Annotated in this window: 47 protein-coding genes and 1 pseudogene (2 of these 48 running past the window's edge); 16 read left to right on the top strand and 32 right to left on the bottom strand. The window is 64.6% G+C overall.

The window, feature by feature from the left end; translation table 11 throughout:
• The 17 genes from ACYG97_RS00505 to tssA form a co-directional block, all read right to left on the bottom strand.
• Positions 1 to 433: the beginning of a DUF2169 family type VI secretion system accessory protein gene (locus ACYG97_RS00505; RefSeq protein WP_023682622.1), read on the bottom strand. The gene continues 659 nt to the left of window position 1, outside the view; the window shows 433 of its 1,092 coding nt (coding positions 1-433); the start codon lies at positions 431 to 433; its stop codon lies beyond the left edge, outside the window.
• A 3-nt stretch (positions 434 to 436) separates the two neighbouring features.
• Positions 437 to 916 carry a hypothetical protein gene (locus ACYG97_RS00510; RefSeq protein WP_023682621.1) on the bottom strand — a complete coding sequence of 160 codons (480 nt, stop codon included), beginning with the start codon at positions 914 to 916 and terminating at the stop codon, positions 437 to 439.
• Positions 917 to 934: 18 nt separating this feature from the next.
• Positions 935 to 1,384, bottom strand: a complete 450-nt coding sequence (locus ACYG97_RS00515; protein ID WP_023682620.1) for a hypothetical protein — start codon at positions 1,382 to 1,384, stop codon at positions 935 to 937.
• 3 nt (positions 1,385 to 1,387) lie between these two features.
• Positions 1,388 to 2,254 carry a DUF4150 domain-containing protein gene (locus ACYG97_RS00520; RefSeq protein WP_023682619.1) on the bottom strand — a complete coding sequence of 289 codons (867 nt, stop codon included), beginning with the start codon at positions 2,252 to 2,254 and terminating at the stop codon, positions 1,388 to 1,390.
• A 5-nt stretch (positions 2,255 to 2,259) separates the two neighbouring features.
• Entirely contained in the window at positions 2,260 to 2,796 is a 537-nt protein-coding gene (gene tagF / locus ACYG97_RS00525) for a type VI secretion system-associated protein TagF (protein ID WP_023732195.1), read from the bottom strand.
• On the bottom strand, positions 2,778 to 6,314 hold the full coding sequence (gene tssM / locus ACYG97_RS00530) for a type VI secretion system membrane subunit TssM (protein WP_023732194.1): 3,537 nt from the start codon (positions 6,312 to 6,314) through the stop codon (positions 2,778 to 2,780). Before tssM ends, tagF begins: the two co-directional genes overlap by 19 nt.
• 1 nt (position 6,315) lies before the next feature.
• Positions 6,316 to 7,641 (bottom strand): type IVB secretion system protein IcmH/DotU, encoded by a 1,326-nt coding sequence (icmH, locus tag ACYG97_RS00535; RefSeq protein WP_023709960.1) that lies wholly within the window; start codon positions 7,639 to 7,641, stop codon positions 6,316 to 6,318.
• Between the two features lie 4 nt (positions 7,642 to 7,645).
• Positions 7,646 to 8,980 carry a type VI secretion system baseplate subunit TssK gene (gene tssK, locus ACYG97_RS00540; protein ID WP_023692181.1) on the bottom strand — a complete coding sequence of 445 codons (1,335 nt, stop codon included), beginning with the start codon at positions 8,978 to 8,980 and terminating at the stop codon, positions 7,646 to 7,648.
• Between the two features lie 158 nt (positions 8,981 to 9,138).
• On the bottom strand, positions 9,139 to 9,591 hold the full coding sequence (gene tssJ / locus ACYG97_RS00545) for a type VI secretion system lipoprotein TssJ (RefSeq protein ID WP_023673710.1): 453 nt from the start codon (positions 9,589 to 9,591) through the stop codon (positions 9,139 to 9,141).
• Positions 9,592 to 9,594: 3 nt separating this feature from the next.
• The gene (gene tagH, locus ACYG97_RS00550; RefSeq protein WP_023673711.1) at positions 9,595 to 11,079 is read right to left on the bottom strand and encodes a type VI secretion system-associated FHA domain protein TagH; all 1,485 of its coding nucleotides are present in this window, start codon (positions 11,077 to 11,079) and stop codon (positions 9,595 to 9,597) included.
• Entirely contained in the window at positions 11,076 to 12,119 is a 1,044-nt protein-coding gene (gene tssG, locus ACYG97_RS00555) for a type VI secretion system baseplate subunit TssG (protein ID WP_023673712.1), read from the bottom strand. The genes tagH and tssG overlap by 4 nt, the downstream gene beginning before the upstream one ends.
• Complete coding sequence (gene tssF / locus ACYG97_RS00560) at positions 12,083 to 13,957, bottom strand: type VI secretion system baseplate subunit TssF (RefSeq protein WP_023732193.1); 1,875 nt, start codon at positions 13,955 to 13,957, stop codon at positions 12,083 to 12,085. The genes tssG and tssF overlap by 37 nt, the downstream gene beginning before the upstream one ends.
• A gap of 3 nt (positions 13,958 to 13,960) precedes the next feature.
• The gene (gene tssE, locus ACYG97_RS00565) at positions 13,961 to 14,716 is read right to left on the bottom strand and encodes a type VI secretion system baseplate subunit TssE (RefSeq protein WP_023687033.1); all 756 of its coding nucleotides are present in this window, start codon (positions 14,714 to 14,716) and stop codon (positions 13,961 to 13,963) included.
• A complete protein-coding gene (locus tag ACYG97_RS00570) occupies positions 14,703 to 15,152 on the bottom strand; it encodes an Hcp family type VI secretion system effector (RefSeq protein ID WP_023673716.1) in 450 nt (149 codons plus the stop codon). Before ACYG97_RS00570 ends, tssE begins: the two co-directional genes overlap by 14 nt.
• 52 nt (positions 15,153 to 15,204) lie before the next feature.
• The gene (gene tssC, locus ACYG97_RS00575; RefSeq protein WP_023682611.1) at positions 15,205 to 16,710 is read right to left on the bottom strand and encodes a type VI secretion system contractile sheath large subunit; all 1,506 of its coding nucleotides are present in this window, start codon (positions 16,708 to 16,710) and stop codon (positions 15,205 to 15,207) included.
• 3 nt (positions 16,711 to 16,713) lie between these two features.
• Complete coding sequence (gene tssB, locus ACYG97_RS00580) at positions 16,714 to 17,250, bottom strand: type VI secretion system contractile sheath small subunit (RefSeq protein WP_023673718.1); 537 nt, start codon at positions 17,248 to 17,250, stop codon at positions 16,714 to 16,716.
• Positions 17,251 to 17,256: 6 nt separating this feature from the next.
• Positions 17,257 to 18,435 (bottom strand): type VI secretion system protein TssA, encoded by a 1,179-nt coding sequence (gene tssA / locus ACYG97_RS00585; protein WP_023701537.1) that lies wholly within the window; start codon positions 18,433 to 18,435, stop codon positions 17,257 to 17,259.
• Between the two features lie 325 nt (positions 18,436 to 18,760).
• Between tssA and tssH the strand changes: the two genes are divergently transcribed.
• Positions 18,761 to 21,535: a type VI secretion system ATPase TssH gene (gene tssH / locus ACYG97_RS00590; protein WP_023732192.1), complete on the top strand. Its 2,775-nt coding sequence runs from the start codon at positions 18,761 to 18,763 to the stop codon at positions 21,533 to 21,535.
• Here tssH and ACYG97_RS00595 read toward each other — a convergent pair whose 3' ends face one another.
• The 6 genes from ACYG97_RS00595 to ACYG97_RS00620 form a co-directional block, all read right to left on the bottom strand.
• Entirely contained in the window at positions 21,536 to 22,771 is a 1,236-nt protein-coding gene (locus ACYG97_RS00595; protein WP_023687036.1) for a VWA domain-containing protein, read from the bottom strand. It lies immediately after the preceding gene.
• A gap of 2 nt (positions 22,772 to 22,773) precedes the next feature.
• Entirely contained in the window at positions 22,774 to 25,026 is a 2,253-nt protein-coding gene (locus tag ACYG97_RS00600) for a DUF5682 family protein (protein ID WP_023732191.1), read from the bottom strand.
• Positions 25,027 to 25,030: 4 nt separating this feature from the next.
• Positions 25,031 to 26,110: an ATP-binding protein gene (locus ACYG97_RS00605; RefSeq protein ID WP_023673899.1), complete on the bottom strand. Its 1,080-nt coding sequence runs from the start codon at positions 26,108 to 26,110 to the stop codon at positions 25,031 to 25,033.
• Between the two features lie 19 nt (positions 26,111 to 26,129).
• Positions 26,130 to 27,563, bottom strand: a complete 1,434-nt coding sequence (locus tag ACYG97_RS00610; protein WP_023732190.1) for a DUF5691 domain-containing protein — start codon at positions 27,561 to 27,563, stop codon at positions 26,130 to 26,132.
• Positions 27,560 to 28,963: an SWIM zinc finger family protein gene (locus tag ACYG97_RS00615; RefSeq protein WP_023684463.1), complete on the bottom strand. Its 1,404-nt coding sequence runs from the start codon at positions 28,961 to 28,963 to the stop codon at positions 27,560 to 27,562. The genes ACYG97_RS00610 and ACYG97_RS00615 overlap by 4 nt, the downstream gene beginning before the upstream one ends.
• Before the next feature lie 98 nt (positions 28,964 to 29,061).
• A complete protein-coding gene (locus ACYG97_RS00620) occupies positions 29,062 to 29,601 on the bottom strand; it encodes an Lrp/AsnC family transcriptional regulator (RefSeq protein ID WP_023732189.1) in 540 nt (179 codons plus the stop codon).
• 48 nt (positions 29,602 to 29,649) lie between these two features.
• Here ACYG97_RS00620 and ACYG97_RS00625 point away from each other — a divergent pair, with 48 nt between their 5' ends.
• Complete coding sequence (locus ACYG97_RS00625) at positions 29,650 to 30,828, top strand: MFS transporter (RefSeq protein WP_023696650.1); 1,179 nt, start codon at positions 29,650 to 29,652, stop codon at positions 30,826 to 30,828.
• A 60-nt stretch (positions 30,829 to 30,888) separates the two neighbouring features.
• Positions 30,889 to 31,308 (top strand): GNAT family N-acetyltransferase, encoded by a 420-nt coding sequence (locus ACYG97_RS00630; RefSeq protein ID WP_023684459.1) that lies wholly within the window; start codon positions 30,889 to 30,891, stop codon positions 31,306 to 31,308.
• Here the strand turns inward: ACYG97_RS00630 and ACYG97_RS00635 are convergent.
• On the bottom strand, positions 31,305 to 32,420 hold the full coding sequence (locus ACYG97_RS00635) for an anhydro-N-acetylmuramic acid kinase (protein ID WP_023709179.1): 1,116 nt from the start codon (positions 32,418 to 32,420) through the stop codon (positions 31,305 to 31,307). The two genes, ACYG97_RS00630 and ACYG97_RS00635, sit on opposite strands and share 4 nt — an antisense overlap.
• Before the next feature lie 213 nt (positions 32,421 to 32,633).
• On the opposite strand from ACYG97_RS00635, the gene ACYG97_RS00640 reads away from it, so the two are divergent.
• The 5 genes from ACYG97_RS00640 (at position 32,634) to ACYG97_RS00660 (ending at position 37,397) form a co-directional block, all read left to right on the top strand.
• Positions 32,634 to 33,317 (top strand): SDR family NAD(P)-dependent oxidoreductase, encoded by a 684-nt coding sequence (locus ACYG97_RS00640; RefSeq protein WP_023668581.1) that lies wholly within the window; start codon positions 32,634 to 32,636, stop codon positions 33,315 to 33,317.
• Between the two features lie 172 nt (positions 33,318 to 33,489).
• On the top strand, positions 33,490 to 34,344 hold the full coding sequence (locus tag ACYG97_RS00645; protein ID WP_023668580.1) for a MetQ/NlpA family lipoprotein: 855 nt from the start codon (positions 33,490 to 33,492) through the stop codon (positions 34,342 to 34,344).
• Between the two features lie 83 nt (positions 34,345 to 34,427).
• The gene (locus ACYG97_RS00650; protein WP_023704825.1) at positions 34,428 to 35,516 is read left to right on the top strand and encodes a methionine ABC transporter ATP-binding protein; all 1,089 of its coding nucleotides are present in this window, start codon (positions 34,428 to 34,430) and stop codon (positions 35,514 to 35,516) included.
• Positions 35,497 to 36,153 (top strand): methionine ABC transporter permease, encoded by a 657-nt coding sequence (locus ACYG97_RS00655; RefSeq protein WP_023732188.1) that lies wholly within the window; start codon positions 35,497 to 35,499, stop codon positions 36,151 to 36,153. Before ACYG97_RS00650 ends, ACYG97_RS00655 begins: the two co-directional genes overlap by 20 nt.
• 137 nt (positions 36,154 to 36,290) lie before the next feature.
• The gene (locus tag ACYG97_RS00660; protein WP_023732187.1) at positions 36,291 to 37,397 is read left to right on the top strand and encodes an isopenicillin N synthase family dioxygenase; all 1,107 of its coding nucleotides are present in this window, start codon (positions 36,291 to 36,293) and stop codon (positions 37,395 to 37,397) included.
• Positions 37,398 to 37,559: 162 nt separating this feature from the next.
• Here ACYG97_RS00660 and fba read toward each other — a convergent pair whose 3' ends face one another.
• The 3 genes from fba to mtnK all read right to left on the bottom strand — a co-directional run bounded on the left by fba (position 37,560) and on the right by mtnK (position 41,220).
• Positions 37,560 to 38,624, bottom strand: a complete 1,065-nt coding sequence (gene fba, locus ACYG97_RS00665; RefSeq protein WP_023687044.1) for a class II fructose-bisphosphate aldolase — start codon at positions 38,622 to 38,624, stop codon at positions 37,560 to 37,562.
• Positions 38,625 to 38,860: 236 nt separating this feature from the next.
• Positions 38,861 to 39,955: an S-methyl-5-thioribose-1-phosphate isomerase gene (gene mtnA, locus ACYG97_RS00670; protein WP_023732186.1), complete on the bottom strand. Its 1,095-nt coding sequence runs from the start codon at positions 39,953 to 39,955 to the stop codon at positions 38,861 to 38,863.
• Complete coding sequence (gene mtnK, locus ACYG97_RS00675) at positions 39,952 to 41,220, bottom strand: S-methyl-5-thioribose kinase (RefSeq protein ID WP_023732185.1); 1,269 nt, start codon at positions 41,218 to 41,220, stop codon at positions 39,952 to 39,954. The genes mtnA and mtnK overlap by 4 nt, the downstream gene beginning before the upstream one ends.
• A gap of 137 nt (positions 41,221 to 41,357) precedes the next feature.
• Between mtnK and ACYG97_RS00680 the strand changes: the two genes are divergently transcribed.
• From ACYG97_RS00680 to ACYG97_RS00690, 3 genes are all read left to right on the top strand, one after another.
• The gene (locus ACYG97_RS00680) at positions 41,358 to 42,869 is read left to right on the top strand and encodes a sugar ABC transporter ATP-binding protein (protein ID WP_023732184.1); all 1,512 of its coding nucleotides are present in this window, start codon (positions 41,358 to 41,360) and stop codon (positions 42,867 to 42,869) included.
• A 74-nt stretch (positions 42,870 to 42,943) separates the two neighbouring features.
• Positions 42,944 to 43,939 (top strand): ABC transporter permease, encoded by a 996-nt coding sequence (locus ACYG97_RS00685; RefSeq protein ID WP_023668572.1) that lies wholly within the window; start codon positions 42,944 to 42,946, stop codon positions 43,937 to 43,939.
• Positions 43,940 to 43,985: 46 nt separating this feature from the next.
• Entirely contained in the window at positions 43,986 to 45,038 is a 1,053-nt protein-coding gene (locus ACYG97_RS00690) for a substrate-binding domain-containing protein (RefSeq protein WP_023692173.1), read from the top strand.
• Between the two features lie 70 nt (positions 45,039 to 45,108).
• Here ACYG97_RS00690 and ACYG97_RS00695 read toward each other — a convergent pair whose 3' ends face one another.
• From ACYG97_RS00695 to ACYG97_RS00715, 5 genes and pseudogenes are all read right to left on the bottom strand, one after another.
• Entirely contained in the window at positions 45,109 to 45,396 is a 288-nt protein-coding gene (locus ACYG97_RS00695) for a type II toxin-antitoxin system RelE/ParE family toxin (RefSeq protein ID WP_023696644.1), read from the bottom strand.
• Positions 45,389 to 45,649, bottom strand: a complete 261-nt coding sequence (locus ACYG97_RS00700; protein ID WP_023732183.1) for a ribbon-helix-helix domain-containing protein — start codon at positions 45,647 to 45,649, stop codon at positions 45,389 to 45,391. Before ACYG97_RS00700 ends, ACYG97_RS00695 begins: the two co-directional genes overlap by 8 nt.
• A gap of 88 nt (positions 45,650 to 45,737) precedes the next feature.
• Positions 45,738 to 46,084 (bottom strand): annotated as a pseudogene (locus ACYG97_RS00705) (D-alanine--D-alanine ligase A); the annotation flags it as partial.
• Between the two features lie 209 nt (positions 46,085 to 46,293).
• Positions 46,294 to 48,348 carry a bifunctional aldolase/short-chain dehydrogenase gene (locus ACYG97_RS00710; protein WP_023732181.1) on the bottom strand — a complete coding sequence of 685 codons (2,055 nt, stop codon included), beginning with the start codon at positions 48,346 to 48,348 and terminating at the stop codon, positions 46,294 to 46,296.
• Positions 48,349 to 48,438: 90 nt separating this feature from the next.
• Positions 48,439 to 49,410 (bottom strand): sugar-binding transcriptional regulator, encoded by a 972-nt coding sequence (locus ACYG97_RS00715; RefSeq protein ID WP_023732180.1) that lies wholly within the window; start codon positions 49,408 to 49,410, stop codon positions 48,439 to 48,441.
• A gap of 190 nt (positions 49,411 to 49,600) precedes the next feature.
• Between ACYG97_RS00715 and ACYG97_RS00720 the strand changes: the two genes are divergently transcribed.
• The 5 genes from ACYG97_RS00720 to ACYG97_RS00740 all read left to right on the top strand — a co-directional run.
• On the top strand, positions 49,601 to 51,241 hold the full coding sequence (locus tag ACYG97_RS00720) for an acyl-CoA synthetase (RefSeq protein ID WP_023732179.1): 1,641 nt from the start codon (positions 49,601 to 49,603) through the stop codon (positions 51,239 to 51,241).
• A gap of 161 nt (positions 51,242 to 51,402) precedes the next feature.
• Positions 51,403 to 52,008 carry a TetR family transcriptional regulator gene (locus tag ACYG97_RS00725; protein ID WP_023732178.1) on the top strand — a complete coding sequence of 202 codons (606 nt, stop codon included), beginning with the start codon at positions 51,403 to 51,405 and terminating at the stop codon, positions 52,006 to 52,008.
• 58 nt (positions 52,009 to 52,066) lie between these two features.
• The gene (locus ACYG97_RS00730; protein WP_023732177.1) at positions 52,067 to 53,206 is read left to right on the top strand and encodes an efflux RND transporter periplasmic adaptor subunit; all 1,140 of its coding nucleotides are present in this window, start codon (positions 52,067 to 52,069) and stop codon (positions 53,204 to 53,206) included.
• 248 nt (positions 53,207 to 53,454) lie between these two features.
• A complete protein-coding gene (locus ACYG97_RS00735) occupies positions 53,455 to 56,592 on the top strand; it encodes an efflux RND transporter permease subunit (protein WP_023732176.1) in 3,138 nt (1,045 codons plus the stop codon).
• Positions 56,593 to 56,867: 275 nt separating this feature from the next.
• Positions 56,868 to 57,671 carry the 5' portion of an LLM class flavin-dependent oxidoreductase gene (locus tag ACYG97_RS00740; protein ID WP_023732175.1) on the top strand. The gene runs 552 nt beyond the window's last position, so the window shows 804 of its 1,356 coding nt (coding positions 1-804); its start codon is at positions 56,868 to 56,870; its stop codon lies beyond the right edge, outside the window.

Here is a 57,671-nt window from a genome sequence, read left to right on the forward strand (position 1 = left end):
TGCGTTCATAGACGATCGGCATGGTCCGGAAAGGCGCCGGTGCGCTGTAGCCGCCGGAGTCGTAGATCCGGTCCCCGACGACCTGCAATACCTTGCGGATCGAGTTACCGACACGCAGGCCAACCTGCATCTCGCGTACCGGCCTTCCATCCGGCGCGTGCGCGACGCCATTCACGATCACCTCGGCGCCAGGCTTGACGGGCGCGATGTCCGCTTCGTAGCGGGTCGATGAAAGGGCCGGATCGCCAAAAGGCTCATCGCCAAAGATCACCGGCACCTGTTCGGCCGCTGGCTGGAATTCCTTTCCTTCATCCGTCGCCGTGAAACTTGCCGATAGCATGACAATCAGAGTTTCTTGGCCGTCAGCATTCAATTGGACGTGCGTCGCGGCGGCGAAGGGTGTCCTGTTTTCCAGCCAGACATCGAAGGCCATCGTTCAGCACCACCGGCCGTTTTCATCAAGCCCGATCGGCCAATAGGGCATGGCCGTCAGCAGTTCTACATATTCCTTGTTGCCTTCATCGACGACCCATTGCAGCAGGAACACCTCAGGCGCGAGGCGGTCGGCCGCGGGCAGCGTTTCCCCCACCGCAACGCATCGCAGCCAGTATTCCCGCACGAGCCACACCACCGCCGGATGATTCGCCGGGCCGGCCGCTGCATCATCCAGCTGGGCCGTGATCGCTTGATTGACGGTCAGGCCGCCATCGACCAGTTCGTCGAGGCCAGCTTCCCAGATCTCGGAAGCCACCTCGAACGTCTCCTGCAAGTCAGCGAGGTAGGCCTTGAACAGGGACCTATAGGCAGCAGAGGCCTCGCGGCGCGAAAGGCGGATTCCATGATCGGGACCGACAACGTCCTGGGGTGCGTTGAGAAGCCGGTTCAGGCCGAGTTCGACACTATGATCAATCCGCATTGCCATCTTCTTCTAGCTTCAGCACATTTCGAGAGATGGATCCTCGCCGATCGGGACATAGACGAAGTACTTGAAGTACTTGAATAGTTCCGTGTCGTATTCGGACATCATTTCGACCAGCAGCAGATTGGGCGGCACGGGACCGCTGGCGTCCGCTTCGTCGCCATCCTCACCCCAGTTCGATTCATCGTCCTCGTCGTCATCATCGGTCTGTCGGGCGTACCGTTCAAGGTTCAGGCCGTGAACCTTGAAGTAGTGCTTGCGGTAGATCGCCAGAATCCGTGGATGGGCCACCAGCCCGGCGGGCCAATGCAGATTGGCTATGTTCTCACCGGAGGCGTTCAGGCGCTGCTGCAGTGCGCCCCACCATTCCTCGATCGCCGGCATGACGGCGTGGAGCTCTGCGGTCCACGCATCGATTATCGCCGTATAGTCAGCGTCGAGATCGGCAAAACCCGTTGCACTCATCGCCTAGATCCCCCGAGCGTTCATGAACTTCCTAATCGCCTTGTTGTCCACCTTCGACTGCCGGCCCGGCTGGCTGTTGCTGTGGCTGGAGCAATGCGGCCTGACGTAAAGCGCTTTCATCGCATCCTTGAAGCCTTGTGGGACGATCTCTATATTGCATCCACCCGCGTACCACGCTGCCTTCTGCGTCGGCTGGTGATCGGCGATCAGCGGGGCTTCCTTCCCCGAAATTTGCCGGTTGACCTTGGCCTCCAGTCGCTTGATCGCGGTCTTGTTCTTGCCGGTCGTGCGTTTCTTCAACCTGTCAAGGTTACGTTTGCATTCCCAGCATGGCCGGTTCTGAACCTTGGCTTTCTGCGGGCCTGTTGGCTGGGTGTAATGATCGTCGTAGCAATAATCGGTCGTGCATTTCTTCTTCTCTTTCACCAGAAGAGCATTGCGGAAGTTGACCAAGGCGGCGGTATCGATGGTGTTCGGGAGTGGACTTGCCGTGTTCTGCTCCATGGTGTCGCCATGGCGGCAGACACCCTTACCCTCCACCTTGACGACGAACGACCAGAGCTTGAACACTCCCTTGCCCTTGATCTTGTGCGTTATGACCCCCGCGCCGAGGCCTTGGGTGGCCGGCTCGTTGCCGGTGCTGGTCGCAACCTCCGACGAGCTTTCGAGCGCGGTCGGATTGCCTTCGATCTTGACGCTCTTACTGCCTTTGGTGAGATCGCTGGAAGACAGCATGTTGACGTATGGAACCGGAACCGGGCCTGCCGGCGGGGAAGGCGGGCTCAAGCACACATCTCCCGGCGCCACGCCCTTGCCGCCGCTTCCTTTGTGGAAGAAGCCCATGCCTTCAGCAAAGACTGTGCTGCCCATCAGAGCTATTCCGTCTCAAGGCGCGGGGCGCGCATTTTCGGCAGGGCGTTGGCCGCCAGGTCGTGAATATCCGAGAACGCGAACTCATGCACCGACCAGTCGTCGAGCCAGAAGCCAATCCGGTTCGGATCGCCATGGCTGTTGCTGGGCGCGGCAAGGTTGGCCAAGCCTTCGGCTATCCAGGACTGCGTCCTCTGCAATTCGACCGCTTCATCAACGATTGACGCAACGCCGTCGAACCATGCATCGTCAGGTGCCGGTGTAGCCCCAATCCCGATGATCGCGAACGGATAGCGGCGTCCCACGCGGTCCTCGCTCATGCGCCATGCGCCGGCACAGGGCCGGTCGCCGAAAATGCCGCTCTTGACGATGAAGCGCCAAACACGCGAATCCAATTCCCCCTCGTCTGGCCTCTCGCGCAACTCCATCGACATCCAGCGGTCCCAGCGGTCGATGAAGGTCCGCGGCAGGTTTACGGCAACGAAATCTCCGGTGGCCGGAATCTTGCCGAAGAAGCCGATGTTCAGATCTGCGGCGGACATGAGAATTTCTTGAACATCTGGAGGTTGTAGGGATTTTCGACACTCGCCGCCTTGAGCTTGAAATCGGCGTACATGCCTTTCGTCCCCAGCCGCAGGCTGTAGACATCGGACAGCGACGTCCCGGTGAAGCGGCCGCCGCGCAGCATCCTCAGCCACGCCCAGCTGCCGGTCTCGTTGAGCATGATTTCGGGCGAGCCGTCGATCGGCTGGAAGGCGAGCGAGATGACGCCGGTGCCGTCCTTGCCGGGCCACGTCATCGGCTGAGGTCGCGTCGCATTGTTGAAATAGACCAGGTTCTGGCCGTCGAGGTTGAGCGTCACGCGGGTGACGTTGGGCGACAGGTCGGTCGGCTCCAGCGTGAACGCCATCACCGGGCCCTGACCGCCGGGAAAGAGATCGTCGCGGATGCGCCGCGCCTGCTCGAAGGCGGCGAGCGCCGATGGGTCGAGGCCGAAATCGGCACGCCATTTCCAAGGCTGCGCCGAGGTGTCCACATAGCTGATCAGATGGTCGTTGATGAAGCCGTCGATCATCCCTGCCGGTCCGAACAGGCGGGCGAAGTCGCGCACATTGACGTCGACGGCGCTGTCTGGGCTGAACGGATAGCGGTCGTTGAGCGCGGCCTGGCAGAAGGGCAGGATATCGGCGCGCCAGATGGCGTTGAGCTCGGAGGCCACGGCCTTCTGCGTCAACCCGCTGGTGTCGCCGGCAATGCCGCTCAGCCAGGTGTTGACCGGGTCGGGCAGGATCTGTGCCTGGCGGGCGACGGCGCCGGTCAGTTCGGCCAGCCCGCCCTGTTTCTTGATCGCGTCCTGCGGGTCGGGATTGGCGGTCACCGTTTGCAGCACATTGGACAGCGCCGTCAGCGCAACGACCGCGGCATCGAGCGCCGGCGGCTGGCCGTCGACCTCGGCAATCGTGCTCTTGAGCGGCTTGAAGTGTTCGGCCACCAGCGTGCCGGTCAGGTCGACTTCGCTGGCCGATCCTGCGCGCGGCAGCAGCTTGGCGCCAGTCTTGACGATCTTGCCCAGTTTGCCGAGTTTGCCCAGCAGTTTCGAGCCGCCCTTCGCCGCCGCCTTGTCGTCGGTCGGCGCCTCGTCCGAGCGGGTGAGGTCGACCTCCTGGACCACCGCCGTCAGCAGCCGCTTCAGCGCGGAATCGGCGCTGGAAAGGTCTTTCAGATTCTCGCTGGCAATGTTGAGGTCGCTGAGCGGCGCCAGCCGCATGTCGCGCAAAAAACTGTCCCACTGCGCGATGTAATCGTCATAGTAGAGTTTCAGGATATCTTCCGACAGCGCCGACACCGAGGTCTCGGAATTTTCCGAGCAGCCGCCGGCAAACACGGCGCGGTCGAGTGCCGCCTGGGCGGCGACATCCTCGACCCGGTCGAGGATCGCATCGTGGAAGCCGTCATAGGTGAAGGCGCCTGATATGCCGACGCGCAGCGTCTTGTCGGAGCGTCGCGAAAACACCTTGGCGCCGTTCGGCCCGGCGAAATTGGCGGGGATCCATTCCTTCAATCCGGCCACCGCCGGATCGGCCAGCAATTGCTTGTAGGCCCGCGCCGGCAGCGAGATCGTGCAGACCGTTTTCAGCGCTTCGGCGACCAGCGCCTGGTCGGGCGCGATGTAGCTGTCGTCGACCGCCATGCGGCGGATCGCTGCCAGCTGGTGTTCTTCCGCATCGGCTGTCGGGAAGGGCGCGGCCGGCGCGAATTCGGGCAGGTCGTTCACCCACCAATTCTCGACGAAGTCGGAGTCCATCTGAGACAGGCCGGTCATCATGCGGTAGGTCTTGAGCGCCCCCAGCATGAAGTCCGGATCGCGGATCTGCCGCCACATGGTCGCTTCGAGCAGCGCCACCATCCGCGGCTCCAGCACGTTGCGCAGAGCGTGGTCATAGGTGTCGGTCTGCGCCCGCATCATCTCGGCCGAAGCCGATGGTCCGAGCAGGTCCTGTGCCTTGTTCGGAGGCGCAGTCCTGGCATTGACGACTTCGTCCATGGCGGTCAGGGCAACGTCCATAGCCGGCTGCAGCACCGAGGCGGGCGTCGCGGCGGTCGACGTCAGCGGCGCCTGCAGTGCTTCGAACTGGCCGGCTTGCGCGGCGATGGCGTTGCGGTTGTCGTAGTAGGACCAGGTGAACAGGCCGCCGGCGAGTATGGCCGCAGCCGCGCAGGCAGCGGCGGCACCGCGCCAGATCCAGCTGCGGCGGCGCTGCGCCGGCGGATCGAAGGTGCCGAGCCCGGCCTCCTTGAAGATCACCTCGGTCAAAAGGTTCTTGAGGAAGAAGCTGCGCTTCTCGAAGCGCTGCGCCGGCATCGTGCGTCGTGCCGGCAGGCCGAAGGAGGAGGCGAGCGCCGCGGTCAGCCGGTCGATCGGCGCGCCTTCCTGGGTCGCCGAGGTCAGATAGAGGCCGCGCAGCCAGGCCGCCTCCTCGTAGCGGCTCTCGCCGAACATCGCCTCGACCAGCACCTGGATCGGCTCGGACAGGCTTTGCAGCTGTGCGGGAAAGCGGAAGATCTCGGCCCGTTCGGCCAGCTTGTCCTCGTCTTCCAGCCGCGGCACCAACCGCTTTTCCAGCCCCCTCGACAGCGTCGTGATTTCGCCCGCGATCGTCTTGGCGTCGACGCGTGCATCGAGCGGGAAGGTCGTCCCCCATACCTGTTCGCGCGCCGCCGTCGACAGGCCGCTGAAGAAGGCCTCGAAGCCTCTGATCAGGTCGGCCTTGGTCAGCATGAGATAGACCGGCAAGCGGATTTCCAGCCGCTCCTCGAGCTCGGCCAGGCGCCTGCGGATCTTGCGGCCATGCGCCTTGACGGCTTCGTCGCCCTCGGACAGCGCGTCGATCCCAAGCGCAACGATGACGCCGTTGAGCGCACGACGGCCACGATGCTTCTTCAACAGATCGAGGAAGCCCAGCCATTCCACGGCGTCGACATCGGGCTGGCTTTCCTGCTGGACATAGCGGCCAGCGGTGTCGATCATCACTGCGTTTTCGGAGAAGAACCAGTCGCAGTTACGGGTACCGCCGATGCCCTGCAGATCGTCGGTCAGGTCGATCGGAAAGTTGAGGCCGGATTGGCGCAAGGCCGTCGTCTTGCCGGTCGCCGGGGGGCCGACGATCACATACCACGGCATCTCGCGCAGGAACTTGCGGCCGCCGAGCTTGCGGCGCTTCAACTCGACCATGACGTCCTGGAACTTGGCGCCGACCGCGGCGACGTTTTCCTCGCCCGGGCTGAGCCGCTTTTCCTCGACCGGGGCGGAAATCTCGGCGACGAACATGCGATTGGCGCGGATCGCGCGGCGCTGCGCGACAATCAGCCAGATCAGCCAGAAGATCACCAGAAGAGCGATGATGACGATGCGCACCGTCTCCGACGCCATCGGCACATAGTCGCCGACCCGTACGATCGGGCCGAATACCCAGATGATCAGCGACAGCAGCGCCAGGCCGATCAGCGTCCACAGGAAACGCGAAGTCAGGACCGCCCAGAGGAAGCGCAGGATGAACATGTCACAGCCTCTTTTCGACCAGCACTTCGACGCGGCGGTTCAAGGCCCGCCCTTCGCGTGTGCCGTCGTCGGCCACCGGATCGGTGGCGGCCCGGCCTTCGGAGCGCACGCGCTCCTTCGGCACGCCGTTCTGAATCAGGATATCGGCAATTTCCGCGGCGCGGGCTTCCGACAGCCGCTGGTTGGTGGACAGTGGGTTGGTCTTTTGCAAGGGAACGCCGTCGGTGTGGCCGACCACGGTGATATCGCCGATCAGCTCCTGGTTCTCGAGGATCACCCTGGCGACCGAGGCGATGAGCGGATCGAAGCCGTCTGTCAGCTGCGCGCGCGACGACTGGAAGAGTTCGGGATTGGAGGCCTGGATGACCAGCCGCGCCAGCGACACGCTCTCCGTGCCGCTCAGCGCTCTCTTGAGCTCGTCCGGCGCCGCCGCCTGGAATTCCGGCAGCAGCGCGAAATCCACGGCCACCGGCGGCGGCGCGTCGACCTTCGGCGAAGCGCGGGTGACATCCGTACGCGTCGGCGGCGGCAGTGCGCGCACCAGCGCCGAAAGCTCGACCGCCTGGCTGCTCAGGCTCATCGACAGGCCGATATGGATGGCTGTCGCGATCACCGCCGCTGCCGCAACCATCACCCAGATCGGCACGATGAAGCGCTGCGGTTCGTCGGAGGCGATCACGCCTTTCCAGTTGGGCGACAGCGGTGCGCCTTCGCCGTCGCTGTCGCGCAGGAAACGCGCGGCCGCCACACGCACGGCATTGAGCGAACGGTCGCCCGAGCGGCCCGGCACGCGATATTTGCCGCGGAAGCCGAGCGCCATGCAGTGATATTGCAGCTCCAGCATTTCGCGGTCGCGGTTGGGGTGGCGCTCCAGCTCTTCAAGACGGGCGAAGAATTGCGCGCCGGCGTCGACGTCGCCGCGCAGCATCACCACCAGCGGCTGGCGCGGCCAGGCGCTGGCCCCGCCCCACGGCGTATTCAGCGCCAGATCATCGAGCAACGCAGCCACCAGCCACGCGGCCTGGTCGGCGCGCTCGAGCGAGGAGCCCTGCGCCATGGTGGTGTCGCGGCAGCGCACAAGTTCGTCGAGCAGCCTGGTGCGCAGGGCTTCCGGGTTCTCCGGCGGCTGCGCGTTTTCGAGTTCGGGTGCAAATTCCAGCAGCGGCGAGAACGCGTTGACGAGCACGTTCGGATGCGCGCGCGCGGAGCGCTTCGCGGTGACGCCCGACGCCGGCAGCGGCATGGCGCGCGGCGTCGGCGCTCCGCTCAGGCGGATGCGCGTCCGCTCCCGATCCTCGGACAGTCCGAACGGATCGTCCCTGCTCATCATCTCACCTGTTGACCGAGTAGCAGTCGACCTGCGGTTCGCTGGGCAGCACGCCCGAAACGCCGATCACAAAACCCGGCGCTTCGAGCAGCGAGGCCCAGTGCTCGCTTTTCTGGTCCAGTTCGAGACACAGCCGGTCGCCGTCATAGGGAATTTCGCGCGGCTGCGAATGAAGGGGCTTCAGCGGAATGCCGGGCAGGCGTGATTTCCACAGCCCTTCGAATTCGCTGGCCGAGCCGACCGTCGCCTGGTTGACGAAAATCTTGCGCAAGGCATCCTCCGACAGTTCGGAGCCGATCCGCACCACGATGCGGCTCGCCACCAGAAGTTTCGGGTTGTCGATGCGGATCTTCCACACATTGGTGGCATGGCGCATGACCGGCAGGGCGCGCGATTTCGGCTCGATGTAGCGCAGGCTGAGGATCAGCGAACGCAGCGCATCGGCCAGCGCCGAATAGGCGGGTCCGGGCGCCATGTGGTCGTAGACAGGCAGTTCGCCGAGCCGCCTTGCGCTCGAACCGTAGGTCGCCATCGAGCCGGCAAGGCCGGCAAGTTCCATGTAGACCTCAGCCGGATGGAAAACGTCCTGCGCCAGCATGTGCGCCAGCCGCGGCCGCGCGGCGTTGACCAAATTGAGGATCAGAAGATCCTCGACACTGCGGCCGGGGCCGCCCAGCACCATCTTGCCATGCGCCTCGGCGATCTGGTCGAGGCCGGTGACCACTTCCTGCAGCAGGCGGCTGTACCAGGACGCCGCGCCGATGACCAAGGTCGGCGGCAGGAAGGTGTCGTCCAAGGCCACGCCGCCATCGGCGCGCACGCCCTTGAGTTCGGCCACCGGCAGCGCGGTGTAACCGCCGACGGCCGTGCCCGGCGTCAGCAACAGCGCCTGCGGCCGCGCAATCTCGATTTCCTCGGGGTCGGAGCCGCCATGCACGGCGTCGCGCACCGAGACGATCCGGCCGCGATAGCGCGCGCCGGACGGCTCGGCGTGAGCGGGGTCGAAGCCGACGCCGCCTGGCGGTTCGAGCGGCAGCGCTATCAGCACCGGTCCAGCGCCCATCTCCGGCGTCACCGCCAGCGGCCGCGGCGCATCCATCGTCTCGGGGATCGCGAACGGCGTCCCGTCTGGAAAGATGCCGCGTGCCGAGAGCACCGAGATCTGGCCGGCATCGAGCTGTGCCTGATCGAGCGTCAGCGTTCGAAAACCGAACGTATGCAGATGCCCGGCCTGCAAGGCGCCGCGCACCGTCGCTTCGAAGAAGCGGTCCTGTTGCTGGAAATGCTGGGTGCGGAGGAACAGTCCCTCCGACCACAGCACCCTGTTTGCATCGCTCATGCCGGCACTCTCTGCTTCCTGCTCATCATGTTGCGCGGCTTGCGGACTTTTGCCGCCCATGCATGTCGCTCAAAAGTGGTCACGGTTTTGAGAGAACGACATGCATAAAAATAAAGATCTAAAGCGCGTCGCCTGAATCCGTTCAAACGCGACGCGCTTTAGGCGGAAATCCCGCCGCTGCCGAGCTTCACATTGACCGTGAACTTCGATCCCGGCGAAACCGATTTGGTCGTGCGCCAGTTGCGTCCGCCGGGTTCCCTGATCAGCGCGACGAAGCCGAGTGCTGCCACTTCTGGCTCGACCGTGATGGTCTTCGATGCGGTCTTGCCGGGTCCGACGGAAACCGTGTCGGAGCCGATGAGATCGCCGCCAAGTGCCGCGCCGGCACCGCCCTGCAGGGCGAAATAGTCGGCCGAGTTGAAGGCGCCGGTGCTCTTCAGGCGCAAGATCATCACCGTCACCGGCCTGTCGCCGCCGCCCGGTCCCGGGTTCATGCCGGCGCCGCCGGCAAGATTCACTGTGATGACGGATGGTTTCGGCGGGCCGCTCTGGCAAGCCGTCAGCAGTCCCGTCGCCCCGATGGCAAGGATAAATTCGCGTCTGTCGATCATGTCTCAGTCCTCCTCATATGCATCACGAAAATCAGCGCCGATCTCGCCCAGAAAACGCGTCTCGGCGCTGTGAGCGATTTCACGGTGGCGTTTCTGGTACAACTCCCAGAGCTTGGCTCCGCGCCCGCCGGTCAGCAGATTGCCGATCGCCGAACTCGACTTCAGTTCCTGCTCGATCGCCGCCGGATCGAAGCGGTCGATCATGCGCTTGAGCGCGCCTTGCACGCCGCGCCAGGCGCGAACGTGATGCTGCGCCAGATCGCGCACCGCGTCCTTGATCGCCGCCTCGGCGCCGAGGAAACCGGGGCTGCGCTCGGCCAGGATGGTTACCAGCGCATCGTCGACCGAGGGCAGGAATTTGAGCGGGTTGACTTCGGATGCGCCAACCACCGTTTGAGCGACGCGAGCGTTGCCCTTCTCTTCGGCGCGCTTGCGCAAAAGCTGCATCAGCCCTTCCATCATCAGCCGGTACTCGCGGCCGAATTTTTCCATGTCGGCCACCGGATCGCCGCCGGGAAAATCGGCCTCGTCCATGCCCATGCCGCGCAGGAAAGCGGCGCGCAATTCCGCGTCCGACGGTCCGGCTGACGGCCGCGCCGCGGATTGGCGGACAGGAGCGCGTGGTGGCGGTGGAGACGGGGGAGGCGGTGGCTGCGGTGGCGATGGCTCGACCGCGCGGACTGGCAGATCCCAGGGCGCTGCAGAGGGGGCAGGCGAGGGCGCATCGGTTGCACCGCCATCCGTCACGCCGGCGTCGAGGCTGGTGGACCCGGCAGGGCCGAAACCAAACCCGTCATCGTAGGCCGGCAGCTTCTCAGGATTGGATCTGCTCGGCTCTCTCGACCGCGGCGCGGAGTCGAGGCCGAAGGGATCGTCGAACGATGGCTTGGCGCCGTTTCTGTCAGTGGGCTCGGCCACCGGCGTTGCCACAGGGTCGAGGCTGAACGGATCGTCGAACGCCTGCGAGCTGCGTTCATCGGACCGCGCACGCGCGAATGCGCCGGGCACCGGCTTTTCGAATGGATCGGGCAGGTTGGCAGGGCGTGGCCGTCCCGGCTCTTCTTCCGTGGTGGACGAAAAGAAATCGTCGCCGCCGAGGCTGACCGGCGCCCGCGACGCCGCCGGCTTACTGGCAGGCGCTGAAGGCCTGGAGGCCGGCGCCTCGGTCTTCGCCGTCTGCAAATCGACCCACACCACATAGTCGCCCAGTCGCAGTCGCATGCCGCTTTGCAGGCGCGCGGTATTTCCCGCGCCGAGCGGGCTGGCGGCATCGTCGATGAACAACCCGCTGCTGGAGGTATCGGTGACGAAATAGCCGCCCTGCTTGCTGGTGATCTTGCAGTGGGCGCGCGAGACGAACATGTCGGGATCGTTGATCTGCCAGTCGGCGTCGGCGCTGCGGCCGATTACCAGCTCGCCCTCGTCCAGCCGCGCCTGCCGCGTGACTTGCGCGCGTGGTCCCTGTTCGAGAATCAGAAGCAGGCTCATGCCGCCACCTCTTCCCGCCAGCCGACGATGGTCCGCAACCGCATGTCGTCGGCGTCCCCCTTTTCGACCGGTCGCGCCAGCCAGGTGGTGCGGGCAAGCTGGACGGTGCCGAGCTTCGCCGGCGGCACTGCCTTTGCCGCAAGCACGATCCTGAGATCGACATCGATGGTCTCGCCGATCAGGTCGCGCACCGCCTGCTTCAACAGCTTCAGCCGCTCACCGCCCGGCAGGAAGGCCTTGTAATCGATATAGCTGAGCGCGCCGATGCGCAGCTCGATGCGGCTCTGCCGGCTGAAGCTGCGCGGGCCGATGGTGGCGCTGCGGCCGAGCGTGGCATAGCTGCCGGCAAGCCGCGTCTGCAGCGCCTTGGGGATGGTCATCCAGGCCGCGACGAACTCCTTCAGCACCACCGGCACTTTGAAGGCTTCGGCCAGGAACAGCGTCAGTCGCTCGGGGCCGTCGACTTGGGCAGCGAGCGAGGCGGCCTGGCGAAGTTTTACTGTATCTAGTTCGGCATCCTGCGTGCCCGGCAGCCCGATGCCGGCCATCGCTTCCAGCATGGAACGGACGCGGCCGCCGACACCGCGTTCGACCTGCACGGCCGGATGCGCATCCGCCCAGGCCCGATAGTAGAGCGCGATCATCCTGTGCTGCAGGATATTGACAAAATCGACGAAGGTCGTGTCGCTCGTCTGCCGCGCCTCGGCGCCGGCATACCAGCGTTGCGACAGGCGATCGAGCACCCAGCGCGTCAGATGCAGTGGCATCGGCCCTTCGGGTCCGAGCAGGCCGAGATTGTTGACCGTGACGCGTGCCGGCGACTTGTCCGTCGGCTCGCGGAAATCCACCACGTCCTGCACTGCGAAGGACAGCCGCACATTCTGGCCGAGCCTTGCCGGCTCGCGGTCCGGCCGGCCGGAATGGCCGAACAGGCCGCCTTGCCGTTCGAGCCGGCGCAGCAGTTCGAAAAAGTCGAAACTCTCGGACAGGGTTGCGGCTCGCTCTAGATCAGGTAGCGATTGCCGGGCGTCATCGGCCATGGCACATCCTCCTGTTTCTGGAGCAACCGCGTGCGCGTGCGCACGAACCCGTTAATGCCGGCATGGCGGGCAAACAGCCGCGACAGCAGGCCCGACAGCAGCAGAGTGCTCTGTCCCGCCAGCACCGACTGGTCGACATGCAGCGTCACTTCCGTGCCGCGGCCGAAGCACATCGGCCCTTCGATCGCCAGCCTTTCGATCACCGCGCGCGAGTCGATGCGCACGATCGAGCGCACATTGCGGGCGAGCCCGGGGTCGCCGCGCTCGGCATAGAGATCGAGCAGCGCGTGCAGCGGATCGACGCCGCGGCCTTCCTTGGCCAGGCTGAGGAAGTTGAGCGCCAGCTGTGACACCAGCCGCCAGGCCAGGTCGTCGGCGCGCGACTCGCCGTCGGCGCCGGTCGGCAGCGCTGCCGGGATCGCCGGCTGCGGCGAACGCAATGCGCCGAGCAGCCGGACCGTCTCCACAGGGTCGCCGGCTTCCAGCGTCAGGGTCGGCGTGTCGTCGAGGATGGCCAGGTCGCGATTGGTGCAAAGCGCCATGATATCGACGCGCTTGAGCGGCCGGTTGGCCTGACTGTTGACTGGGCGCGAAACCGCCAGGAAGACGTCGTCGCCGGCATAGGAGGTCCGCGTCACGCCCTGGCGCCGCTCGTCCTCGGTCGGCCGGCGCGGCCGCCGCTCCGTCGAATAGACCCAGCCGCTGCCGCGATTTTGCCCAAGGCTGAAGAGTTCCGGTATCTCCGCGTCGGGTCCCTCGGCATCGGCGTCTTCGACGCGGATGACGCGGTAGATTTCAAAGTCGCGCGCCCGCGTGCGGTCGGCATGCAGCACCTGGCGCGTCTTGCGCTGGTCGAGCTCGACGATGTTGCACTCGCGCTCGAAGAGATTGATGATCGGGGTGGCGAAGAGATCGAAATCCGCCGGCGTCAGATCGGCGAGTTCGGGCACCGGACGCCGGAACAGGAAGATGATTTCGAGCCCGGCCTGGCATTTGCGCACGACCGGCAGCAAGCCGGTGACGCGCCCATAATGGAAGCGCTCGGGCATCATGAAATATTCGCGCAGCAGGCGGTAGCCTTCGAAGGTCGGCCGCGTGCGCGGCATCAGCGCCTCGGCATCGGCAATGCCGACCATCTCCGGCGGCGGTAGCGGCGACAATGGATTGGTCTTGCCTTCCGGTCGAGCGCCGACACCAGAGCAGACTCCGAAGATGGCGTCGAAGATCAGCGGCGCCTTGGTGCGGTTGGCGAAATAGAAGTCGAGCCGGTCGAGCGCCAGTTCGTCGAGCTTGCCTTTGCCGGTCCGCGCCAGCGTGATGCGAAGTGCCGCTTCGCCGGCCTTGCCGGCGATCGGGCCGATGCCGGCGGCGGCAAGCGCGCTGCGGTCCTGGAAATAGCCGACCGAACTGATCGCGATCGGAAACAGCGTCATGTCCTGCGCGGTGGTGAAGGTGCAGCGTGTCGACAGGCCGGCCTGCAGGCTGGAGACCAGCCGCGTGCCGCGCTTGACGACGTGGCCGGCAAGCATTGTCTGCACCTGCTGGCCGGGCTTCAGCACCACCATGGCGGTTGCCGGCGCCGGCGTGACGAGATCGGGATAAAGCACGTCGAGGATGCTGCGCGAAAACCGCGAGCGCTCGGCATCCACCTTCAGGCGCGTGCGCGCGGCGAGGAAGGCGACGCCGTCGAGCAGCCGCTCGACATAGGGGTCGGGACACGGCACCGTATCCAGCGACAAATTGCGGGCAACCGCCGGATGCATGTCGGCGAACTCCGCCGCCAGCCCGCGTATGTGGGACAGTTCCTCCTCGTAATATTCTACGAAGACCCGGTCCATCTCTCAGGCTTCCCTGAACTCGGTGCGCGCCAGTCCGTTGTCGAGATTGATCGTCGTGCGCAGGCGCATGCGCTCGGGCGTCGGCGTCATGATCAGCACGGCGTCGATCTCGATCTTCAGGCCGGTCTTGTCGCCGAGGTTGACCGTGACTTTCGTCGCGCTCTCCTTCAGCCGCGGCTCGAATGCGGCGAGCACGGCGCGGATCTCGCGTGCCAGAACATCGCGATCGAAGTCGCGCGACGACCGGCCGGAGAAGGACGGCACGCCATAATTGACAACGCTGCGGCGCACCTCCGGAAAGTCGGCCAGCGATGTCGGACTGTCGGTCATCTGCTCGGCCTCGAGATCGGATAGCAGCGGCGCGGATTCGAAACGCTCGGTGTTGAACAGCGCCTCGATGTCGCGCCGCACGGCCTCGCGCAGCACATCGGGCGACACCACGATGCCTCGGCTTTCAAGCTCGCCACGGTGCCGGTTCTGAAACGCCAGCCGGTGCAGCCGGCGCTTCTGATCGGGGTTCAATGCGTCATCGGCGTCGATGCGCCTCGGTCCGTCTGCCAGCAGCTCGTCCAGGCGCTCTGCGCCAAGCTCCTCCTGCAGAGCCTGCCTGAGCCCGTCTATCTCCGAGCTCAGGCCCGGCAGGTCGTTGACGAGGCGGTCCCACAGCGAAGGCTGTACCGCCTCGCGCTTGGCCCGTGAACCGCCCGCCTGTACCTTGTCGGCGGCAGGGCGCTTTGCTCGCCCGTCACTTGCCGACATAGACATCCATTTCGGCTTCGTCATTGTCGTCATAGACGAACTTGATCTTCTTGTAGGCGAAGGAGACTTCCTCCTGGATCAGGTCGGCTTCATCATCGGCCTGCGACATGTCGTATTCCATGATCGAGGCGTCGGTCAGGGTAACGACCAGATAGTCCTTGCTCTCGCCGTCGATGGTCCGCCGCGCGGAGAATTTGACCTCGTCCAGCGCCTTGTTTTCGAACAGGGCCTTGGCCAGATAGGGTGAGGCCTTGTCATAGTGCTTGGTGAACTTGATCATGCCCATCGACACGCGGCCTCGGCGCGAGAGGGAATTGGGGTCGTAGGGCGCGACCATCTTGTAATCGACGCCATGGATTTCGATCTCGTCGTCATGGCCGTCGCGTGTGCTGGGCCCCTTGATATCCGGAACTTTCAGAAAACCGTCGATCTTCATTGTGGGCATTTTCGTTCTCCACCGCTTTCAAACAAAGGTTTGGTTGCTGCAATCAGGTCTTCACGGACGGCAATTCCGACACCAGCCTGAGCGAGGCGTTGATGCCCTCCAGCTGGTAGTGCGGGCGCAGATAGAAGCGGGCGTTGTAGTAGCCCGGCCGGCCCTCCACGCTGTCGACCTGCACCTCGGCGGCGGCAAGCGGACGCTTGGCGCGCGCCTTGTCGTCGGCGAAGGCCGGGTTGGCCAGCACGTACCGGTTGATCCATTCGGTCAACCAGATCTGCATGTCGGTGCGTTCCTTGAACGAGCCGACCTTGTCGCGCGCAATCGCCTTGAGGTAGTGGGCGAAGCGCGAGACCGGGAACAGATAGGGCAGGTTGGCGGAGAGCCGCTCGTTGGACTGGGCGTCGGGGTCGACCAGGCGGCCCGCCCGCGTCTCATCGTCCTGCAGCGAATGGGCGCCGATAAAGGCCGCGAGATCGGTGTTCTTGCGGTGCAGGATCGGCATCAGCCCGAGCTTGGCCAGTTCCGCCTCGCGCCGGTCGTCGATGGCGACTTCCGTCGGGCATTTCATCGCGATCGAGCCGTCATCGGTCGGGAAGGAGTGCACCGGCAGGTTAAGCACCGTGCCGCCATTTTCGACGCCGCGGATCTGGGTGCCCCAGCCATAGAGCTTGTGGCTGCGGTTGATGTTGACGCCCATCGGGAAGGCAGCGTTCATCCAGACATATTTGTTGTGATCGCCCTGCACTTCCTCTTCGAAGGAGAAGCCCTTGACCGGGACTGTCTCCGAGCCGTAGGGCAGCCGCGCCAGCACGCGCGGCATGGTCAGCCCGATATAGCGCGCATCCTCGCTCTCGCGCAGCGATTGCCACGAGGCGTAGGCCGGGTTGGAGACGATCTGCTGCAGGTCCTGCGGGTTGGGCAGTTCCTGCCAGCTGTCCATGCGGAACAGCCGTGGCGAGGCGGCGGCGATGAACGGCGTGTGCGCCGAGGCGCAGATGCCGGAGATGTTGCGCAACAGGCCGACGTCGCGCGGGTGGTTGGAGAACTCGTAGGCGCCGATGACGCAGCCGATCGGTTCGCCGCCGAGCATCGAATACTCGTCGGTGTAGACCTTCTTGAAGATCGGGCTCTGGTCCCACATCTGGCCTTCATAGTCTTCGAGCGTATCGGCCAGCTGCTCCTTGGAAATGTTCATCACCCGGATCTTCAGCTTCTGATCCGTCTCGGTGTTATTGATGAGATACCAGAGGCCGCGCCAGGTGCCTTCCATCTGCCGCACTTCCGGCGCGTGCAGGATTTCGTTGACCTGGGTCGTCAGCATCTTGTCGATGCCGGCGATCAACGACTTGATCGACTTGATCGAGTTGGACGAAATCGTCGTCGTCTCGGAGCGCGACTGCGCCGCCAGCGCCAGGTTGCGAACCAGCTGCTGCAGCTTCTCGCTGTCGTCCTTCTTGACCTTGAAGTCCTTCTCCAAGAGCTGGCTGAATTCGCCGAGATCGACGGCCTCGGCCTCGGCGACGGATGCTGCGGTCTTTTGCTGTTCGGCCATGATCTATTCCTCACCCTTGTCGTCGGACAGCGCCTGGGCGGCGATCTGGCCAAGCAGCGGCTGGTTGTTCAGCAATTGGGCGATGCGCTTTTCGGCATCGACGCGGCCGTCCATGAAGCCGAGCAGCTCCTCGAGCTGGCGCCGCATCTTCAGGATTTCGGCCAGTTGCGGGACCTGTTCGGCGATCTTGTCGGGGGCGAAATCGCCCATCTTGGTGAAGGTCAGGTCGAGCGCCAGTTCTTCGTCGCGCTCCTGTCCCTCGGCCTGCGGCAGCGTGTTCTTCACCCGCGCCTTGACCCTGGGCCCCAGCGCTTCCATGAATTTGGGGAAGCGGTTGGCATCGGTCTCGACAAAGGAACGGTCGAGCACCGTCTTGGACGCTTCCCTGGTCTGCGATGCGCCCGACAGGTCGGCCATCACGCCCATGACGAACGGCAGTTCGATCGTCGTCGGGCTGCCGTAGGTTTCGACATCGTAGGCGATCTGCACGCGCGGGGCGCGATTTCGCTCGATGACCTTCGCTTTGCTTTCGGCTGGCATGTGTTGCTACCTTTCATCCTTCTGGGCAGTCTTCTTGGCGTCGGGAACGCCGGCGAGCAGCCGGAATTCCTTGAGCCCCGACGGGGCGAGGTCTTCCATCAGTTCAACGAAATCCATGTGCACCATCCTGCGCACCCGGCGGGCGAGATGCGGGATCGGACTCGACGGCTCAGTGCGGTCGTAGAACGCGACCACAAGGTCGAGGCACTTCACCACATCGTCGCGCGAGGAAATCCTGTCCGGGAGCCCCGCACCGGTCTCCGCGTAGCTTGCCATCGTCTCGGCTCCATGACCGTTTCTGACCGGCGCGGCCGGGCTTGCCGGGGGAGCAGCCGGGCTGGCCGCCCCCTTCGTCGCTGCCTCTTCCGTGGTCTCGACCGCCGTATTGCGTTCCAGCGTCGTCAGCACGCGCTGCAAAAACCGCTTCAGGTCCGGGACGGCAGCCCCGTTGCTGTCGAGGCGGGCATTCAGCGCCGCATCGACTGCGTCGAGCGCCTCGATCGCTGCGTGCGCCCCGGCGATGAGCGCCGTCATCTGTTCACCGGCATGGTCCTGATAGGCGGCACAACCGCTGCCCACCCGGTTCAGGAGCTGTCCGTGCGCGCTGACCAGCGCTGCCTTCTCCGTGGCATTCAATCCCGACGCCGCTTCCTGAAGCATGACGCGATCGTCGAGCGCACCCTGTTCGAGATCGCGTCCACTGATCGGCCCGATGGGACGCGGCGCGAAGAAGACCATCTGCCTGAGGTTCGCCAGCAGGCCTTCCTGGCCGTTCTGCAGGTCGGCCAGCGCGTTGAGGCGGCGCAGGGCGGCCTCGCGTGGTTGGGGGCTGGCCCGCAGCGCCGGGTGCATCGTCTCCCAATGCGTCTCGAAGGTCCTTGCAATCAGGGTCAGGCCCTGTGCCAGTCCGGCCAATCCCTCTTCATTGGCCAGCGCCCGGGCGACAATGACGAGCAGGCGCAGGTCGCGGCCATGCGAACGCAACTCCTCGGCCTTGCCGAGCACGGCAGGCCAGTCGACCGGAATGGTCGATTGCGCGGCTGGCTTGTTGCGCCCGTCATGGACGACCTTGACCTGCGGCTCCGTGAGCCGCTCCAGCTCATGAAAAGCCGGATCGTTGCGCAAGTCTTCGCCTGACGGATTTTCACCGTCCAGCGGAGCAAGCCAGAGTGCGAGATCGATCACAGATACCCCCGGCGACCGGCTCTAAAACCGTACGTGACCCAACGTTAGCACACGGTTGCATATTCCCACAATTCGCCATCCGCTCAAAAGTTAACGAGCGCTAATGAATGTCGGTGCAACTGCGTCTCGGATGGCGCAATTCATGGCGTGCTTGGCCAACCTCGTATGTGAAGCGCATCGCATAGGATTAGAAAAAATCGTGGTTGTCTGCATTTGGCGGCGCGGGACTCTCCACAAAGGGAAAAGGCCGGCTGCATCAAGCGCTTTGTCAAGCGGCTGCTTATGTGGCAGGCTGTCGACGGGGCAGATTGCAGGAGCACGTTCGATGGAACAGCGCCGGTCGTCGCAGGGGTTCAAACGCAAGGAACTGGTTGGCAAGCTCAATCCGGTCTGCCTGCGCGCCTTCAAGGCCGCCGCCGACAGCGCCAAGCTGCGCGGCAATCCTTACGTCGAACTCGTCCATTTCATAGAACAACTGGTGCTGTCCGAGCGTTCGGATGTGCAGATGATCATTGCCGATGCCGGCGTCGATGCCAGCCGGCTTACCAGCGAAATGACCCGCGCCGTCGACAAGCTGCCCTACGGCGCCACCTCGATCGAGGAATTTTCCGACCACATTTTCCACGCCATCCAGGAAGCCTGGAATCTGGCGACGCTGGAATTCGGCATGGAGGAGGTCCGCAGCGCCCATGTCGTGCTCGCCTGCCTGAAGACGCCGGTGCTGGAAGGCCTGGTGGCGAAGATCAGCGGCGAATTCGACAAGATCGACGCCGACGGGGTCATCGCCCGCTTTGCCGAGGTGGTGGACGGTTCGCTCGAAGCCGGCGCCACGGCAGCAGTGGCTCCCACCGCGGAGGCGCCGCGGCGAGCTCCGGGCGGGGACTCCGCGCTGGCCAAATACGCCACAGACCTCACCCAGCGCGCCCATGACGGCAAGATCGACCCGGTCGTCGGCCGAGACCCGGAGATCCGGCAGATCATCGATATCCTGATGCGGCGCCGGCAGAACAACCCGATCCTGACCGGCGAGGCCGGTGTCGGCAAGACCGCGGTGGTCGAGGGGTTTGCCCTGCGCATCGCCCAGGGCGACGTGCCGCCGCCCCTGCAGGGCATCAGCGTGCGTATGCTCGACGTCGGCCTGATGCAGGCCGGCGCCAGCGTCAAGGGCGAGTTCGAGAAGCGCCTGAAGGCGGTGATCGACGAAGTTCAGTCATCCGAGACGCCGGTCATCCTGTTCATCGACGAGGCGCACACGCTGATCGGCGCCGGTGGTGCCGCCGGAACCGGCGATGCCGCCAATCTCTTGAAGCCGGCGCTGGCGCGCGGCGAATTGCGCACCATCGCCGCAACCACCTGGGCCGAGTACAAGCAGCACATCGAAAAGGACCCGGCGCTGACCCGCCGTTTCCAGGTGGTCAAGATCGATGAGCCGTCGGAAGCGGTCGCTGTGCTCATGCTGCGCGGTGTAGCCGGCGTGCTCGAACAGCATCACGAAGTGCAGATCCTGGACGAGGCGATCGAGGCGGCGGTCGGCCTGTCGCATCGTTACATCCCGGCGCGGCAATTGCCCGACAAGGCGGTCAGCCTGCTCGACACCGCTTGCGCCAGGGTGGCGATCTCGCAGCATGCGACGCCGGCCGAGGTCGAGGACATTTTGCGGCGCCGCCAGGCGCTGGAAGTCGAAAGCGGCATCATCGGCCGCGAGGCCGCGATCGGCATCGAAGTAACTGACCGGCAGGCGCGGGTCGAGGCCGGGCTCACTGAAGCCGGGACCATGCTCGCCGCCGCCGAGGAGCGCTGGGAGCGCGAAAAGGCGCTGGTTGCCGAGATCCTCGAACTGCGCGCGCGGCTGCGCGGCGACGGCGTCCCGCTCGATGCGGTGGCGACAGCTGAGGCCGAAGCCGAACCGGCAGCGCCGGACGAAGAAAAGACCAAGGTGCCCAAGGCCGAGACGCCCAAGGCCGAAACGTCCGAGACCGAAGCGCCGGCTGCCGAAGCTGCGCCGTCAGATCCTGCCGCCGATCTGGCGCGGCTGCGTGAACTCATGGCCGAGCTTGCCACCGCGCAAGGCGAGACGCCGCTGATCCTGCCGTCGGTCGACCGCAATGCGGTAGCTGCCGTGGTCCAGGACTGGACCGGCATCCCGACGGGACGGATGCTGTCCAGCCAGACCGAAAAGGCGCTCAAGCTGGCCACCACGCTGTCCGAACGTGTCGTCGGCCAGGATCACGCCATGGAGATGATTGCCAAGCGCGTGCAGACCAGCCGCGCCGGGCTCGGAGCGCCGGAAAAGCCGGTCGGCGTGTTCCTGCTCTGCGGCCCCTCGGGAGTCGGCAAGACCGAGACGGCCCTGGCGTTGGCCGAGACGCTCTATGGCGGCGAACAGAACCTGATCTCGATCAACATGTCCGAATTCCAGGAGGCGCACACCGTCTCGACGCTCAAGGGCGCACCGCCCGGCTATGTCGGCTACGGCAAGGGTGGCATTCTCACCGAGGCCGTGCGCCGAAAACCCTATTCGGTGATCCTGCTCGACGAGGTCGAGAAGGCGCATCCCGACGTCCACGAGATCTTTTTCCAGGTCTTCGACAAGGGCATGATGGATGACAGCGAGGGAAGGCGCATCGACTTCAAGAACACGCTGATCCTGCTGACGTCCAATGTCGGCTCCGAAGTCATCATGGAGCGGACCGGCAACGGCACGGTGAGGGCAGGGCTCGACGGCCTCGATGCTGCACTGCGCGCTCCACTGCTGAAGGTGTTTCCAGCGGCCTTCCTCGGCCGCGTCGTGACCATCCCTTACTATCCGCTCTCGGATTCGATGATCGAGGCCATCACCCGCCATCAGTTCGGCAAGATCGCGCGGCGGCTGCGCGCCAGCCACGACGCCGAACTGGTGATCGGCGACGGCGTCATGGCGCTGGTCAGGGCGCGCTGCACCGAAATCGAGTCCGGTGGCCGCATGATCGACGCCATCCTCACCAACACGCTGTTGCCGGAACTCAGCCGCGGCGTGCTGAACCGGTCGCTCGACGGCGAGAAGATGACCAAGGTGACCGTCAGCGCTTCCACTGACGGGTTTGCCTATTCGTTCGAATAGTCAGGCCTGACTGCTCGGCTCCGTCTCGGCGCGGATCAGCTTGATGTCGGCGCCGGCTGCCCAGGCGCCGATATCCTCGCGCCGCAACGCCGCCGCCATCATGTCGGGAAACAGGTCCGGCGTGCAGGCGAAGACCGGTATGCCAAGTGCCGCGACCGAAGCCGACATCGCCGGATCATAGCCCGGCCGGCCCTGATCGGTCAGCGCCAGCAGCACGATGACATTGACGCCGGACCGGACCAGCGCCGCAAGCCGCCGCAGCAAGTCCTGGCCGTTGCCGCCCTCATAGAGGTCGGTGATCAGCACGAAGTGGGATTTGGTCGGCCGCTCGATGCGGTCGGCGCAATAGGCGACCGCCTGGTTGATGTCGGTGCCGCCGCCGAGCTGCACGCCAAACAGCACCTCGACCGGGTCGCTGAGCTCTTCGGTCAGGTCGACGATGGCCGTGTCGAAACAGACCAGCTTGGTGCGCACGACCGGCAGCGACGCCATCACCGCGGCGAAAATCGAGGCGTAGATCACCGAGCTCGCCATCGAGCCGGACTGGTCGACGCACAGCACCACTTCGTCGAGATCGACCAGCCGGCGTTGCTTGCGCATGAAGCCGACCAGTTTTTCCGGCACGACGGTTTTGTGCTCAGGCTGGTAGTGGCGAAGATTGGCCGAGATGGTGCGCGGCCAGTCGATGTCGCGTTGGCGCGGCCGGTTGGTGCGTCGCGACTTGTCGAGCGCGCCACGGATCGCCTCGGCGGTCTTCTGCTCCAGCCGCTGCATCAGCTTGGCAACGATGTCGGCGATGATGGTGCGGGCGATGTCCTTGGTCTTGGCCGGCATCACCGAACGCAGCGAGATCAGGTCGGCGACGAGGTTGACGTCGGCCTCGATCGCCTTGAGGAATTCCGGCTCCATCAGCATCTGCTTCAGGTTCAGCCGCTCAAAGGCATCCTTCTGGACGATCTGGACCACCTGGGCGGGAAAGAAGGAGCGGATATCGCCCATCCATTGCGCCACGCGTGGCGCCGAGCGGCCGAGCCCGCCGCGCCGCTTGCGCGGGTCGGCATCGGCATTGGCGCCGTCGCCGTAAAGCGCATCGAGCGCCGAAGACAGTTTTTTGTCATCACTGGAAAGGGCGGAGGAAGCCTCGTCATCGGCGCCGATCGCCAGCCGCCAGCGGCGCTCGCGCCCGCTATCGGAGGATGCTGGGCCGGGTTCGGGCACTTCGGCTTCGTCATCCATTGTCACACTCCGCCCGCCAGCAATGGCCCAAGCCGCTCCAGGTGACGGCGCCAGCCCTCGCCGCCATCCGGCGCCGGCGTCAGGCCGGCCGGCAACCTTGCGGTGCGGCCGAGCACGGCCTCGATCAACCGCTGCCGCTCCATCGAGTCCAGATTGGAGAAGACGCGGCGCAGCAATGGCAGATGCGCGATGAAAGCTTCCTCGTCGAGCGATTTCAGCCACCCATCGACGGCGCCGCGCAGGCCCTCGTCGTAGATCAGCCGCTGGCCGGCAGTGCTGAAGAAACCTTCGAAGAACCCCGCTGCCTGGGCGACCGGCGTCCCCGGCGACAGCCTGCGTCCGAGCAGCCCGGCGGCGTCCTCTGCCGACAGTTGGCCGGCTTCATAGAGCAGATGCGCGGCGCAGCCGGCGAGCAGCGCCGTCGAGCCCGGACCTTCCAGCACGCCGGTCAGGCCGTTGCGCCATGCATCGAGCACGCCTTCGCCGGGCTCGACCAGCCGGATCGCCGTGTCGGCCTTGCGCACAGCACCGACCAGCGTGGTGGCGGCCTGCTCGTCCAGGTCGCGCACCGCATAGGGCAGCGCGATCGCGCCTTCGACGATCAACCGTTCCAACAAACCGGACAGCCGGTTGGTTTCGGTCTTGCGCGCCTCGCCGTAACGGATGATGTCGGCAAGCGGCGGCACCGAGGCCAGCATCTCCAGGCATTCGCTGCTGTGCGCTGCGCGCGCCTCCAACGCTACAAGGCCGGCGCTCGCGGCCTCCGACAGATCCGCCGTAATGGCGCTCTGGACAAGGGCGGCAAGCGTGTCGAGGCTCGCGGCCGCACCGAGCATCTGGATCAGGCGGCCATTGGCGGCCTTTTCGATAGTCGGGCCGTAGATCAGGTTCTCGACCAGGCGCACGGCATATTCCGGCTCCCAGGCCAGCGTCCATTTTTCGCGAAAGGTGCCGCGGCTGCGGCCGGCGTCGGCCAGCCTGCCCCATTGCACGCCAAGCACGTTCAGCCGGTGCAGCAATGTCGAACGAAACAGTCCGCTTTCGCTGCGCAGATCGACCGACAGCTCGCGTTCCAGCGCCTCCGGCTTCAGCCGCGCCGCCTTCTGGTTGCGCTGCAGGTCCTCGATCAGCGGCGCCAGCGGCGTGTCGGGCGGAATCTCGCCGACATCCGCGCCCAAAAGCAGCTCGGCCTCGACCAGCGCCCACAGCACCGCTTCGCCGTTGAACAGCGCCGCGATCGCGGCATCGCGCAATTCCTCGAAGCCGGGCTTCGGCCGCTCGCGAATGGCAGCCAGTGTGCGCGCAAGCCGCTCGGCCTCGATCAGCGACGCGGTCGACACCAGATGGCCCTTCGCCCGCAGCACCGCCGCGATCGTCGCCAGCCACAGCGTCGCGGCGTCGCGCCGCCCTCGTGTGCGCCACAGATGCTTGCACCAGCCGGGCGCGACGACGCCAGCGCCATAACCATAGCCCAGCGCAAGACGCGGCCCGGTCCATGGCGCCCATGTCATGATGCTTTTGCGCCGGGCAATTCCCTTGATCAGCGCCTGGTCGTTCTTCTGCGTGTGCGCGGCCTGCAGGGCCGGCACATGCCATGCGCCGCAGACGACGGCGATCGGTCCGGCGAATTCCTTGCGCGCGGCGGCGATTTCCAATCGCATATGCGCTTCACGCTTGGCCTCGAACGGCGCGATCGCACCTTCGCCGTCGCGCAGCGTCGTCATCGCATCGGTGATGGCAGCGAAGATTGGACCCGGCTGCGGATTCTGCTCGATAATGTCGGCCCACCAGCTTTCGCCATCTTCATAGCCGGCGGCCGCAGCCAGCGTGCCGATCGGGTCGCGATGCGATGCGGGCTCGCCATCCTCACCGGTTTCGTCCTTGGGTTCGGGCTTGTCGGCGTCAGCCGTTTTGTCGGGGTCGTCGGTTGCCGGTGCCGCGAACCGTGCCGATGACGGCAGGTCGATGAACCGCAATGCCGCCTTGTTCGCCACCGCCCACACCGCCGCCTGGTATTCCGGCGAGAACTCGGCGAACGGCCAGAAACTTGTCGCGGCCGGATCGTCCTCGGGGTAGCAGAGCAGCGCCACCGGCGGCTGCATCTGCGGGCGCGCCAGCAATGGCAGCAGGGCGGACGCGTCGCTCGGCCCTTCGATCAGCACCGCGACCGGCTGCAAGTCCCGCAGCGCCTGCACCAGGCTGTCGGCGGAGCCCGGCCCGTGATGGCGGATGCCGAAATAGGCGACGTCGCTCATGACCTCAGATCGCTGCGTTCAGCGCCGCGTAATAGCCGGCATAGTCCGGCCGCTTCTTGAGCACCGTTTCGAGATATTCCTCCAGCACCACCTTGTCCTGCACCGGGTCCTTGACGATGGCGCCGACAAGGCTGGCGGCGAGGCCTTCGGCGCCGAGCTTGCCGCTGTCGAACCACGCCGCCTGGCTGAGGCCGCCGACCATGGTGGCGATCGCCTCGGCGGTCGAGAGCGAACCCGAAGGCGTCTTCAGCGTCACCTTGCCGTCGGCGGTTGCGCCCGAGCGCAGCTCGCGGAAAATGGTCAACACTCGAGCGATCTCCTCGCCGACATTTTTCGGCACCGGCAGGTCGAGCCCGCCGGCCATCTCGTCGACCCGCTTGGAGACGATCGCCACCTCTTCGGCCATGTCTTCGGGCAGCGGCAGAACCACCACATTGAAGCGGCGCTTGAGCGCCGAGGACAGCTCGTTGACGCCCTTGTCGCGATTGTTGGCGGTGGCGATGATGTTGAAGCCGCGCTGGGCATAGAGCGAGGTGTTGAGCTCCGGGATCGGCATCATCTTTTCCGACAGCACGGTGATCAGCGTGTCCTGTACATCGGAGCCCATGCGCGTCAACTCTTCCAGGCGGCATAGCTTGCCGCTCTCCATGGCGCGGTAGAGCGGCGTCGGCACCAGCGCCTCCTGGCTCGGCCCTTTGGCCAAAAGCTGCGCATAGTTCCAGCCGTAGCGGACCTGGTTCTCGTCGGTACCGGCCGTGCACTGCACGATCAGCGTGGAATTGCCCATGATGGCGGCGGCGAGATGTTCCGACACCCAGGATTTTGCGGTGCCGGGAACACCGAGCAGCAGCAGCGCGCGGTCCGTGGCGAGTGTCGCCACCGCCGTTTCCATCAGTCGGCGGCGGCCGACATATTTTGGCGATATCACGGTGCCGTCGCTTGCCTTGCCGCCGAGCAGGTAGGTCAGAACGGCCTTTGGCGAGAGGCTCCATCCCGCAGGTTTTTGCTTGTCGTCATTGCGCGCCAGCGCCTGCAGTTCAGCGGCATAGGCCTGCTCGACGGGGAGGCGGATGGCTGCGTTCATGGTGCTGTTCTCCGGATTGTCATGGGTTGGTTCCCGTCAGGGCCGCGTTGAGGCGCAGGAAAGCGAGCGAGGCTGCCGCCGGCGGCATGCCGGCCGCAACGACATGCTCGATCAATTTTTCCGCTGTCGCCGCAGTGGCCAGAAAGCCCAAAGTTTCCAACAGGTCGTCGACGGTTCGCTTCATCGCGTCATCATTGCCGGCGACAGCCGAACGCAACACCGCCAAGCTCTGGCCGTTCGTCAGGTCGGGCCAATCCAGCCAGTTGGCTTCGAAGCCCTCGGCAAGGGTGAGCGTGCTAACATACTGCGGCGTATCTTTCAGGATCAATCTGACCAGGACACGCTTCCTGCGGCTATCCAGGCGCGGTGTCAGGTGCAGCACGAACAGTGCCGGCTTGCCACCCTCGGCGATCAGCGTGTCGGCCATCTGCGTTACTGCAGCGTCGCTGCCCGACGCGGCGACCATTCGTGAGATCTGGATGTCGGCATTGTTGTCGGCACCGAACTGCCAGGCTGCAATGAAATCGGGTTCGCTGACCCCAAATCGGGAAGCAAGGTCGACCAGATTGCAGGTCTCGAACAGTTCGGCGCGGCGCTTTTCCTGCGCCGGGGATTTGAGTTTTGCCGGGGTGTAGGTGGTGCGGCGGCGGATAAAGCCGGATTTGCCTTCTGCGATGAAGGTGGCAAGTTCGGCAACGGGATCGTCGGCACCGCCACCAACACGACCGTGCTCGCCCAACCTCGCCAGCAGCCGGCTCGCCAGTTCCTGCACCTTGCCGGAGCGGTCAGTGGCCAGGCTTTTCAGGAACGGCGCGTCCTCAGGCGTCAGGCCGAAATGCATGAGTTCGATCAGTGCCAGCCGGACTTCCGCCGGCTCGCCGGGCGCCTTCGCTTCCATCAGGCTGCGGGCCGTGGCCGGATCGCGACGGCGCATCTCGGTCAACGCGATACGGCGCGCGGCGGGGTAAAAGTCATCCCAGTTCTGCACCGTCAGTTGCTCCTGCGGCGCAATCTTCAGCCCCTCGACGCTGGCCTGCCAGTCGATCCACGGCGCATAGATGTCAGGGCTGTTCTGGTCTGATGCCGACGGCATCCAGTCCATCGGATGCAGCACGTAGCCACGGCCGGCGACGAGCGTCGCCACGCGCGCCTTGCGCCGCGCATCGGCGGTGTTCTTCAAGGCAGCCCGCAACAGCGGCCGCAACCGCTCCGGCAGCAGCGGCAGGCCAAGCCTCGGCAGCGGCGGGCGCCGCTTCAGCGACTTCGGCGCGGCTGGCCTTAAGCCCACATCGAGCGCCTGCGCGGCGATGGCCAGCAACAGCCGCTCCCGTTCGTCCGGGCTTGCGCCGCCGGCGATTTCCTTCCACGCGGCTGGCGCCAGATCGAACGCAGTTCCGCCGGTGATCCAGCAGTCGCGCATCGTCGCCAGGCCGGTTTGCTCGAGCTCGTTCATGACAGATCGAGCCTCCCGAAGCCGCTTTGCGCGGCGAGCAGATCGAGCCGCGCGCCGTTCCACAGGGCTGCCGTTGCCGAAAGGTCGAGACCGAGCACGGTTTGATCGACGGTTCCGGCGACAGGCAGGGCGATCCCTTGCGGGTCGTGCGCCGCTTGCCACCAGGCGGTGCCGCGCTCATCGAGCAGGATCGCGCCGGCAGGCAGCATCAGCGGGCTATCGGTCGACCAGGGTGCTGCGTCCTGGTGCGCCGCATGCGCCGCCAGCGGATCCTTGACAATGCCGAGGCCGAAATCCGGCCAGGCGCCCGACACGACATCGCCCTTGCGCTCCGCTACCAGCGCCCGCAGCCGTTGGCGTGACGGATAGAACACCAGCCTTGCATCGAACCGGTCGCCAGGTGTGAACGCGGCAGAGCGGCGGCCGGCCGAGGCCGGAAAGAAATCGAGTAGCAGCGCAAATTGCGGCGTCGGGCTTTTCAGGTCGAGCAGCCAGGTAGAATGGCTGACAAGGCCGTCGCGGCGGGTCTCGATCTTCTCGCCGATGACTTCCCACTGGCTGTCGACCTGTCTTGCATCGGGATTGGCCAGCACCTGGTCGCGGGTTTCGGATGCCGACACCAGCCGCTTCAATTCGGGATCGTCTGGCGCCGAGCGCCAGGCCTTGGCCAGCAAAACCAGCTTGCCGAGTTCGCGGATCGCCGCGTCCGGCCGTTCCTCGCTGCGCAGCGCCATTAGCCGGGCCGGGATTTCGTCGATGCGTCCCGCAAGCGCCGTTGCTTTCATGTCGACCAGCCTGGCGGCAATGCGGCGGCAGCGCTCGCTGCTGGCGTCGGCAAAGGCGGAAAGGCCGAGCCGCAGCTGGTCGGCAATCCACTGGTCGAGTTCGTCCAGCGCGCCTGCCACCGCGGTGCGCGTATCTTCCGCCCGCTTGCGCTGCGCCGTCTCGCGGCGCTCCGTCGCGGCGGCGTCATCGACGGTGCTTTCCTCTGCCTGCGAGGCCTCGCCAATGCTCTTGCCAGACGCGCCCCTGCCAGACTTTGCGTCGACCGGCGGGGGCGCACTCTTCCTGCGCCGGCCAAGCCAGTCATTGACCCATTCCGGCGTTGTTTCGGCTGATGTGAAGCTGGCCGGCGCCGTGGCGGCGATCCACATCAGCGCCAGCGTGTGCTTGCAGGGAAATTTTCGCGACGGGCAGGTGCATTTGTAGCCGTGGTCGCCGGTGTCGACGACGGTGCGATAGGGGTTGGATCCCGAGCCCTGGCATTCGCCCCAGATCAGCGCCTGCTGCTCGTTCTTCTCCAGCCGCGGCCAGTTCGAGCGCTTGGTGAGCTTCGAGGCGGCGCTTAGCGACGCCTGATCGGGGGCCAGCGCCTCGATGGTTTTCAGTTCGAATTCCAAGCCGCGCCTCTCGTCACCCCAAATCAATGCCTGGCATCAATATAGGGTGCCGTTTGTGAAGGATTGTTGTGGCCCCGGCAAGACGAAGATAGCGCAGATCAGTACAACGGCGTGGCCATATGCCGGGGCGTCGGCCATTGCGCGGTGATCTCGGGCTGCACCGGGCGCTCGAGATAGGTCGACAGCACGACATTGCTTCGCGTCGAGGTGACGCCGGGCGTTTCGTAGAGACGCGCCAGCAGGCCTTCGAGCGCCCTGGTGTCCTCGGTGCGGACCTTGAGCAGCAGGCAGGTGTCGCCGGCCACCGAATGGATTTCCTCGACCTCAGGATATTGCGAAACGGCCATCAGCTCCGGCGTCTTGCCCCAGCCCTTGGTATCGATATGCACGAAGGTGAGCAGCGGCTTTTTCACCGCCTTCGGGTCGATGATCACAGCCGTGCCGCGGATGGCGCCGCTGCGCCGCAGGCGCTTGACCCGCTCATGCGCCGCCGGCGGCGACAGGCAGACGCGTTCGCCAAGTTCGGCGTAGCTGATCGTCGCATCCTCGACCAGCACGCCTAATATTTTTCGGTCGATTGCGTCGAGCTCTCGGGGAGCTACCTTATTCTGCAGAACCCCATCTGTTTCTTCGTCCATATCGAAATTCCTTGTTGTCGCGGAATTCAGTTCGGCCATTATGACCCGATGACGAACGCGCATCAAGCTGCAACGCTCCATCAGCCGATCCCGGCGCTGGCCTATCTCCTGACCGGCTGCATCGCCGTCATCGGCTCGAACTCGCTGGTCCTGGGTCCAATTGCTCCGGCAGTCGCCGCATCCTTCGGCACCAGCGTGCCGGCGGTGATGGCCGCGTCGGCTGCCTTCGGTCTCGGCACTTCCGCCAGCGCTTTGTTCCTCGCCCGCTATATCGACGGCGTCGGCGCCCGCCGCATGCTGCAGGGCGCTCTGCTGTTGCTGACGGTCGGGCTTCTCGCCAGCGCGCTGGCGCCGACGGTGATCATGCTGGTCGCGGCCCAGGCCGTCGCCGGCATCGCCGCCGGCGTCGCCATGCCGGCCATCTATGCCAGTGCAGCGGCAATTGCGCCGCCCGGCCGCGAAAGCGGCACGATCGGCGTCGTGCTGACCGGCTGGACGGTCTCCATGGTGGCCGGCGTGTCGCTGTCGGCCGTGCTTGCCGATCTCGTGCACTGGCGCGCCGTCTTCGCCGCCGTCGCGGTGCTTTCCGCCATTGCGCTTGCTGCCTTGTCGATGACCTCGCTCAGCGACGTCAGGAAGAGCGGCCCGGCGCCGTCGCCGTTCGTTGCGCTGGCCATTCCGGGCATCGTGCCGCTGCTCATCGCCTGCACCGCCTTCATGACCGCTTTTTACGGCGTCTACGGCTATCTCGGCGATCATCTGCACCAGGATCTGGGCGAGCCCGTCAGCGCCAATGCGCTGGCCGCACTCGCCTACGGCGCCGGCTTCGGCGCCGCGGCCTTCCTCGACGGCGTCATCGACCGCATCGGCGCACGGCGCGTCATGCCTTTCGCCTATCTGCTGGTCGCCGTCGTCTATGTCGCGATCGCGCTCGCAAGCAGCAATTTCGTGCTGATCCTGGCTATGATCGCCATCTGGGGCCTTGCCAATCATTTCGGCCTGAACGTGCTGGTGATGCGCCTTACCGCGCTCGATCCGTCGCGCCGTGGCACCATCATGGGCCTGAACAGCTCGGTCACCTACCTCGCCGTCTTCATCGGCACCACCAGCTTCGGGCCGCTTTATTCATCGTTCGGCTTTGCCATCTGCGCCATCGTCGCCGCCGTGCTGATGCTGGTTGCGGCAGCAGCGGGGTCATGGCGATCGCCGCTGCCCATCAAGCCGTAAAGCTTGCGTTCTCATCCCGTCCTTCGCTAGAGCTTGGCTTGCCATGCGAGCCCCGCCCGGATGAAGACGACGCTTGAAACCACTGCCGACCCCTCGTCAGACGACCTCGCCTTCCTGGCCGAGCGGCTGACGGCGTTCAATGACGGCGATGTCGGCCCCTCCGGCCGCAAGCCGATCGCCGTCTTCGTTCGTGATGAGCACGGCGCTGTCGTCGCCGGCATTTCGGGATACACCGCCTGGGGCTGGCTCTATGTGCAGTGGCTGTGGGTCGACGAACGCCTGCGCGGCCGGCATATGGCCGGCGACATGCTGGGCGCTGCCGAGGAGGAAGCGGTCAAGCGCGGCTGCCAAAACGCCTGGATTGATACGTTCAATCCGACAGCGGCCAAAGTCTATGAGCGGCAAGGCTACCGGCGCTTCGGCGAACTGCCTGACTTTCCCGTCGGCCGCAGCCGCATCTTCCTGCAGAAGAAGCTCTAACCTGCCAGCCGCCCGCCTTGCATCGGCCGCGGCACGCCGGTGGTGCTGGGAAAGCTGATCGGCAGGCCGCGCAGCACGCGCACGGCAAGGAAGGCAAAGCATTCGGCCTCCACCGCATCGCCTTTCCAGCCCAGTGTCTCGGCCTGCACCACCTCGACGTTGGCGCGCCTCGCCAGCATCGCCATCATCGTCGGGTTGCGGCGGCCGCCGCCACTGACCGCTAGGCGCTTCGGCCGGCGCGGCAACAAATCGAGCGCCTTGCCGACGGCCGAGACGGTGAAGGCCGTCAGCGTCGCCGCCCCATCCTCTGCGCTGAGGCCGTCGGCCATGGCGGCGCCGAAGTCGAAACGGTCGAGCGATTTCGGATAGGGCTTGGTCAGATACGGATGCTGGAGCAATTTGGCCAGCCGCACTTCATCGACGGTGCCGGCCGCGCCCAGTGCGCCGTCGCGGTCCATCTCGCCGAGGCCGTTTGCCTTGATGAAATCGTTGAGCGGCGCGTTGGCCGGGCCAGTGTCGAAGGCGACGATGTTGTCCTTGCCGTCCCACCAAGTGACGTTGCCGACACCGCCGAGATTGAGCACAGCGGTGTCCCCGCTGGCGTCGGCTTCCCTCAAAAGCGCCGCGTGGTAGGCAGCCGCCAGTGGTGCGCCCTGGCCGCCAGCGCGCACATCGTCCGAGCGGAAATCATAGGCGACCTTGGCGCCCAAAATGGAATGCATCAGCGCGCCATCGCCCAACTGGCGCGTATCGCCGCGCCGCCCGGGTTGCGGGGCACGATGCAGCACGGTTTGGCCGTGAAAACCGACCACGCCGATATCGCCTATGGTTAGGCCGTAGCTTTCGACAAGGTCCTTCACCGCCGCCGACTGCGCCCGCGTCAGCGCCTCCTCGGCTTCGGCAAAGATCGCCGGCTCCGGCCCGTCGAAATTCCACACCCGGGCCTGACGCAGCGTCTCCTCCAGCAAGGCACGGATCGCTGCGGGGTAGGGGGCCAGCGTATAGGTGCCGAAATCGGCGATCCGCTCGCCATCGGTCTTGATCAGCGCCACGTCGATATTGCCGTCAAGCACGGTGCCGGTCATCAGGCCGACGGCCCAGATTGGTTCCACGGTCGACTCCCTTGCGACACCGTTTGCGATTCCAACGCAATCACCTGTCGGACGGATTGTCTCGCCAGGCAAGACCCTGGCCGCGGTCGATTGCTCCGAACCTGCCGGCAGAGTTTTTCACCGAACAGCGAAAATCGAGCAACGCCGTTCTTGCGTCTCGCCGCTCAAGACGCCAGCTATGAGACGAACACGTCATCGCCAAGGAGAAACGACATGGCATCCGAAGTCGCAGTGATCGCCGGCGCGGGTGCGGGCCTGAGCGCCTCTTTGGCACGCCTTCTCACCACGGAAGGCTATCGTGTGGTGCTGGCCGCCCGCAACACGGCCAAACTCGCGGCGCTGGTCGGGGAAACCGGCGCGCTGGCCGTCGAAACCGACGTCGCCGATCCGGCCTCCGTCGCCGGCCTGTTTGACGCCGCCGACAAGCAAGGCCCGCTGGCCCTTGCCGTCTTCAATGCCAGCGGCCGCACGCGCGGCCCGATCGCCGAGGTCGATCCCGATGCGGTCAAACAAGCCTTGCTTGTCGGCGCCTATGGCGGCTTCCTGGTCGGCCAGCAAGCGGCGCGGCGGCTGCTTGCGCGCGGCTCCGGTTCGATTCTTTTCACCGGCGCCTCCGCCAGCATCAAGGGCTTTCCCAACTCCGCCGGCTTTGCCATGCCGAAATTCGGCCTGCGCGGTCTGGCTCAGTCGATGGCGCGCGAACTCTTCCCGAAGAACATCCATGTCGCCCATTTCATTATCGACGGCCAGATCGAGCCGGTCGGGACGAAGCCCGAGCGACCGGACAGCCAGCTGTCGCCCGATGCGATCGCGCAGACCTATCTCGCGACCCATCGCCAGCATCGCAGCGCCTGGAGCTTCGAGGTCGAGCTGCGGCCCTTTGTCGAGACATTCTGACCGGTCCGGCGTGACCGTTCTCGCAATTGCGAAATCTTTGAGAGAATATTCCCGGCTTCGTGTTTGAGAAGAAATGCGGTTCTTTGATCCGGCAAGCAGCATTGCCGATGATGTCGTCAAGGCTTGGTATTCCACCTCGCCGCAATGACTTCAGGATTACGAGGGATCGACAATGTCCGAACGCGGAAACGCTTCCAGCTCTCTTCTTTTTTCAGCCATCAGCCGGCGAGCTGCCCTTGCGGCACTTTTTGCCTCGGCCGTCACGCTTGCCGGTCTGGCTCAGCCGACGCCGTCCTTCGCCGAGGACAAGAAGTCTATCAAGGTCGGCATCATCAGCGGCGAGGATGAGGATGTCTGGCGCGTCGTCGTCGCCCAGGCCGCCGAAAAAGGCCTGACCGTCGAGACCGTGGTGTTCAACGACTACACCCAGCCCAACGAGGCGCTCGAGCGCGGCGAGATCGACGCCAACGCCTTCCAGCACCAGCCCTATCTCGACAACCAGATCAAGACCCAAGGGTACCACATCGTGCGCGTCGGCTACACCGGCGTCTGGCCGATCGGCCTCTACTCCAAGAAATACACCAAGGTTGCCGACCTGCCCGAAGGCGCCGTCATCGGCTTGCCCAACGACCCCTCGAATGAGGGCCGCGCGTTGCGCGTTCTGCAGAACGAAGGCGTGATCAAGCTGAAGGACGGCACCGGCATCCTGGCGACCACCGCCGACATTGCCGAGAACCCTAAGAAGGTCGTCATCAAGGAACTGGACGCCGGCATTGTCGGCCGCTCGGTCGAGGATCTCGACGCGGCTGTCGTCAACACCGACTGGGCGCTGAAGAGCGGTCTCGGCCCGGACAACCGCATCGCCCAGGAGCCAGTGGCCGACAACCCCTACCGCAACTTCATCGCCGTGAAATCCGGCAACGAGAACGAGGCGTGGGTGAAGACGCTGGTCGCGTCCTACCAGAACGAGGCGGTCAAGGCCGAGTTCGACAAGGTCTACAAGGGCACCGGGATCAGCGCCTATTGATTGGCGCCTGGTTGTCAGGAGCAGGCGGCCCGCTGTTGAGCGGGCCGCTGTCGCATTTGTCGAGCGTTGAAACGGACAGTGAGATGAACCAGCACGTCACGGCCGAGGCATCCGGTCCGGTCAATATATCGGCCGGGCAAGAAGATGTCGTACGCCTCGTCGACCTCAAGCGCCGCTTTGGCGCGACGCCTGCGCTCGACGGCGTCTCGCTGACGGTGAAGAAGGGCGAGATCCTCGGCATCATCGGCCGCAGCGGAGCCGGCAAGTCGACGCTGATCCGCTGCCTCAACGGGCTGGAGCGGCCGGACTCCGGCGACGTCTTCATCGAGGGCCGCGAGATCGGCCGGCTCGGCGAGCGTGAATTGCAGCCGCTGCGGCGTCGCATCGGCATGATCTTCCAGCACTTCAATCTGCTGTCGGCCAAGACCGTGGAGGACAATGTCGCGCTGCCGCTGAAGATCGAGGGCCGCCCAAAGGCCGAACGGCTGGCGCGCGCCGCCGAATTGCTCCACCTCGTCGGCCTGTCGGAGAAGGCGAAGGCCTATCCGTCCTCGCTGTCGGGCGGCCAGAAGCAGCGCGTCGGCATCGCCAGGGCGCTGGCCGCGCGGCCAGCGCTGCTGCTGTCCGACGAGGCGACCTCAGCGCTCGATCCGGAGACGACGCGCTCCATCCTGGCCTTGCTGAAAGACATCAACCGGCAGCTCGGCCTGACCATCCTGCTCATCACCCACGAGATGGAGGTGATCCGCTCGATCGCCGACCGCGTCGCGGTGATCGATGCCGGGCGCATCGTCGAGCAAGGCCCGGTGTGGTCGGTCTTTGCCGAGCCGCGTTCCGAAATCACCAGGAGCCTGCTCGGCGGCATCCGCCCGCAACTGCCGGCCGAGATTGCCGGCCGGCTTGCTCCCGGAGGCGGCGCCGAGCTCATCCTCAGGGTCGACGTCGCAGGTGAGGCCGCGCGCGGTCCGCTGCTGTCCGATCTTGCGGTGGCGGTGCCGGGGCCGTTCCGCCTCGTCCATGGTGGCATCGACCATGTCCAGCAGCAGCCGGTCGGCACGCTGTTCCTTGCGGTCGCGGGCAACGATCCGAAACATCTGTCGAAAGTAATCGCATTCCTGAAGGCCCGCGACGCACGGGTGGAGGTGCTTGGCCATGTCGCCGGTTCTGTTTGAACTTCTGCTGCGCTCGATCTGGGAGACGGTCCTGATGACGGCGGCATCGGGCCTCATCTCGCTCGTCTTCGGGCTGCCGCTCGGCCTGGCAATGATTGCCACCGAGCGCGGCGGCATTGCCGAAAGCCTGTGGGTGAACCGCGCGCTCGGCGCCGTCATCAACGGCTTCCGCTCGGTGCCTTTCATCATCCTTCTGGTGGCGCTGATCCCGGTGACGCGGCTGATCGTCGGCACCTCGATCGGCACCTGGGCGGCGATCGTGCCGTTGTCGATTGCGGCGACGCCCTACTATGCCCGCATCGCCGAAGTGTCGCTGCGCGAGGTCGATCGCGGCCTGATCGAGGCGGCGCGCGCCATGGGCGGCAACCGCTGGACGATCATCCGCGAGGTGCTGGTGCCCGAAGCTTTGCCCGGCATCGTTGCTGGTTTCACGGTGACGCTGGTAACGCTGATCGGCGCCTCGGCCATGGCCGGCGCCATCGGTGCCGGCGGGCTTGGCGACCTCGCCATCCGCTACGGCTACCAGCGTTTTGAGACCAGCGTCATGGTCGCCGTGGTCATTGTGCTGATCATCCTCGTTTGCGGCATCCAGTGGGTCGGCGACCGGCTGGTCGCCAGGCTGGACCGGCGCGGATAAGCGGCCACGAACGTTATTTGCCGGCAGGCTGCCAAACGCAGCGCCGGCTTTCTCCATCGGCGCCGAGATTGGATTGCGCGTTGCTTTGATCGGACCGGCCTGCGTGCCACCGTGACAGCGGAACAAGGAGCTTGACCATGCCCAGGATCGTACCCGTGCTTGATCTCGGCCGCCTCGAACAGGGCGCTTCGGAACGGCGAACGTTTCTCTTCGACCTGCGCACGGCCGCGCGCGATGTCGGCTTCTTCTATTTGACCGGCCACGGCATATCGGCTGCGGATACCGCAGAAGTGCTCGACGCCTCGCGCCGGTTCTTTGCCTTGCCGGAAGCCGACAAACTGGCGATCGAAATGGTGAAGTCCTCGCAGTTCCGCGGCTACACGCGCGCCGGCGGCGAGCTGACCAAAGGCAAGGCCGACTGGCGCGAACAGCTCGACATCGGCGTCGAACGCCCGGCCATCGAGCAAGGCCCCGGCGTGCCCGCCTGGACGCGGCTGCAAGGGCCCAACCAGTGGCCGGCCACGCTGCCCGAGCTGAAGCCGGCGCTGCTCGCATGGCAGGCCAAGGCGACCGCGGTGGCGATCCGGCTGCTTAGGGCCTTCGCTTTGTCGCTCGACCAGGCCGAGGACGCCTTCGATCCGATCTACCGGGCCGAGCCCAACCATCGCATGAAGATCGTGCGCTACCCCGGCCGCGACGCCACCGGCGACAACCAGGGCGTCGGCGCGCACAAGGATGGCGGTTTCCTGACGCTTCTGTTGCAGGACGAGAGCAAGGGGCTGCAGGTCGAATATGACGGTGCCTGGGTCGACGTCGATCCGCTGCCCGACACGCTGGTGGTCAACATCGGCGAACTGCTCGAGCTGGCCTCCAATGGGTATCTGAGAGCAACGGTCCACCGCGTGGTAACGCCACCGGCCGGTGTCGAGCGGATTTCGGTGCCCTTCTTCTTCAGCGCCCGGCTCGACGCCACGATCCCGCTGCTCGACCTGCCCGAGGAACTGGCGGCCGAGGCGCGGGGTCCGGCCAGCGATCCCGACAATCCGCTGTTTCGCAATGTCGGTACCAATGTGCTGAAGAGCCGCCTGCGCTCGCATCCCGACGTGGCGCGCCGGCACTATGCCGATCTTCTGGAAACCGACGCCTCACCGGCTGAAATCTTTCAAAACGAGAACGAAATTTCCGAATCTCGCGTTGTTTTAGAAAGCCGTTCGTCGCCGTCTGCCGCGAATACGCGCATATAGGAATTATCGTTCGGCGGTTTCCTCCCATTCCACCGAGCGGTGTTCCCCTCTGAAGGTTCTTGACCTTCTTTTTTGGCCGGGCCGCTTTCGCGCCCGGCCTTTTTTATGTCAATAGCTCTTCTTTCTTCCCCACAAGGGGAGAAGGAAGAGGCGCCAGGTACTTCACCCAAACTTCGGATCAAGGCTGCCCGACTTGTACCGCTTGGCCATCTCAGCCACCGGCAACGGCTTGATCTTCTGGGCATTGCCGGCGGTGCCGAACTGCTCGAAGCGCTCCTTGCACAGTTTGCGCATCGCGGCCATGGCCGGCGTCAGGTATTTGCGCGGATCGAACTCGCTCGGGTTTTCGGTCAGCACCTTGCGGATGGCGCCGGTCAGCGCCATGCGGTTGTCGGTGTCGATGTTGATCTTGCGCACGCCGTGCTTGATGCCGCGCTGGATCTCTTCCACCGGCACGCCCCAGGTCGGCTTCATCTGGCCGCCATATCTATTGATGATCTCCTGCAGATCCTCGGGCACCGAGGACGAGCCGTGCATGACCAGATGCATGTTGGGCAGGCGGCGGTGGATTTCCTCGATGACGTTCATCGCCAGCACCGCGCCGTCCGGCTTGCGCGAGAATTTGTAGGCGCCGTGGCTGGTGCCCATGGCGACAGCCAGCGCATCGACATGGGTGTCCTTGACGAATTCGACCGCCTGTTCCGGATCGGTCAAGAGTTGGTCGTGGCTGATGGCGCCTTCGACGCCGTGGCCGTCCTCCTGCTCGCCGCCGCCGCTCTCAAGCGAACCGAGCACACCGATCTCGCCTTCCACCGACACGCCGCCCCAATGCGCCATGTCGACGACGCGCCGGGTGATGCCGGAATTGTAGGCATAGTCGGCCGGCGTCTTGCCGTCCTCTTTCAGGGAGCCGTCCATCATGACAGAGGTGAAGCCGTACTGGATGGCGGTGACGCAGGTGGCTTCGTTGTTGCCGTGGTCGAGATGCATGCAGACCGGAATGTCGGGGTGGATTTCGACCAGCGCGTCGATCAGCTTGGCCAGCACCACATCATTGGCGTAGGCGCGGGCGCCGCGGCTGGCCTGCAGGATGACCGGCGACTTGGTCTCCTCGGCCGCCTCCATGATGGCGAGGCCCTGTTCCATATTGTTCATGTTGAAGGCGGGTACGCCGTAGCCGTATTCGGCGGCGTGATCGAGCAATTGTCTCAGTGTTATGCGAGCCACCCAATAGTCTCCCGTATCTGGTTTCAAGCGCAACGTCGCGGGCCGGCCGGTTGCCGGCCAGATGCTTCTGGCCGGATTTCGCCAGAACCGCAACCGTCAGCCGCCATCGTGGCCGCAATTCTTGTTGCAGGGCTGAAATCCGGTAGCCAGCCGGTGAGGCGCTAATCTACCCATTGAGGGGGAGATGGACGGCAGGCCAGAGGGGGTCGGTTCAAGGGACCCTCAAGGGGGGGAGATTATCGGCGTTCGGGGAACATCGCCTTCAACCCTTCGCGCGAAGCCTTGGCCACACCGCGCTCGGTGATCAGCCCTGTCACGAGCCGTGCCGGCGTCACATCGAACGCCGGATTGGCCGCCGGCGTCGCTTCGGGCGAAACCCGAACCTGCGCGATCTTGCCGTCCGCCGTCTTGCCCCAGACCAGCGACACCTCGTCACCGGAGCGTTCCTCGATCGGGATTTCGGTGAGGCCATCACCCACCGTCCAGTCGATGGTCGGCGAGGGCAGAGCGACGTAGAAGGGCACCTCATTATCGGAGGCGGCGAGCGCCTTGAGATAGGTGCCGATCTTGTTGCAGACGTCGCCATTGGCCGTGGTGCGGTCGGTGCCCACGATCACCATGTCGACCGCGCCACGCTGCATCAGATGGCCGCCGGCATTGTCGACGATCAGCGTGTGCGGCACGCCGTGGCCGGCCATCTCCCAGGCGGTCAGCTGGGCGCCCTGGTTGCGCGGGCGCGTCTCGTCGACATAGACATGGACCGGAATGCCGGCCTCGATGGCGAGATAGATCGGCGACGTGGCGGTGCCGTAATCGACCGTCGCCAGCCAACCGGCGTTGCAATGGGTGAGGATGTTGACCGGCTCGCCCGGCTTCTTGCGTGCCGCGATCTCCTTGATGATGGCAAGCCCGTTCTCGCCGATGGCGCGATTGAGATCGACATCCTCGTCGGCGATTTCGGCAGCGCGCCTATAGGCCGCCTCCGCGCGCTGTCCCAATACGATCGGCTTGAGGAACCGCCGCATCTCGTCCAGCGCCCAGCGTAGATTGATCGCAGTCGGCCGCGTCTTGTGCAGCGTCTCCCAGACCGCGTCGAGCGCTTCGTCAGACGGATCGTCCGCCATCTGGATGGCGACGCCGTAGGCCGCGGTGACGCCGATCAGCGGCGCGCCACGAACCCACATGTCACGGATCGCGGTGGCGATGCCGGCAACGCTCCCGATCGTCTCGACCCGGAACTCGTGCGGCAGCCAGCGCTGGTCGATGATCTCGACCGAACGCTGGTCGTCGCTCAGCCAGATGGTGCGGTAGTGGCGCTCGCCGACGTTCAAATCCTGCTCTCCCGTTCGATCAAAGCGGCCAGATTATTTACCTCGTCCATGCCGTGAATCTGGCGCCGGTTGACGGCGATGTGACGGCCGAATTTCAGCGCCTTGGCCTCGCAGGAGGCTCGCAGATCCTCGTCCTCGATGGTCTCGAAATCGGCATTGTGGGCCAGGCCGAGGATGCGCCGGTGCACCTCGATGCCGGCAAAGCCCAAGAGGTCGGTCCAGATCTGGTGCAGCAGATGGTCGAGCGCCTGCTCCGAGGCGAGAATGTCGCCCTGATCCTCGAACAGGCTCTTCTGGTAAAGCATGCCGGTGCGCTCGGTGCGCCATAGATGCGAGAACTCGGCGCGGAACACCGTCCAGGTGTCATTGGTCACCCCGAGCAGATAGGCACGCATGGCGTCACGCTTGCCCTTGTGTTCATGGCCGCGCTGCGAGAAGTAGGACATCCAGAAATTGGCGAGCAGCATGCCTACGTCGAAGGCCATCGGACCGTAGAAGGCGAATTCCGGATCGATCATCCGCGTCTCGGTGTCGGTGACCATGATCGAGCCCGAATGCAGGTCGCCATGCAGCAGCGTCTCGGCATTGGCGGCGAAGATATGCTTCAGCCGCTGCGCTTCGACCTTGAGGTCGCGGTCGGCACGCAGTTCGGCAACCAGACCGTCGAGCTGCGGCGAGGTGTGCCGGTTCAGCTTGGCGTCGAAATAGGGATCGGAAAACACCAGGTCTTCGGTGATGCCGCAGAGTTCGACATTGTCGGCAAACAGCGCCAGGTCGGCCTTGCGGTCCTTGGTCGGCATGGAGAGATCAGAGCCGCGGAACAAAGTGCGGGCCATGAACAGGCCGATGTCGCGGGCGATATTTGGCAACTCGCGGCCGTCGATCAGGGCACGGCGCAGGATGGTGTGCGGCGGCGCCAGATATTCCATGATGATCAGCGCCTGGGCTTCGTCGAAATGGAGGATCGCCGGCACCGAACCCGGCGCGCGCGCCTCTTGCCGCGTCAGCGCGTGATATTCGAAGAAGGAACGTTTCAAGGGCAGCGGCCAGCTGTCGCCGACGAGGCGAACATAGGGCAGGGCTTGCTTGACGACCGCCGCACCCGAGCCGCCTTCGACGATGAAGACGAGGTTCAGATTGCCGTCGCCGACCTCGCGCACCTTCCAAGGGCCCTTGCCGATTTTGGCGCACAGCGCTTCGTTCGTACCGAGGCGCGTTGCAAGCGTCTCCACCGACAGTGCTTCAAACGGCAATTTCGCAGTCATTCCTCACCCTCCCGCTTGCTCGCTCCAATCATAGTGGAGCGATGGCGGTGAGGCCAAGCTAGGAAGCTGACTGGCAATTGTCAATCAAGTTGACAATTGATGACGTAGCCCATAGCGTCATCGTCAGGGAGGAACGAATGGGCAATGATGCCGTGTTCCGCGTGGACGGGCTGAGGAAATCCTTCGGCCATATCGAGGTGCTTGGCGGCGTCTCGCTCGAATTGCATGCCGGTGAGATCACTGTGCTGATGGGCGCCAACGGCGCCGGCAAGTCCACCCTCGTCAAAATCATCAGCGGCGTCTACGACCATGACGGCGGCATCATGCACCTCGCTGGCGGCAACTTTGCGCCGAACACGCCGGCAGAGGCGATCCGCGCCGGTGTCGTTACCGTGCACCAAAACATCAATGACGGCGTCGTCGCCGAACTCGATGTCGCCACCAACCTGACGCTCGATCGGTTGAGCGGCAAGGGCGCGCCGCTGCTGTTCAACCCCGGCCGGGTGCGCCGCGAAGCCAAAGCGGTGGCCGACCGCATGGGGCTCGCCATCGACCTCAAGGCCCGCATCAGCGACCTGTCGCTGGCCGATCGCCAGATGGTGGCCATCGCGCGCGCCATGGCGCACCAGCCGAAAGTGCTGATCCTCGACGAGCCGACCTCGTCGCTGTCCAGCGCCGAGGCCGACCGGCTGTTTGCGCTGCTCGACCGCTTGCGCGAGCAGGGCGTCGCCATCCTCTACATCTCGCATCGCATGTCGGATATCAGGCGGCTGGCCGACCGCATCGTCTCGATGCGCGATGGCGTCATCTCAGGCGTCTTCGACAGCAAGCCTCTCGACTATGAGGGTGCCGTTAACGCCATGCTCGGCCGCAAGATCCATCTTGACCGCATCGAAGCCAGGAGTTCTGCCAAGCCGATCCTGACCGTCGATTCCTTGCGCATCGCCCCTGGTGCCCGGCCATTCTCGCTGACGCTCGGCGACGGCGAGGTCGTTGCCATCACCGGCCTCGTCGGCGTCGGCAAGACAGCGCTCGCCGAGACGCTGTTCGGCCTGCGCAAGCCGCTGTCCGGCACGATGACTTTATATGGCAAGCCCTATGCGCCTGGGTCGACGGGCGAAGCCATCGCCGCCGGCGTGTTTCTGGTCGCCAAGGACCGTGCCGAAAACGGCATCGTCGGCGGCTTCAACATCCAGGAAAACATCAGTCTGCCCTTCCACAAGCGCATGTCGCGCTTTTCAGTTCTCAAACGCGGCCTTGAACGCACTATTGCCCGCCGGCAGATCGAGGATCTCGGCATCGTCTGCCGCTCGGAGAAGGACGAAATGAATACGCTCTCGGGCGGCAACCAGCAGAAGGTGATGGTGGCCCGCTGGATGGCGCAGGACGCCCGATTGTTCATTCTCGACGAACCGTTCCAGGGCGTCGATATCTCCGCCAGGCGCGACATCGCCGCCAAGCTGAGGGCCAGCGCCAATGGCCGCGCCACGCTGCTGTTCGTCACCGAACTCGACGAGGCACTGGAGACGGCCGATCGCATATTGGTGATGTCCGAGCAGACCATCGTCGGCGAACACCGCAACGCCGATGTCGATCTCGACCGTCTGCTGGCCGAAGTCGCGGGCGGGCCGTTGCACAGTGCGGCCTGAGCCACGATGATTGAAGAACTGAGGGTTGGAATGGAGTGCACGGGTTTGAGTTGGGTATTGACGGCGGGCGCTGAATGACGCTGCGCGATTACGCCATCCGCTATGGGTTCATCGTGCTTCTGTTCGGGCTGATCGCGTATTTCGCCATCGCCGCCGACGGGTTCGTCTCGCCGCAAAGTGCCGTCTTCATTTTCCAGTCGGTCGCCATCACCGGCGTGCTGGCGCTGGGCGTCACCGCCACACTGGTTGTCGGCGGCTTCGATCTCTCGATCGGCTCGGTTGCCACATCGGCCATGATGGCGGCTGCCTATGTCATGGTGGTGCTGGAGCAGAACGTTGTCGTCGCTGTCCTCATCTGCCTGCTCATCGGCGCCCTTGTCGGCCTCATCAATGGCTGGCTGATCGTCTATATGCGCGTGCCCGATCTGCTGGCGACGCTCGGCATGATGTTCCTGCTCGTCGGCCTCCAGCGCATCCCGACTGAAGGACGATCCATCGCCACCGGTATGACAATGCCGGACGGCTCGGTCGCCAACGGCAAATTCTCCGACGCCTTCCTGGCGCTCGGCCGCCACCGCTTCGACTTCTTCATCCCGAACCTCATTCCGGTCTCGGTGGTCGTGCTGATCGTGCTCGCCGTGCTGATCTGGTTCTTCCTCGAATACACACGCTTCGGCCGCATGATGTATGCCGTGGGCAGCAATGAACGGGCCGCCGAACTCGCCGGCGCGCCTGTCAAGGCATACAAAATCTGGGCCTACGTCATTTCAGGAGTTTTTGCCTCGATCGGCGGGATTTTGCTGGCCGCACGGCTTGGACGCGGTGACATCGCGTCGGGTAATAATCTGCTGCTCGATGCGGTTGCCGCGGCGCTGATCGGCTACGCGGTGCTCGGCGCCGCCAAGCCGAACGCCTTCGGCACCGCCATCGGCGCGCTGTTCGTCGGCATCCTGCTGCAAGGCCTGACGATGATGAACGCGCCTTACTACACGCAGGATTTCGTCAAGGGCGTGGTTCTCGTCGTCGCCCTTGTCTTTACCTTCGCCCTTTCCGGCCGGGGCAGGAGATAGAATGGCTGCCGGGACAGTTTTGGGTTCAACAAACGGAGGAAAGAACGTGAACATCACAAGACGACTTTTGGGGAAGGTCGCGCTCGGATTGGCCGGCGCAACAATGCTGATGCAGGTCCCGGCCTTTGCCGCCGACAAGCCGGCGCCGTTCGACAAGCCCGGCGTCAAGATCGCGCTGGTGCGCTATCTCTCGACCGGCGATTTCTTCCAGGCCTATCTCTCGGGCGTCGAGTCCCAGTCCAAGGCGCTCGGCATCGATCTGCGCGTGCTCGACAGCCGCCAGGACGCCGCCCTTCAATCCGACATGGTCGACCAGGCCATCGCACTCGGCGTGCAGGGCATCATCATCCAGCACGGCCTGACGGAATCGATGAAGGACGCCGCCCAGCGCGCGGTCGATGCCGGCATCAAGGTCGTCGCCTTCGACGTCAATGTCGAAAACCCCAAGATCCCGCAGATCGAACAGTCCGACAAGGACCTTGCGCGCCTGGCGCTCGAGCAGGCGGTCAAGGACAATGGCGAGAGCTGGAACGCCGGCTATGTCTATGTCGCTGGCATCGCGCCGCTCGACCGCCGCAACGAGACCTGGGTCGACGTGAAGAAGAAACATGCCGGCATCAAGGAAGTCGCGATGTTCGGCACGCTCGACAACCCGATCGCCAACTCGGTCGCCAACCAGGCGCGCTCGGTGCTGCAGGCGCATCCCGACATCAATGTGATGTTCGCGCCCTATGACGAGTTCGCCAAGGGTGTGAAGATCGCCGTCGACGAGGCGGGGCTGAACAAGAAGATCAAGATCTACTCCGCCGACATCTCTACCTCGGACATCGCGGCCATGCGCGAGACCGACAGCGCCTGGGCCGCCACCGCCGCCACCAACCCTGCCGTCGTCGGCCAGGTCTCGGTGCGCGCGCTGGCGCAGTTGCTCGCCGGTGAAGATCCCGGCCACAACGTCATCGTGCCGCCGACGCTGATCACCCAGAAGGACCTGATCGACAAGGACATCAAGAACATGGAGGACCTGTCGGCCAAGCTGCCGCAATTCGCCCATGCCGATGTCGCCATGCCGGCCTGGATGCCGAACCCGAACGCGAAGTAGGATCGGTCATCTGATAGATGCGAAGGGCGGCATGGGCCGCTCTTTTCATATTGATCGTAAGCCTGCCGGCCTACAACCAATGGTCTGGATCGCGCATCCCGTGGACAATCGCCACAGCGATAACACCATCGGGCTGCGGCTCGTAGATGATGATATAGCGGCCTTCGACGAGCACGCGGGCCGTTGCGCTTAACTCGGGCCGTGCGCTGCCCATCTTGGGGTGCTGCGCCGCCAGCTCCAGTCTTTCGAAAATGCGCATCAACAGTCTGTCTGCTGCCTTTTCATTGTCGGCGGCGATGGTGTGCCAGATGTCTCGCAAATCCTGCGAAGCGCGCGGTGTGAGCCTATAGCTAGCCACGGGCGCGGCGTTCTGCCTTCAGGCTGCCGATGAACTCGGTGGGGTCGACAGCCACTGGCTTGCCGCTGCCCATCCCTTCGGCATAGGCCCGCTTCAAGTGCTGGAGTTCGAGCGTGCGCAATTCCTCGCGCTGCTCCCATAAGCGCAGGGCGTCGCGGACAATCTCGCTGTTGGAAGCATAACCGCCACCTTCGATAGCGCTTTGCAGGCGAGCTATCTGCTGCGCGGTGAGGGATATGGTGAGGGTGCGCATAGGTTCGTTTTTCATACCCACATTATAATGCATCCAACAAGATCTAACAATATCTGTTAGGAATTTGCCCCTGCATCATGACCGCCCGACTCGCACCAGCCACCGCGCCGTCCTCGCCATGCAGGCGTGCAGTACCGGAACACCATATTCGATGGCAGGCAGGTCGTGCGGCGCACCCTTGGCGGGAATCGCCAGCATCCGCCCATGCCCGCCCGGCGCCAGGCAAAGCTGCGTCCCATCAGACGGTGTCGCCAGCGCGCCGTCCTTGAAGTGGCTCAGCTGCCATTGCCCCTCGCGGGTGACGAAGATCGGAACGGCGTCGTATTTTGCCGGATCCAGCGCGGCCATGACATTGGTCGCCGAAAGCAGCGAAACCTCATGCTCCGCGGAGCGCCCGCCGAGGAGCACGCCGATACGAAGTCTTTTCGCTGCCATAGACAACTCCACCAAGGATCAGGGTTGGAGCTCGCATGCGAAACACGAGATGCCCCTTAAACTGTTGAGCAATAAGCAAAGGATTGGAGTGGGATTTTGACCGGCTCAAGCAGTTTTTCAGCACGACGTGCGAAAGCGGCTTTCCGCAAGACCGGGAGGGGGAGCGGTTCGCCGTTTTGGTGAAACGATGAACCGCTCCAGCTCTATCTTCAGCGCAGCGCCGCCGCGATATTGCCGCCATCCACGGTCGTCACATCTGCGGTGGTGCGTTCGGCCAATGCTTGGTGCAGGAAGGCCTGCGCCACGTCGTCTGCCGTCACTTCCTGTCCGAGCAGATTGCCGGACATGTATTCCTTCTCCGACACGCCGCGCGCGCCGGAACGGCTGGCGATCATGGCGGCGGTCAACAGGCCGGAGCGGATGCGGTCGGCGTTGACCGCATTGGAGCGGATGCCGTGCGCGCCGTAGTCGAGCGCATATTGCCGGGACAGGAACAGCGTCGCCGCCTTCGGCACACCATAGGCGCCGAATTTCGGACCCGGGTTGACCGCCTGCTTGGAGGTGTTGAACAACAACACACCGCCGGTGCCCTGTTCCAGCATGATGCGCACCGCGTTCTGCGCCGCCGACTGATGGGCGAAGAAGTTGAGCTCGAAACTCTTGCGCAGCAGGGCATCGTCGAGCTCGCCGATGCGGCCTTCCCAGGCGGCACCGGCGTTGGAGACCAGAATGTCGACGCCGCCATAGACAGCGACAGCTTTGTCGAAGGCGGCCCGCATCTCGGCCGGGTTGGTGATGTCGGCGCCGACGCCGATCGAATTGTTGCCGGCTGCCTTTGCCGCCTCGGCCGCCCTGGCCGGATCGAGATCAACGACGACGGCATGCGCGCCATTGGCGGCGAACAGTTTTGCCGTCGCAGCACCGATCGCGCCGGCGCCGCCAGTGATCAGCACCACCTGGCCGGTCAGCGGCTTCGGCTTGTTGGAGGCGAGCTTGGCCTGCTCAAGCGACCAGTACTCCAGCGGGAAGAGATCGGCCTTCGATAGAGGATGGAAACTGCCGACGGCCTCGGCGCCGCGCACCGCCTCGATCCACATCTCGCCGACATCAGATGCGATCTTCGCATCCTTCAGCGTGCGGCCATGGCCGAACATGCCGAGGCCGGGCACCAGCGTCAGCCGCGGCATCGGGTCGAGCATGGTGCGCTGGACGTCGTCCAGCGCATCGTTGGTTTCGAAATAGGCGCGATAGTCGTTGGCGAAGGCGTCGACATGGCTCTTGATGACGGCCTTGTAGTCGCCAGCCTTGTCGGCGTCTGGCGCCGGAACCGCCATCGGTCCGGTCTTGATGCGGATCGACAGGTCGGGCGTCGACACGCCGCGTCCGGCATAGTCTGCAATGCCGGCTGAGTTGATGAAATCGACGATGGCGTCCGAAGTGCGGAAATCGCTGATCATGCGGTCGAAGCGGCCTTCGCCACGCGCCACCGCCACCGCGCCACGCAGCATCGGCGCGATCGCTGCCGGCGTTGCGAGCTTGGCCGGCAGTGCGGCTTTCGCTGTCTTCGGCTTGCCGTTCTTCGCCACATAGTCTTCGGCCACGTTCACATAATGGATCATGCGGTCATAGGCCTGCTTCGCATCGTCGCCGAAGGTGAAGATGCCATGCTTGTCGAGGATCAGGCCTTCGACGCTGGGGTCGGCGTCGTAGACATCGGCGGCCACCTTGGCGAGGTCGAAGCCCGGCTTGATGTAGGGCACGTACCCCATCTTGTCGCCGAACACGGTCTTGATCAGCGGCTTGCTGTCCGGCTGGTCGACGATGGCGAGGATCGCGGTCGAATGCGTGTGGTCGACGAATTTATGCGGCAGGAAGGCGTGCAGCAGCGTCTCGACCGATGGATTGGGGGAGGCGGGGTCGATGAGGTTCGCCCGCTGCAGCGCCACCATGTCCTCGTCGGCGAGGCTGGCCAGCGCACGCGCCTTCAGCAGCGCGCCGAGCTTGACCGCCGGCAGGCCTTGCGGCTCGATCACACCCATGTCCCAGCCGCTGCCCTTGACGCACAGCACATCCCATTCGTCGCCGACGAGATCGGTGGCCTTGGTCTTGCAGGAGGTGTTGCCGCCGCCATGCAGCACCAGCCGCGGCTCGCCGCCGAGCAGCCGGGTGGTGTAGACGCGCAACGCGAGGTCGCGGGCAACGCCCTTTTTCGCATAGTCGGCAACCAGTCTTTCCGCGTCGCCGTCATTCCAAAGGTTCTTCATTTCGCCATGTCCGCTTTGCTGTCTTTGATGTTGCTGTGAACAGGAGTACCGCGACGCCTTGATGACAATGCGCCTGCTGCTGGGATTTCGTTAGGAAGCCTTTTTTGCCCCCGCACTGGCTCCGGCATGGTCGAGCAGCCGCCGCGCCATGCTGGCGCCGACGACGAGATGCGTGCAGAGTCCGCCGGCGAGTGCTGCGAGCAGCGGTTCGAACTTGCTGTCTTCCTGCACCACCATCAGCCGCCTTTCGATCTGGCGCAGTGACGACAGCGAGGCCGAGATGACGCGGCGGTTGTAGCTGCAGTCGAGCGCCTTGCCGGTGGCATCGATGATCTGGCCGGCAACGACGCCGGCGGCGCCCGCTTCGCGCAACAGCCCCATCTCGCCGGGGCTGAGCGCGCCGCATTTGACGACATGGCTGTCGCCATCGACGGTGCCGACCGAATAGAGCGCCAGATCGCAGTTGGCAATATCGGCCAGTTGTTCGCGGATCACCGGTTCGGCGCGCAGCCCATGCGCCAGCAATTCCGTCGTCAGCACCAGCGGCGCGTAGAAATTGAGGCCCTTGGCGTTGAGCCGCCGGGCGATCTCCATCGTGCACTGGTCGGGACGGTAGGAGTAGGGCGCGCCGAGATTGCCGCAGAGCTGCACAACGGTGACGTCCTGCAGGTCGGCATAGGACATGACGTCGGCGATGGTGTAGACGGTGCGGCCCCAGGCGACGCCGATCCGGTCGCCCTTCTTGACCAGTTCGAGAAAGACGCCCGCCGCCAGCACCGCAACGTCCGTCGAAGGGTCGACGACATAGGCATTCTCCGGCGCGATCCACACCGCATCAAGCTTGAGCGCGTCCTCGAGCTGGCGCGCAAGCACGTCGTCGGTGAACAGCTGCGTCGAGGTCGAGATGTTGACGATGCCGGTCTCGCGCGCCTTGCGCAAATACATGGCGACCGAGGCGCGGGAGATGTTAAGCTGGCTGGCGACCTGGTCCTGGCGCAGGCCATGGGCATAATAGAGCCATGCGGCCTTGTGGATAAGCTGTTCTGCCGGTCGGATCGCCATGCCGTCTCCTCGGCTGACATTATTCACGCCTCTCGACAAAAGTCAAACTGGCGTGGGTACACGATACCTCTTTGCCCATCGAATCTGGACGATCATTGCGCCAAATGTGCCCGGTCGGGAATCGCCGATGGTGACGTGGCGGGAACCTGTGGTTAGAAGTTCTCAACAATGAAAATTCGGGGAGCACGGGATGGGCAGTCCCTACGAGCAGGATCTCGGCAAGAACGCCGCCAACCATCAGCCGCTGACGCCGCTCACTTATCTGGAGCGGGCGGCAAGCACCTATCCCGATCATGTCGCCATCATCCATGGCAGCCAGCGCATCACCTATCGCACCTTCTGGCGGCGCTCGCTGAAGCTGGCCTCGGCGCTGTCGAAGCGCGGCATCGGCAAGGGTGATACGGTGACCGTCATGCTGTCCAACACGCCCCCCATGCTGGAGGCGCATTTCGGCGTGCCGATGGCCAAAGCGGTGCTGCATTCGCTCAACACAAGGCTCGATGCCGCCGTCATCGCGTTCCAGCTCGACCATGCCGAGACCAAGGTGCTCATCGTCGACCGCGAATTCGCTGCTGTCGTCAAACAGGCACTGGCACTGGCCAAGGTGAAGCCGCTGGTCATCGACTATGACGATCCCGACTATGCCAGCGATGCACCCTATCCCAAGGGCGAGCGCATCGGCGCGATCGACTATGAGGGGTTCGTCGCCGGCGGTGACGAGGGCTACGCCTGGTCGATGCCGGACGACGAATGGGACGCCATCTCACTCAACTACACCTCAGGCACGACAGGCAACCCGAAGGGCGTCGTCTACCACCATCGCGGCGCTGCCCTGATGGCTTACACCAACACCATCCATGCCGGCATGGCCAAGCACGCCGTCTATCTGTGGACGCTGCCAATGTTCCACTGCAATGGCTGGTGCTTTCCGTGGACGATGGCGGTCCAGGCCGGCACCCATGTCTGCCTGCGCTGGGTGCGGCCGAAGCCGATCTACGATGCCATCGCCGACCACGGCGTGACGCATCTGTGCGGTGCGCCGGTCGTCATGTCGGTGCTGATCAACGCCAGGGACGAGGACAAGCGGACGTTCCCCCAGACGGTGACCTTCAATACGGCGGCAGCACCTCCGCCGGAAGCGGTGCTGTCGGGCATGGCCGATGCCGGCTTTGCCGTCACCCATCTCTACGGGCTGACCGAGACCTATGGCCCGGCGGTCGTCAACGAATGGCACGGCGCCTGGGACGATCTAGACAAGGGATCGAAGGCGCAGAAGAAGGCAAGGCAGGGCGTGCGCTATGCCGCACTCGAAGGCCTGACCGTGATGGACCCGGAGACGATGCAGAAGACGCCGGCCGACGGCGAGACCATCGGTGAGGTCATGTTTCGCGGCAACATCGTCATGAAGGGCTATCTGAAGAACAGGAAGGCGACCGAAGAGGCCTTTGCCGGCGGCTGGTTCCACTCCGGCGACCTCGGCGTCATGCATCCCGACGGCTACATCCAGCTCAAGGACCGCTCCAAGGACATCATCATCTCCGGCGGCGAGAATATTTCATCGATCGAGGTCGAGGAGGCCCTCTACAAACACCCGTCCGTAGCGTCCTGCGGCGTCGTCGCCAAGGCAGACGACAAATGGGGCGAGGTGCCGGTCGCCTATGTCGAGTTGAAGCCCGGCAAGGCGGCAAGCGAGACCGAGATCATCGAACACTGCCGCGCGCTGCTCGCCCGCTTCAAGGTGCCGAAGGCGGTGATTTTTGCCGAGATCCCGAAGACATCGACGGGGAAGATCCAGAAGTTTCAGCTGCGGGAAATGGTGAAGGGATCTTAGTTCCAGAGCGCAACGGCACGCAAGGTCGAGTTCGCGCACACCCTCTGTCACCATCTGTCACCAAATTATACGCGTACGTCGAATTCGCATTGACACTTCCCTCTTTTCGATTTACGACTGACGAAAGTTGAAATTCGTCACTCATTAATCGACAGAGAGCCATGTCCGAAGCCGCCAGCGTAATGGCCGACGCCACCCGCCAGGAGAATGTCACCCGCATTCTCGACTGTGCCGAACGCCTGTTCCGGCACTATGGTTACGGCAAGACCAATGTCGCCGACATCGCCCGCGAACTCGGCATGTCGCCGGCCAACATCTACCGTTTCTTCGCCTCCAAGGTCGAAATCCACCAGGCCGTCTGCGGCCGCATGCTCCTCGCCAGCTACAACATGGCCTACGAGATTTCCCGGTTGCCGATCAGCGCCGAGGAGCGGCTGCGCCGCTACGTGCATGCGCAGTACAAGATGACGCTGGAAGTCATGCTCGACGACCAGAAGGTCCACGAAATGGTCATCGTCGCGCTCGAGCGCGACTGGGGCGTCATCGACAAGCATATCGACAGCATTCACGACCTGTTTGCCGAGGTGATCCGCGATGGCATCGAGGCCGGCGAGTTCAGGGACCAGGATCCGGTCATCGCATCGCGCTGCTTCGGCGCCGCCACCGTTATTCTGTGTCACCCCCAAATGGTGGCGCAATGCCTTGCCAAGACCAATCGGGCGATGCCCGACGATCTCATCGATTACGCGATCAAGGCTCTGAAGTAATAGCCGCCGCCCGCCGGGCGCCGGTGTCGACCGTTCATCTCCAGTCGGGAGCACGAAAGTGTCTTTGTCCAGTTCCATCATCCGCAAGCTGCCGGTCGCCGGCCTGATCGTCGCCACGCTCGGGCTCGCCGCCTGCAGCCAGGAGAAGACCGAGGGCCAGGACATCATCCGTCCGGTCAAGGTGGTCGAGATCGGCCAGGCCGAAAAGAGTCGCAAAATCACCTATTCCGGCTCGGTGCGAGCCCGCACCGAAATGAACCTCGGCTTTCGCATCTCGGGCAAGGTCACTGAGCGTCTGGTCGACATCGGCCAGCATGTGACGACAGGCGATGTGCTAGCCCGTATCGATCCCACGGACTATGAGTTGTCGGTCAAGAGCGCCAAGGCCAGCCTCGACGCCGCCGAGCGGCAGGTCGAGACGGTCGATCTGTCCCGCAAGCGCGCCGAGCAGCTTTTTGCCAAGAACTTCACCTCCAAGTCGCAGCTCGAACAGGCGACGCTGAGCTACAACCAGGCGGTAGCGACGCGCGATGCCGCCCGCTCTACCCTTGCCCAGGCGCAGAACCAGGTCGTCTACACCGATCTCAAGGCGAGCGAGAACGGCATCGTCACGGCGGTCTCGGCCGATGTCGGCCAGGTGGTCGGCGCCGGAACGCCTGTGATGACTGTTGCCGTTGACGGCGAAAAGGAAGTGCTGATCGCGGTTCCCGAAATGGACATCGCCGCCTTCAAGCCGGGAAAGGACGTCAAGGCCAGCTTCTGGTCCGATGACGCGCTGGCGCTCTCCGGCAAAGTGCGTGAAGTCGCCGGCAGCGCCGACCAGCAGTCGCGCACCTTTGCCGTCCGCGTATCGCTGCCCGACGACCCGCGCGTGCTGCTCGGCATGACCGCCAACATCGAGGCCTCGGTGGCCAAGAAGCAGGAGATGGTGTCGATCCCGCTTAGCGCGCTTGCGGAAAAGGATGGTCGCAAGATTGTCTGGACCGTCGACCGCGCCGGCGAGACGGTGCACGAGCGCCTGGTCAAGGTTGCGGAGTTCACCGCCGACGGCGTCAGCGTCGCCGACGGGCTCAAGCCGGGGGATGTCGTCGTTGCCGCCGGCACCCAGTTCATGACCGAGAATCTCAAAGTCAAGCTGACCGGCGATGCGGTCCAGGCCGCCTCTGCGGAAGGCGATGCCGCAAAGGCCCTGCGCTGACCGCAGGCATGAAGCCGGCTTGATCGTCGCTTCGGCGAAAGGGCTGGGCAAGCGAATTCAGGGTTTCCGGGCGGCGAGCGCCCGATGGTCGAGACGCCAAGATCGAGTTCCCCCGCATCGATCCGCGCGTCCCACCGCGATGAGTGTCTCTCCGCTCGGAAAGCCTCGCCGCCCGGAAGCCAGCATCGGAATATCCTAGCTGCATGCAAAGCGCATGCGCGCACGATCAACGAATTGGATTGACGCCGATGACCACCACCGACAGCACTGAAAAGCAGCCTTTCAATCTTTCGCGCTGGGCCATCGGCCATCCCTCGATCGCGCGCTTCCTGTTCGGTCTGATCATCATTGCCGGCGCGCTCGGCCTGATGCGCATGGGCCAGAAGGAAGACCCCGATTTCACTTTCCGCGTCATGGTCGTCCAGGCGATCTGGCCGGGCTCCTCGATCCAGGAGATGGAAGACCAGGTCGTCAACAAGATCGAGCGCAAGCTGCAGGAAACGCCGCACCTCGACTTCGTCCGTTCCTACACCCGCGCCGGCAGCGCCATCATCACCGTCCAGATCAAGGGCGACACCAATGCAGAGGAGGTGAAGGACGCCTTCTACCAGGTGCGCAAGAAGGTTGGCGACATCTCCGGCGACCTGCCGCAAGGCCTGCTCGGGCCCTATTTCAACGACGAGTTCGGCGACACCTTCATCACCCTGCACTCGATCGGCGGCGACGGCTACAGCTATCCGGAGCTGAAGAAATTCGCCACCCAGGCTCGCGACATGCTGCTGACGACGCCGGGCGTCGAGAAGGCCGTCATCATCGGCGACCAGCCGGAGAAGCTTTATATCGACGTCTCGTCCAAGGCCCTGGCCGAACGCGGCCTGACGCTGACCGACCTGCAGAACGCCATCAAGGGCCAGAACAATGTCGATCCGGCGGGCTCCGTCGACACCGGCCTGCGCTCGGTGCGCATCTCGGTCGAGGGCGATGTCACCAGGGCTGCCGACATCAGGGAATTGCGCCTGCGCGCCGGTGGTCAGGTGACACGTCTTGGCGATATTGCCACCGTGAGTTCCGGTCTCGAAGATCCCTATCAGCGCAAGTACCGCTTCAACGGCCACGAAAGCGTCCAGGTCGGCGTCGTCATGGCCAAGGGTTTCAACGTCAGGGACGTCGGCACGGATGTCGAGGCGACCTACAAGCGCTTCGAGGAAGCGCTGCCCTACGGCGTTGCGGTTGACCAGATCTCCAACCAGCCCGAGGTTGTCAAGGACGCCGTCAACGAGTTCATGGAGGCGCTCGGCGAGGCGCTGCTGATCGTGCTTGCTGTCTCGCTGCTGTCGATCGGCTGGCGTTCCGGCCTGGTCATCGCCATTGCCATTCCGCTGGTGCTGGCCGCCACCTTCGCCATCATGTACGAGCTCGGCATCGATCTGCAGCGCATTTCGCTCGGCGCCCTGATCATCGCGCTCGGGCTGTTGGTCGACGACGCCATGATCGTCGTCGAGATGATGGAGCGCAAGCTGGAGGAGGGGCGGGTCAAGATCGAGGCGGCGAGCTTCGCCTATTCCTCGACCGCCTTCCCGATGCTGAGCGGCACGCTGATCACCATAGCCGGCTTCATCCCGGTCGGCTTCGCCGCCTCGACCGCAGGCGAATATGTGCGCACGCTGTTCTATGTGGTCGGCATCGCGCTGGTCGTGTCGTGGTTCGTCGCCGTCTATTTCACGCCGTGGCTGGGCTACATGATCCTCAAGCAGCGCAAACACGCCGGCAACCATCATGACGCCTTCGACACCGGCTTCTACCGGCGGCTGCGCGCCACGGTCGGCTGGGCGGTGCGCCACCGCATCATCGTTCTGGTGATGACGCTGGTCACCTTCGCCACCAGCCTGTGGGCGTTCCAGTTCATCCCACAAAACTTCTTCCCGCAATCCTCGCGGCCGGAAATCCTCGTCGATCTCTGGTTGCCTGAGGGAACCTCGATCAAGGAGGTCGAGACGCAGGCCAAAGCGCTGGAAGCCCGGATGATGGACGACAAGGACAAGCGCTTCATCGCCACCTATATCGGCGAAGGCGCGCCGCGCTTCTTCCTGCCGCTCGACCAGCAATTGCGCAATCCGAACTATGCGCAGCTTCTGGTGATGGCCAATGACGAGCCGGCACGTGAGCGGCTGATCCTCAAGCTGCGCTCAGTCCTGGCGCAGGATTTCCCTTCGATCCGCTCCAAGGTCGACCGTCTGTTCCTCGGCCCGCCGACCGGCTGGCCGGTGCAGATGCGCATCATGGGTCCGGACCGCCAGGAGGTGCGCCGCATCGCCGACCAGGTGAAGGCGAAATTCGCCGAAAATCCGCTGCTCGGCGCCGTCCATGACGACTGGCTGGAGCCGGTACCGGCGATGAAGCTGATCATCGACCAGGACCGCGCCCGTGCTCTTGGCGTCACCTCGCAGCGCATCCGCCAGATGCTGCAGGCAGCGATGTCCGGCGCGCCGCTCGATGACTTCCGTGATGGCGAGGAGACGGTTTCCATCGTCGCCCGCGAACCGGACGCCAGCCGCAGCCTGCTGTCCTCGGTCGACTCGGTCTATATCCCGACCGATTTCGGCGGCTTCGTGCCGCTGTCGCAGGTGGCCAAGGTGGTGCCGGTGCTCGAGCAGGGCGTCGAATGGCGGCGCGACCGCCTGCCGACCATCTCGGTGCGCGCCACGCTGCCGGATGGCGTGCAGTCGAACGACGTCGTCACCAAGCTCTACAATGACATGCAGGGCATGCGCGCCGGCCTGGCGCCCGGCTACAAGATCGAGATCCAGGGCGGTGCGGAAGATTCCGCCGAAAGCCAGGCCTCGATTGCCGCCAAGGCGCCGATCATGCTGGCCGTCATCGTCGTGCTCCTGATGATCCAGCTGCAGCATTTCGGCAAGGCGATGCTCGTGCTGGCCACCGGTCCGCTCGGCATCATCGGTGCGGCGGCGGCTCTGTTGATCAGCGGCGCGCCGTTCGGCTTCGTCGCCATCCTCGGTGTCATCGCGCTGCTCGGAATCATCATGCGCAACTCGATCATCCTGGTCGACCAGATCGATCAGGACATCGCCAGGGGAATGGACCGATCGGAGGCCATCATCGGCTCGGCCGTGCGCCGTTTCCGGCCGATCGTGCTGACGGCGATGACGGCGGTGCTGGCGCTGATCCCGATCTCGCGTGCGGTGTTCTGGGGACCGCTCGCCTACGCCATGATGGGCGGCATCCTCGTCGCCACCGTACTCACCATCCTGGTGCTGCCGGCAGGCTACGCGCTGTTCTTCGGCCGCGAGCCGAAGCAAGGCAAGAAGCCAGCTGATGAGGCGGTGCAGGACAATGACAGGCCGCCACTTGCCCTGGCCGCCGAGTAGGCGCTGCTGGGGCACAGGATCTTCCTTGGAAAATGCTGGAACGCCGTACGCTTGACGTGCGGCGTTCTGGCTTTCTCCTTGCCGGTGGCACCGAGCGCCCAGGCAAGTATCTCAACACCAGGCGGGTTCATCAAAATAGGTTGAACGGCCACCTGTATGAAAATGCTTCGCGGCGCCGGTTTTGCAAAACAGAATTCCTTTCCAGGACGGCAAAGCCGTCCGATCCTGCTTACATGTCGGAGCGGCAACGCTCGTTCGCATCAGGTGATCATCCCATGGTAGACAATAAGCAATTGCGGCTCGGCGCCTTCATGCGTCCGGTCAGTCTTCACACCGGGGCCTGGCGCTATCCCGGCTCATATCCCGATGCCAACTTCAACTTCGCCCATCTGAAGCGCTTCGCGCAGACGCTTGAGGCGGCGAAGTTCGACGCCTTCTTCATGGCCGACCATCTGGCCGTTCTCAACATGCCGATCGAGGCGCTACGGCGCAGCCACACGGTGACCTCGTTCGAGCCGTTCACGCTGCTGTCGGCGCTCGCCGCCGTCACCGATCATATCGGCCTTGTCGCCACCGCATCGACGACCTTCGACGCGCCCTATCACATTGCCCGTCGCTTCGCCTCGCTCGACCATATCAGCGGCGGCCGCGCCGGCTGGAACATCGTCACCACATCCAATCCCGACGCCGCGCTGAACTTCGGCCTCGACGAGCATGTCGAGCACGACGACCGCTATCACAATGCGCGGGAATTCTACGATGTGGTGACCGGCCTCTGGGACAGCTTTGCCGACGACGCCTTCATCCGCGACGCCGAGAGCGGGCTCTATTTCGATCCCGCGAAGCTGCATGTGCTCGACCATAAGGGTGAGCATCTCTCGGTGCGCGGCCCGCTCAACATTGCGCGGCCGGTGCAGGGCTGGCCGGTCATCGTCCAGGCCGGCGCATCTGAGGCCGGGCGGCAGCTGGCAGCCGAAACGGCGGAGGTGATCTTCGCCGCCCATTCCGATCTGGCGTCCGGGCAGCGCTTCTTTGCCGATGTCAAAAGCCGGGCCGAGAAGCTCGGCCGTTCGCGCGAC

The organism is Mesorhizobium sp. W067 (assembly GCF_054719525.1).

Excerpts from the sequence above, each read along its gene's own strand:
- ACYG97_RS00510 (WP_023682621.1), bottom strand. The coding sequence starts at position 916 with ATGCGGATTGATCATAGTGTCGAACTCGGCCTGAACCGGCTTCTCAAC.
- ACYG97_RS00515 (WP_023682620.1), bottom strand. The coding sequence starts at position 1,384 with ATGAGTGCAACGGGTTTTGCCGATCTCGACGCTGACTATACGGCGATA.
- ACYG97_RS00520 (WP_023682619.1), bottom strand. The coding sequence starts at position 2,254 with ATGGGCAGCACAGTCTTTGCTGAAGGCATGGGCTTCTTCCACAAAGGA.
- tagF (WP_023732195.1), bottom strand. The coding sequence starts at position 2,796 with ATGTCCGCCGCAGATCTGAACATCGGCTTCTTCGGCAAGATTCCGGCC.
- tssM (WP_023732194.1), bottom strand. The coding sequence starts at position 6,314 with ATGTTCATCCTGCGCTTCCTCTGGGCGGTCCTGACTTCGCGTTTCCTG.
- icmH (WP_023709960.1), bottom strand. The coding sequence starts at position 7,641 with ATGAGCAGGGACGATCCGTTCGGACTGTCCGAGGATCGGGAGCGGACG.
- tssK (WP_023692181.1), bottom strand. The coding sequence starts at position 8,980 with ATGAGCGATGCAAACAGGGTGCTGTGGTCGGAGGGACTGTTCCTCCGC.
- tssJ (WP_023673710.1), bottom strand. The coding sequence starts at position 9,591 with ATGATCGACAGACGCGAATTTATCCTTGCCATCGGGGCGACGGGACTG.
- tagH (WP_023673711.1), bottom strand. The coding sequence starts at position 11,079 with ATGAGCCTGCTTCTGATTCTCGAACAGGGACCACGCGCGCAAGTCACG.
- tssG (WP_023673712.1), bottom strand. The coding sequence starts at position 12,119 with ATGGCCGATGACGCCCGGCAATCGCTACCTGATCTAGAGCGAGCCGCA.
- tssF (WP_023732193.1), bottom strand. The coding sequence starts at position 13,957 with ATGGACCGGGTCTTCGTAGAATATTACGAGGAGGAACTGTCCCACATA.
- tssE (WP_023687033.1), bottom strand. The coding sequence starts at position 14,716 with ATGTCGGCAAGTGACGGGCGAGCAAAGCGCCCTGCCGCCGACAAGGTA.
- ACYG97_RS00570 (WP_023673716.1), bottom strand. The coding sequence starts at position 15,152 with ATGAAGATCGACGGTTTTCTGAAAGTTCCGGATATCAAGGGGCCCAGC.
- tssC (WP_023682611.1), bottom strand. The coding sequence starts at position 16,710 with ATGGCCGAACAGCAAAAGACCGCAGCATCCGTCGCCGAGGCCGAGGCC.
- tssB (WP_023673718.1), bottom strand. The coding sequence starts at position 17,250 with ATGCCAGCCGAAAGCAAAGCGAAGGTCATCGAGCGAAATCGCGCCCCG.
- tssH (WP_023732192.1), top strand. The coding sequence starts at position 18,761 with ATGGAACAGCGCCGGTCGTCGCAGGGGTTCAAACGCAAGGAACTGGTT.
- ACYG97_RS00595 (WP_023687036.1), bottom strand. The coding sequence starts at position 22,771 with ATGGATGACGAAGCCGAAGTGCCCGAACCCGGCCCAGCATCCTCCGAT.
- ACYG97_RS00600 (WP_023732191.1), bottom strand. The coding sequence starts at position 25,026 with ATGAGCGACGTCGCCTATTTCGGCATCCGCCATCACGGGCCGGGCTCC.
- ACYG97_RS00605 (WP_023673899.1), bottom strand. The coding sequence starts at position 26,110 with ATGAACGCAGCCATCCGCCTCCCCGTCGAGCAGGCCTATGCCGCTGAA.
- ACYG97_RS00610 (WP_023732190.1), bottom strand. The coding sequence starts at position 27,563 with ATGAACGAGCTCGAGCAAACCGGCCTGGCGACGATGCGCGACTGCTGG.
- ACYG97_RS00620 (WP_023732189.1), bottom strand. The coding sequence starts at position 29,601 with ATGGACGAAGAAACAGATGGGGTTCTGCAGAATAAGGTAGCTCCCCGA.
- ACYG97_RS00625 (WP_023696650.1), top strand. The coding sequence starts at position 29,650 with ATGACGAACGCGCATCAAGCTGCAACGCTCCATCAGCCGATCCCGGCG.
- ACYG97_RS00630 (WP_023684459.1), top strand. The coding sequence starts at position 30,889 with ATGAAGACGACGCTTGAAACCACTGCCGACCCCTCGTCAGACGACCTC.
- ACYG97_RS00640 (WP_023668581.1), top strand. The coding sequence starts at position 32,634 with ATGGCATCCGAAGTCGCAGTGATCGCCGGCGCGGGTGCGGGCCTGAGC.
- ACYG97_RS00645 (WP_023668580.1), top strand. The coding sequence starts at position 33,490 with ATGTCCGAACGCGGAAACGCTTCCAGCTCTCTTCTTTTTTCAGCCATC.
- ACYG97_RS00650 (WP_023704825.1), top strand. The coding sequence starts at position 34,428 with ATGAACCAGCACGTCACGGCCGAGGCATCCGGTCCGGTCAATATATCG.
- ACYG97_RS00655 (WP_023732188.1), top strand. The coding sequence starts at position 35,497 with ATGTCGCCGGTTCTGTTTGAACTTCTGCTGCGCTCGATCTGGGAGACG.
- ACYG97_RS00660 (WP_023732187.1), top strand. The coding sequence starts at position 36,291 with ATGCCCAGGATCGTACCCGTGCTTGATCTCGGCCGCCTCGAACAGGGC.
- mtnK (WP_023732185.1), bottom strand. The coding sequence starts at position 41,220 with ATGACTGCGAAATTGCCGTTTGAAGCACTGTCGGTGGAGACGCTTGCA.
- ACYG97_RS00680 (WP_023732184.1), top strand. The coding sequence starts at position 41,358 with ATGGGCAATGATGCCGTGTTCCGCGTGGACGGGCTGAGGAAATCCTTC.
- ACYG97_RS00685 (WP_023668572.1), top strand. The coding sequence starts at position 42,944 with ATGACGCTGCGCGATTACGCCATCCGCTATGGGTTCATCGTGCTTCTG.
- ACYG97_RS00700 (WP_023732183.1), bottom strand. The coding sequence starts at position 45,649 with ATGCGCACCCTCACCATATCCCTCACCGCGCAGCAGATAGCTCGCCTG.
- ACYG97_RS00710 (WP_023732181.1), bottom strand. The coding sequence starts at position 48,348 with ATGAAGAACCTTTGGAATGACGGCGACGCGGAAAGACTGGTTGCCGAC.
- ACYG97_RS00715 (WP_023732180.1), bottom strand. The coding sequence starts at position 49,410 with ATGGCGATCCGACCGGCAGAACAGCTTATCCACAAGGCCGCATGGCTC.
- ACYG97_RS00720 (WP_023732179.1), top strand. The coding sequence starts at position 49,601 with ATGGGCAGTCCCTACGAGCAGGATCTCGGCAAGAACGCCGCCAACCAT.
- ACYG97_RS00725 (WP_023732178.1), top strand. The coding sequence starts at position 51,403 with ATGTCCGAAGCCGCCAGCGTAATGGCCGACGCCACCCGCCAGGAGAAT.
- ACYG97_RS00735 (WP_023732176.1), top strand. The coding sequence starts at position 53,455 with ATGACCACCACCGACAGCACTGAAAAGCAGCCTTTCAATCTTTCGCGC.